The following is a 54949-nucleotide window of genomic DNA, read 5'->3' on the forward strand; positions in this document are numbered from 1 at the left end:
GGCCCATGAGGCAGTTCAACGTTTAAGGACTTCATATGCAGCCTGAGCATCTTTGGAACATGCTGGTTGGAACCGTAACCATTGAGCCCGGTTCGACGAGTGACGCCCCGACCAGGGTCTCACGGCGTCCCATGCCGCGGCGGCTGGCTGAACTGCTCGCCGTGCCCGACGAGCAGTGGACGATCGGAGACCGCGCGCTCGTCAGCAGCATTCGTGACCTGGCGGGGGTTCTCATGCGAGGCCCACTTCTGGATAGCGAAGCTGCCGGGCTCGGCATCGGTTTGGCGTGACGAAGGAACTGCTGGTGTCCCTCGCTGCATTCGCGCCAGCTGTCGCCGATGACGCTGCAGGAGACAGCGGGCGTTCCGCGCCGGACATGCGCGACGTTATGCTTTCGAGTCTGCGTATTCTTTAGCTCGCGTCGGTTTCCGATTCAACGACGAATCTCGACACTGCGTGCTTTCTGATGCTCGTCATAACGAGGCTCTCACGCGCGCGGGTCATCGCGACATAGAAAAGCCGTCGCTCCTCGGATTCCGGGCTCTTGTCGTCGGGCACGACACCCTCCTCCGCCCGCGCGATCCATACGTGATCCCACTCCAGCCCTTTCGAACTGTGCATCGTCGTGAGAATTAACGCGCCGGGAACAGGCTTGTTGTTGTCGCGTTTGAGAAACTCGATACGCTCGGTGAACAGGCCGTTAAGCCGCGAAACGACATCGTATGTCGCCTGGATGGCGCGGATCGCGGCTTCGGTCTTCGCACAGGACAGCATCCACTCGCGCACGCCCTCGAGGGCCAGCGAATAGAACTGGCGGCCGCACAACTCCTTCCACTCCGCGAGGCGCTTCATGAAATTGCGATAGGCCGTCGCGGTTTCGTCAGTCAGCCCGAGCGCGACGAGGTCTTTCTTCTGCTTTTGCACAAGCGTCGGGCCCATCGCGAGGTGAAGGGTCCCGAGGTCACCTGAACTCATGCCCATGTGCGCGAGCACCGCGTCCAGCCCGTTGTCTTTCGCGCCCTGCACGACCTCGAGCAGATTGCACAGCAGCGCGCCTTGAGGCCGGTTCAGGACTGAATACCCGGAGGCGCGAAAATAGGACAAGCCGTGCGACCGGCAGACGGCTTCGAACGCATCCAGAATGCGGTTGGTGCGCGCGAGAACCGCGCACGACTGGCCGGCCGCGAGCCGCGCCTGCATGGCCTCAACGGCGGCCACCGCATCGGTATATTCATCCTCGAAGCGAAGGCTGGAGACCACACCGCCCTGTCCACGCTCCGCGCGCAGCAGCTTCGAGATCCGGTCGACGTTGTTGCGGATAACGCGGTCGGCCGCGGCAAGGATCTCGTCGCGGCACCGGTAGTTGCTGCCGAGCACCACGCGCTGCGCCTCGAAGGTCGACGCGAAACTTTCCATGCCGCGCACACCGAGCGCCGAGCGGAATCCATAGATGCTCTGATCGTCGTCGCCGACGACGGTGACGGTCGCGCCGGCGCGGGCATGCAGCTCCACCCACCGATACTGCAGTGGGTCGGTATCCTGAAACTCGTCGACAAGCAGATCGGTGACTGCATACGGTTCGATATCGCCCGACTCCATGCCTGCAACGGAGAGTCTCAGCATGTCCTGGAAGTCGATCTTGCCATTGCGCGCGAGCGCTTCCTGATACGCGTGGTAGACGTCTGCCTCGGTCGTGCCTGCCTCGACACGACCAAAGTCGGTCTTGATCCGCTCGATAAGCGATATGACGTCTTCAACCTTCCATTTCAGGCCCCGCTCGGCCAGCACGCGTGCAATCAGGCCGGAGCGATCGCCGTCGGATGCGATGTCCCGCCGCTGCCCGCTCGCGCCGCCGAGTTGCCTGAACGCAAGCGAGTGGAAGGTGCCGGCGAGCAGCCTGCGCTTTGCATCGGCGCCAGCAAGCGACAGGATGCGATCACGCAGCTCGGTGGCTGCATCCTTGCTGAACGTAACGGCACCGACGATGGAATCTGGACGGGATAGCAGCCAGGCGGCCTTGACCGCAATCGTCTTCGTCTTGCCTGCGCCCGGGCAGGCGATCGCCAGGCAGGGCCGGCGAGATTCGACGACCTCGCGCTGCTGCGGGTTCAGTCCCTCGAGCATCGATATCCGACTCACGCCGAAAAGTTGCGGTCGGGCGGCGTGACTTCCGTGATGGTTCGCCCCGACCCGATGTCGGTTAGAAGCCAATGCCCACTGGAAAGCGGCGTCGCTCTTGCGCCCGGATATTGCCCTTCCAGCCGCGCCTTCGTCTGTTCACGTTTCGCCGACTCGTCGCTCCGGCGCTTTTCGGCTGCCCTTTCGCGATGGGCAAGCAGAATCGCTATCAGCGCCAGGATGGCCAGCAAAATCAGTGTCGCTTCCCACCATGGCAAGGTCAGACCGAGCCGGCGAGCGCCTGCTTCAACGGCAGTTCCGGCAAGCGCCACGAAAATGACGAAGCAACCTGCGATAGCTCCAGTTTCGTTGTGGCTGAACATGATTCCCTGTTCGATCAGATAGCGCGATCAGAAGCGGCCGCCTACCGGCCGCGCACAGTGGTCATCAAACGCAGATGGGTCATGTAGCCGCGCACGCCGACCGGATGGAATTTGCGCAGAAAGCGCGAGGTTTCCTCGTCCATGTCCGACTGGTCGCGGATGCCGTTCCAGACAAGGAAATCGAAGTTGTCCATCACGCGATCGAATTTGAGCAGCAGCGACAGCAGCCGCATCGAAAATCGGGAATACGCTTCGACCTCGATATTGAGCGATGGCAGCGTGACCGTCGGAACGAACACGATCTCGCCGCGGCCCACCATTTCAGCCTGCGTACGCTCACGGAATCCACCCGCGACGTCCAGCTGCTCGTCGACGTATGCTTCAAGGTCCCCGACCTGCTTTTCGAACCAGTCGGTCACCATGCCCTGGTCGTGCGCCCCGAATGTCGAGCGACCAAAGCGCTGCATGTTGATGCTCATGCGGTTCAGGTACGGCCACCACTGTTCAAACAGCGGCTTCAGGCGAGTGTGGTTCAGGCGCACGGTAGCCTTCACGACCGCGGCGCCCGAGAGTTGACGTTCCACCAACTGCCGGCCGATTTCGCGTCGGCGCTGAACGATTGCCGCACGCTCGGCAGGCGGCAGCTCGTGGAAGAACTTGCGGGTGCGCGCAACCTGTTCACGCTTTTCTGCGGCTTCCTGCTCGGAGATCATCCCTTCACGCTGAAGCGTCGCGGCGTCCGATTCCATTTCCGACAGCTCGCGCTCGATCTCACCGTCATCGGCACCGTCCGTGACGAGTGCCGCGCCGGTCGGTGCCAGTGCGTGGCTGACGTGTTCCGGCGCCATCTCGCTCGACGCGTTCGTTTCTTCGTTGGTTGCGGTGCTCAATCTGTCGCTCCTCTAGGTAGTGCGCGGGTCGCGCGGCTTGACCTATTGTTACGAGGAGGGCAAGGAGTGTGGAACTGAAAGAGGGGTTATTTGCGGAGCCTTTTTCGATCCGGTAGGACTAGAAAAAGGCAAGACGGGCCATCCGCGCGGCGCAATGATCTGTCTCGCGACAATGACGGTGGCCGTCAACCAGTTGACGGCCTTAACCCGAAAAGAGAATGGTTTTCGTCGAGCTTTCCACCAGGCAAGGGCCTGTTATTGCCAGGAAGACGAGGCCTTCCAGATCAGCATGCCCAGACATGCCGTGACCGCAATCCAGTACGGCGCGAGCACCGGGACCGGCGCGATGAGAACGGCGAATGCGACGCCGAACACGAGCAGAATGCCGTGTCCCGCCAGATGGAAGGAGAGCGGGCGCGCGAAGCCGGCCGCCGACGCCCTGATCTTGCGGCGCATCGATCCATCGATGAACGCCGCGCAACAGAAGACAACGGTGCCGAAGAGCCAGACCTTCATTACCGTTGCGCGATACACCGCCCGGTAGATGAGCAGCCAGAAATTTCGCACCCAGGTATGCGCGAAAGTGGTCACGCCCCCGTCGTTAAGACCTTTGGACCGTGTTGCATCGATCGTGGCCAGCATCACGCCGGAGTCAACGAATGCATGCCGGAAGAGCGCATTCGTGTGATCGACCGCCTGCGCGGCGCGGTCATTGCCGAGAACCGAAGCGACCGAGTCTGCTTCGTTTGCCGGGATTTCGAATAGCGAGCGGTCAGGAATCGCCGGCATCACGAATACCGCGAGCAACGGCACGATGAAGAACCACAGGCGAACGTGCGCGACGAACCGGCTACTGGCCATACTGGTGTATCCCGAACTCGTACGCAGCTAACGCAAACCGGGAAAACATGTAGCCGAAGAACGCCAGCAGCCCGAGCAGCCCGACATAAAAGTGGACTGGACGCCGGCTGACGAACAGCGCGAGGCCGTACGCCATGGCGCCACCGCCGCGCTCAAGGTCTGCCGGCGCGGGCGCATCGATCTCGTCCTGTGCACGCGCCGTCGACAGCGCGCGGCGCGCCAGATCGGCATCAACCCGCGACAGCTTCGCTATCAGCCAGATGGTCAGCGACATCGTAGTCCTCGAAGTAAAGACGGAAGTTTTCGCCGGTCAATGCACGCGCGGCAAGCTGGAATGCCGCAGAACGCTGTGTGATCCGCTCCGGACAGCGCTCGTCGAACATCCCGACAGCCAGATCCTGATGGCGAGCCTCGAATGCGGTAACGGACTCGAGCATCGGCGACCAGACGTGATATTTCTCGCCGTCACGTGCGACATAGCGACGGGCATAGAGCAGCCACGCCGGCGCGAAAAGTCCCCGCATGAAGGCAACGTGCGATTCAGTAGACTTGCGAGCCTTTTTGAAGCTCGCCAGAGCACTATCGAGCATCTCCTTGACCAGGGGCTCGGCCTCACCCATGAAGCGCTCGCCAATGAAATCCGACACGCGCGCGCAGCACAGTTCGAGCTCGGGCGCGAGCGTGAAAACCGGGATCAGGCGGGCCGAGAGCTTGTGGTCGCGGATGACCTTCTTGAAGACAGCAGACATTGGTTATTTTTATCCTTGGAGGATGGGAATACGACCCTGGTACACCGCACCGCCAGAAATCCGCATGAAGTACTGCAGGTTCGGTAGTCTGTGTATCAGGTCAACTGGAATCAAAGGAACCTTTTCAAGTTGCAGCGACCGCGACACCGAACCGGTGAATTCACCGAGATGGGCCTCGCTGCCGGTACTCGTGCTACCGCTCATCACCAGATTGCGGATCGCCGTCTCACCGACCTTGTCGGAGAACCACTTCGCCGTGTCGCTGTCTTCCAAGCGTAGGACGATCTGGTTGTTCAGGTTGCCCAAAACCTGCAGCATTTTGGCGGCATTGCCGAGCTTCGCTTCGAGGTCCGCGCGCGCCTGGAATGCGACGAACGCCTTGAAGCCGGCGCCGCGGCCCTTGTTCAGGATCTGGATCACCTGCTCGTTGATCGCCTCGGCAACCTCATCGATTTTCAGCACTACCTCAGGCGGTGAATCGTAGAAGTTATAGATGGAACCGCACACGGCTGCCACATCAGCGAGGATCATCGACGCGATGGCCTTCTGTACGATCGCGTTGGACAATGAGTCGAAGCCCATGTAGAGCACCGCCTTCTGCCTGATGACCTTGTCGATATCCCAGATCTCGCGTTCGTCTTCAAAGTCGTCCGCCTTCGGCGCGAGCATCAGACCTGTCTCGCCCGTCGCGAGCATCTGCAGCAGCGGCAGCGCCGAGGCGATGATGCGCATGTAGTGTTCACGATCGTGAACATGCGTGGCGATCAGACCGTCGATCGCCTCGTGGCCGCGATCAAGCGCGGCAAAGCGGGCGTTATACAGCGCCACCATGCCGTCCACGATGCCCGCGCCGGGCTTGTTGCCAAGCTTGACCGCATCGGCGGCGACAAGCGCCTCCCAGTCATTGAGGCCGTTTTCGCGAAAGAAGCGTTTAAGACTTTTCTCCAGCAGCGTCGTGATTCCGGACTGCGCGTACTTCAGGATCGAACGCAGTGTTGGCTTGTCGCCGATATACAGTTCTCCCTTCACCGCGCGATCGATGAAGAGAAACGCAAAATCGCGAAAAGGTCCCTCCTCCATCAATTGCGCGATACGGCTGGGGATTTCCGATGGCTGCGACCAGTTTTCGATCGGGTTGAGCCGGATCGACTCGGACGGTTTGGCCTGACTGAAATACAGGAACTTGCGGCCGGCGCGCGCACATTCCCTTTCGACCCGTTGCTTCCATTCGGCATCGTTCTTCGGGTCAATGATGATCAGCACATCGCCGCAATGAATTACCTGCGTTGAGATGACTTCATACGTGCGCGTCTTGCCTGCACCGGTCGTACCGCCGACGAGCGTGTGGCCTGCCATGGCCTTGTAGTGGAAAGGCACGAGCGCCTTTTTCGGCTCCATGCCATGAATCCACGATGCGCCCTGGGGCATGCGATCGCGGATACTGTCCCTGGGCGCAAAAATGTTCTCGATCGCCGCTTCGATCTTCCTGCCCTGGCGGGTTTTCGAGAGCCAGCGCGGCAGGCCCGGAATGTCCGTCGTCGGCATGCGCAGGATGTCGTGGGCGATCTGGCAGTGCTTCTGCGTCCATTCGTAGCCGATACCGAGGTACATCGAGTTAGCCTCGTCGCGCATGCGTTGCTGGATCGCAAGCAGTTTCTCAATCCGGATCGTCGTGAGCCATTTCGTGGAAATGGCCATCCGGAACTTGAGCGCCTTCCAGACCTGCAACGAACGGACCGTGAGTGCGGCGAGAGCGAACAACGCGAACGCCCACCCATATGGCATGCCAGAGACAGGCAACAGAAGGACCGCGACAAACCAGAACAGCGCCGCACGGTTTTCGTAGATCGGGCGGAAGTGGCTGACGTAACTGTTCAAACTTCCTCCTCACGCGGAGCGATCAGTTCCCCGGCGCGCGGCGCGAGGGTGATCTCGCCCTGCCCGTTCGACAGCAGCAGGCTGCGTTTGCGCAAATGGTCGACGAGCGTGTCGCTCGCGATACCGTAGTTGCCGATCAGGCGTTTCTGGACAACAAGCCCCTTGTCCGTCCATTCCACTTTCGCCTTGCCAGCAGAGACGTCTTCGCGCAATGCACGGAACAGATCGAGGATCATGTTCGGCGCGCCTTTCAGCACCTCATGGAACGATGCGGACGTGTCGGGTCTTGCCACTGGTTGCGGGACACGCATCCCGGCCGGATCGACAGCCGTTGCCTCAGTCTGGCCGTGCTCGAACTGGAGCCCCAGCTGGTCGGCTGCGCGCGGACGCTTCGCGGGCTGCGAAGTGACCTGTTCCTCGGGTTCCGCGATCCCTATCGCTTCGAGCAGCGAGCGCGGTGCGCCAGGGGCTGGACCATCGTCGGGCGACCTCGTGGCGGGGCTCGCCACTGACGTGGTCGCGCCGGCAGTCGCCGCCGCGGTGACCGCTGCCGCCGCGAAGGAGCCTTCAGCGTTCGCGGTCGTGACTGTTTGTGCTGGCGGCGGGGGATTAACAGCTGCAACCAGTTGCTCTGCCGGCGGAACGTTGGCCGAGACCGGCGCGAATACAGTCCTCTGCGCCTTCCGCTCGAACTCGACCGCGGCGTCGATCGCCTGCCGTACCACCTTATGCGTGAGCGTTTCCGCATCGAGCGGCTTCATGTTCGGGTTGATGGCGCCGAACACTTCGGCAAGCACCTCGGCATCGAGCCCCGCCAGGAGATCACTGCCGATCAGCATCTGCGCGAGCATCCCGGTCCGCATCCGCTCGACGGGCAATGCCGCTGCGCGACGCACCACCTGGAACGGCTTCTCCTGTAACCAGGGCCCGGCCGCCCCGTGCACCGATGGATTCCATTGGGCAGCGTCCCCGTTACGCTCGAACATGAAGTGACGGTATGGCTCATCGAGTCTCGAACAGACAGCGGCGAGAAACACGCCATAGTTGTACTGCGGCTCGATCCGGCGTCGCTTCTCTGACGGCAGATTGGTGCCGAACTTCTGGCCGCCGGCGAGTCGCATGGCGTAAAACGCGGTTTCGACGGTGCATCGGAATGCTCCGCCCGGCTCCCGGTACAGGTCGGCCGACAGCGGCATCGACGAAAACCATCCGGCACAGCGCCGAAGCACGGACAGCCACTTTCGCTCGAAGTCCGCTACGCTCGCCTCGTTGGCGCATTGCCGGATCAGATCGACGCGCTTGCCGTGCAGCGACAGCAGCTCTTCAGTCGCTGCCGGATGATGGAGCATGACTGACATGATCAGACTGCGCTCGCCGCCGCGCGTGCGACCTTACCGATCATCGCCCCGCTCGCACTCGCGCCCCCGCCGAACATTGCCGCCATCTTCGGTATCTCGAATGACAGAAGGAAAACGAGCACCGACATATCGAAGACATAGGCTGCCGCGAGTGGCGTCGTCAGCCCGATGTTTGTCGAGTTCTGGATTGCGGTTGTAAGCGACCCCGTCACCAGCTTTGTCAGTGCGGCCGCGACGACGATGTACATGCCTGCGCTCGTCATATAGTCCAGCCATGACTTGAAGTAACCGCGCGTGAATGAAGAAAACCCGAGCGCAAGGGCGATCTGCCCCATGACGAATCCCACGGCCGCCTGCAGCTGTCCGACATTGATAAAGAACAGGAAGACGATCGACGTGATCGAGAGAACCAGCCACGCCAAAAATAGCGGGACGACCGAGTTAAGGATGAAGGGCCACTGCCAGAAAGTCGCGCTTTTGAACGCGAGGATGAAACCGTCGTAAAGCTGCCCGGCAGCTTTGCTAATCACACTCGACGCCTGGGTCATATCAGCACCGCTGATGCTCTGGGCGAGCTGTGTGAACCACGTGTAGAAGCCCGGAGCCCATCCCTGGTATCCTGTGTAAAGTCCCGCGAAGATTCCCAGCACGGCCAGTTCCTCGAACAGCGCCACCCACGCTGTGACAGGATGATGCGCAGCAGAGAACTTGATGGCACCCAGGACGATTGTGATGACTGCGAGCCCGAACGCGAACTTGTCGGCCTGAGGCTTGATGGCCTGGCTCGCTGTGACCGCAGTTGCGATCACCGTCGAAAACAGATTGCCGATGTCGCCGATGGCCTTTGCGTTCCCCTTGCTTATTTCAGTGGGTGCAACACTCGCCCCTGTTGTGTTGGATTGCGGCCCGGGGGGCGCGCCGGCAGGCAACGTCGTTGCCGGGGGCGCCTGCTGCGCGACCGCCAGGCCCGCCCACGAGATCCCGACAGCTATCATCGCGTACACGATGAGACCAGCCAGCATGCGATATCTGACACGTCGGAAAAACCTGAGCATGTTCACTGTCCCGTAAAGCCGTATGCGCTGCGTTCCGCATTCTGCTGGTTCATGAAGCTCTGTGCCGCTGACGCGGCCGCCTGGTCCTGAGCAGTTGCAATCGCCGATTGCTGGGCGTCGTGCTGCTGCTTTGCAGCCATCATCTGCATCATGTCCGCGTTCTGGCTGGTGACGATGTCAAGGTAATGCGTCGTGAGCTCCGCCGTGGCCTGCTGGGTCGGCGTCTGCGACATCTGCGACTGCAGCTCCTGGCGGCGCTGCGCAAGCTGCTGCGTATGGGACATCACGTCGTTGCCCATCTGGAACAGTTCCGTCGCGGCCTTGTTGTTCTGGTCGTAAAGCGACGACATGTCCCGGAACCAGTCCTGCGGGGACTTGCCGGAAGTCGAAATAAGCGTCTGCACATGTCCGACCCATGCACTGCCCTGCTGCAGGTTCCCGTACAGGTCCGTCAGGGTGTGGATCATCGAATTGACCTTGCTGGTGTCCGTCGTGATCTGGTCGAACTGTGCCTTCATCGCGGTCGGATTGAGATCCGTCGCCTGCAGCAGCTGGTTCTGCATCATCTGGTACTGGTAGGCGACGTTGGTATCCTGGTAGATCTCGCCCTTCACCGCCTTCAGTGCGGTAATGATGTTCTCCGCAAAGTTGGACGGGTCGAACACCGTCAGTTGCGCCAGGGCACTCTGTGATACGCCGAACACGAGCCCTGCAAACAGCGCTGTCCGGATCGCGATTTTTTTCATTGTCGAGTCCTCACTCGAGAGTCATCATTTCCGCCACGTACGCCTCGCGCCAGTCCGGCGCACCTGATGTGTAGTGACGGTCCAGCACGGACTGCGCGCGGCCATCCGAGCGCAGCATGGCAAGGATTTCCTTCGGGAAGCTCGCCTGCAGCATCCGCGTCTGATCAGGTGTCACCAGCAGGTAATCGCGGTTGGGCACCGCGTTGGCGATCATGTCGATCTGGTGCTCGGTCAGCCCGAATTTGTCGCGGTACAGATGAAGGCTGCTTTTCGCATCCCGGTTCGGCAGATACACGATGTTCGGGATGTTCTCCTTGAGGATCTCGAAGTCCGCGATCCGCGCCACCTGTGCAAGCGACTGGGTCGCCAGCGCGAGCGTTGCGTTGAGTTTGCGGATCGTGACCGCCCACACCTCGAGACGCCTGTAGAAGCGCTCGTTCATGAAGAAGAACCCGGCCTCCTCCACCTCGATGACCGTATAGCGCTTGCCATCGAGCCACTGGGCGATGCGGTAGAACGCGTAGTCCATGAACAGCGCCGCTGCCGCCGGATAGTTCTGGAACAGGTCGCCCATCTCGATCGAAAGGTCATCGGACAGCGTGAACGCGTCGTCGACGTGATCGAAGAAGCGCCCGTTTTTCTCGCCCTGTGTCCAGACGGCAAGCCGCTCGCGCAGCTCGTCGGGCAACAGGGTGTTCAGGAACGACAGCGTCCAGAATTCCCGACCGTAACCTTCGCCAAGCGTCGTTACCGCCTCGAAAATGATCCGTTCATGCGTCTTGCTGCAGTGAAAGTCATCGTCCTCGATCGCCATCTGCACCCACTCGGCGACATACGAGAAGTGCTTCGCATCGTGCAGCAGCGACAAGGGATTGACGTACGTCGCGCCCTCAAAGCGGCCCGTCGCGTCGACGAACCTGCCACCGGCCAGCAACGTCGGGATACGCGTTGAGCGATCCTTGTCGAACCGGATGCGACGCGCCTTGTGCCGCCCGGTCTGCGACATGAGGAAATTCAGGAAGATCGATTTGCCTGCGCCGATCGGCCCGAGCACGAGCAGATGCGACTTGCCGCCCGGGTGGTGCAGGCTCACCCGCTGCAGCGTGCGGTGACGCGTGGGCAGGATGGTGAGCGGCCCGGTCTGTTCACCCGACTGCTGTGTGAGCCAGTCGTTGACGGTCGGCCCCTCCTGTACGCTGCGGATCGGCGCGATATCGGAGACAGCCGGCGTCTCGACGAACTGGAGGCGCTTTTGCTGATCCCAGCGGCCAGGCAGACTTGTCGCCCAGCAGGCGCCCAGGTTTTCCGTCTCCATGATGACGCCAAAGCCGGCATTGCCCATGCGTCCGACGACATCGCTCGCGGCGTCGTCGCACTCCTGGATCGTGTCGCCGTAGACGATCACCGATATGTTGGCAAAGCCGTACTGCTGCCCTTCCGCCGTCAGCTTGGCAAGGGCCTTTGCCGCCTCATCAGCGAGTATTTCCCGCCCCTCGTCGTTCTTCTGTTCTTCCTTCGTGAAGTACCCTTTGATGATCGCCCAGGGGTTGAACGCCGCGACCTTGTAGAACTTGCGGATTTTCTCGATGTACGCCGTAGCCTTCGTCTTGTCGAGGAACCGGAACATCACGCAGATGTCCAGCTCGGCATCGACCTCGCACAGGACATCGAGTGCGGCTTCCTGAAACCCGAGCCACTCCTTGATGCCGATCACTTTCGCGTAGCGCTTGCCGTAGGCGGATTCGAACAGCAGGTGTTCGGCACCGGGCGTCACGGAGCTTTCCGTCAGGTGCGTGTCGAGCATCGTCACCGGATAGCGCACGCGCCGCGGCGGCACGGTCACGTTGGCGGTCTGATGCAGGAACGCGAGCGCGTTCTGCAACTGGAGACGCTTCGCCTTCAGCCGCGTAATACCGCCTTTGAACGCATCAAGGACCGATTCAAAGCGCCGGATATCGGTCGTCAGCCGGTCGATATCGAATGCGAACGCGCTACGGGAGAGGACGAGGTCCTTCGCCGTCTCGAAAATGGCGAACGGCATCGACTTGCCGCCCACCGTCATGTGATAGCCGACTTTCTCGAAGACCTTGTTGATGCCGGTTTCGGGCGTATAGGCAAGCGCGAGCGAATGGCTGTTGTGAAAATACTTGCCGCTCGTTGCGTTCGCCTGATTGATGCTGTCCACGCGCGCGTCCATCGACGCGCCAAATTCACCCGGAATCTCCCTGCGCACGCGCCGGTGCGACAGTCGCCACCACGCGGTGATGCGGTGATCGAAGTTGCGGCACGCCTGGTCGAGGTTGTCGCGCGCCGCCGAGATATCGGAGGCGTTGGGGCTGTCCGCGTCGACCCCCTCGAACGTGTAGACCGTCAGCAACGAGCCGTCCTTGTCCAGGATCAGTTCGGGCGTGACCATCGTCGCCCACGGCACGATCTCCTGAATGGGGCGCTTGACGAAGCGTTTCAGCATGGCAGATCCTGATCGAATCCATACGGCCGTTTAAACCGCGCCGCAAATTTCGTCGACGGGCCCGGCTCGTACACATCCGGATACCGGTTGTAGACGACCATGATCTGTCGCCACCACGGGTCCTTTTGCGACTTCCAGCGCAGCAGGAAGTGCATGCCGATGCCGACAGGCAGGAACGCCGGCGTCGTACTCGCGTAGCAGAGCAGCAGCGTGACCGTGCCGTTGAAGATCGCAAGGCCGCGATCCGCACCGCCCATCTGGCGCGGCAACGAAAGCGAGCGGCTGACCTTGACCGGTTTACGCACAGGAATTGACCAGGTGCAGGTGGTTCTGCGCGATCGGCACCGCGGCCGATGCAAGCCCGAGGCCCACGAGACCGGTCGACAGCAGCTTGCCGATCGTGCCTTCGGAGTTCGCGATGGCCACTGCACCAAGAATGATCAGTACGACGCCGATACCGAATAGCCACGGGCCGCTGATATAACCCTCGATCAGGCAGACGACGTCAGTCGCACCGTTCAGGTCCGACAGGTCCGCTGCCGCAAATGCCATCGGCGCAAATCCCGTGAGGCAAAGTGCAATCAGGGTGCTGCGTATTTCGCGACGGCTGAACAGTCGGTATGCAAGCCGCTTGACCTGCTCGCGTGCGAGGTCCAGCAACGTTCGAAGGGGGTGCTTCATTTGGGTTTTAACTCCTGGTTAGAAAACGCGTTTGAGGACGTAGTCCCCGTTGCTGAAACCCTCGACCTTGACGATCTCGGATATGTGACGCAGCTCACCGGTGCGGCGCAGGTGAACGACATAATTGATGCAGCTCGCGATGTTCTTGCGCATGTCGTCGAGCTCCCAGCGCGAGCCGGCCGGGATGCCGAGCATCGCGAGACTCTCGAGACGCGTAAGCGCGAGCCGTGCGTTGTTTGCGTGGATTGAAGCCAGACCGCCGTCATGGCCCGTGTTCAGCGCCTGCAGCAGGTCATAGGCTTCGCCGCCGCGGACCTCACCGACGATGATCCGGTCAGGGCGGAAGCGCAGGCACAGCGCGATGAGCACACGCGGTGTGACGCCCTTGTCTTCGTTGGAAAGCAGCCGCACGCGATTGGGCACGCGCAGCTTCAGTTCCATCGTGTCTTCAACGGAGATGACCCGGTCGTCATCGGGAATTTCGGCACCGAGCGCATTCAGGAATGTCGTCTTGCCGGTCGACGTGCCGCCAGCGACAAGCACGTTCTGCCGCTGCAGGATGAGTTCGCGCACCGCAGCCATCAGGCTTTCGTTCTCGATGCCGGGGGCGAACTCGATTTCGCCTGCGTGTTCGTCACGCGCGAGCACCTTCGAGAACGCGCCCATCGCGACGTAGTCGCTCAGGGACAGGTGAGTCTCCCGATGCTTGCGGATGGACAGGGCATGGCCATCGATCGCGGTCGGCCGCATCACCGCGGCGATACGCAGATTGTGGTGGCCTGCGTTGATGATCCCTTGCGACGTGCCGGCTTTTGCGGACTTCTCGACTGAGGCCGCCAATGACAGAACGGCGCCGTTAAGCGTTGCCTGGTTCAGTTCGATCGGCAACCGGTACATCCTGCCGCGATGTTCGATCCAGACATTGTTGAAATCGTTGATCATGATTTCCGCGATGTCCGGCGCCTCAAACTGCTCCTTCAGCGGCTTGAGGGACTCGAAAAACATCTTCACCGCGCTCGCTTCGAGCGGGCGCAGCTTGAGCAGGGAGGTTTCGGCAGCATCTGACATGCTGCTATTTTTCTGGCTGTGCGACGACGCAGCAGACCGAAAGAGTGGTCAAATGCGCACGCTTTCGCGCGCGGCTCGCGTACGCGCCAGGGAGACGATGATGCCGGGATTCGGGAGAGAGGCCGTCAACCGGTTGACGGCCTTAACCCGGAAAGCTCGAGAAAATGTCGAGCTTTTGGGTTAATGTGGACTGCCATCCTGTGGTAGACGACGCCCATTTCGGGGACTACCGCGCGCGCCGACCGATGCCGGCTTTGTCCTGCCCGATCTGCTCCAGTTCCAGTGGATCGTCGGCATTCGCGCGGGGAACTGCCCGAAGCGCGTTCCGGTGATGGCAAACCGGGCACACGAAGCATATTCCGTCGTCGTCGATGTTCGGCTGCGCTACCTCCAGCGTCACCAGCATCCTGCATTGCTCGCAAACCCACATGGCGACCTCCAGAAACAGAACGATGTGCTTTTCCTGTTGTAGTTCATGATTGCCGCACAAGCGAGCAGGACCGATTCACTCCTTTGCATGCGCATCGACAACGCTTATAAAAAAAGCCCGGCTGCATGAGCCGGGCGTGTTTCAGGAAAACCGGCCAGAACGCGGCCTAGCAGATCACTTCAACCATCTCGCCAAAAGGCGCGAGATTCGCGCGGCGAAGCGGGACCGTTGAGGCCCACAGCACCGGATACGGCGGCTCTCCGTCTGGATAACTTCCGAACGTATCCGTGAGATACACGAGAAACGCAGGGTTGATGTCCTCCGTGGCCAACCTGCGAAACGGATCGGCGAACGCGGTACCGCCCCTGCCGCGAACCGGCAAAAGATCCACCGGCTCACCGCGCTCGAACACCTGCATCTGTGTGACGCGCGTATCGCAATCCAGCACGATCAGACGTCGCGGCCGCAGACTTTCGTTCACCGCCATGATTTCAGCGGCGAACTGGGCCTGCGTCTCATCAAACACCGAACCACTCGAGTCGCGCACGAACACCGCATCGCCAACCGCGGGTTCATGCAGCGAGGGCAGATACAGGCCCATGTGCAGGTAACGGCGATTGGGCATCGCGAAGCTGTAGTCGGTCGGAGAGGCCTGTTGCGCAAAGCGATGCAGCACGGCCCGCCAGTCGACGATCGGCTCAACAGACTGCTGGACCATCGCCTGCAGGTCGCCGGGCAGATCGCCGCGCATCCGGGCCGCTTTCGCGGCCTGGTGCACAGCGACCTTCCATTCGGCTTCGTGCAACGGCTGATCCTCGCCGCGATACTGCCGGACTTCACCGCAGGATTGCGCGCCCCCTTGCGACTGGCCACCTTGCGGTGTGTTCGCGCCGTTCGCTGATTGGGGATCGCTCTGCTGCTGCGAAGGGTCCGGCGGACTACCCGTGGTACTGGAATCGCCGCCCTGCTGGCCAGCCGCGCCCTGCCCGCTTTTTTGCGCCTCACGGCGCTCCTGGGCGAGCATGGCGTAGATCTCCTCGGCCGACATGCCCTTGAACCGGGGATCGACGAGCGGCTTGCCCGGAAGCAGCATGCCGGCATCCAGCACGATCGGATTGATCGCGTAGTCGCAGGCGTCGTTCCAGAGATCCGGATCGCGATCACCAGCCCGCCAGCAGTGACCGTTCGCTGCATGCAGCACTTCGTGTCCGAGGACGCCCCGCACTTCGAGGTCGTTGATGGACGCGAGGTACGCCGGGTTGTAGCCCAGCGATACCGCATCGGTCCAGAACGTCTCGCAGGACGGATCCTCGATCACTTCAAGACGCAGCGCGAGCGCGCCGAAGAATGGCTGGTCGAGCACCAGCGCGGTACGCTGCTTCGAGATACGAGGGACCATGGTCACCTCACGCAACGAGTCGCAACTGCATCTTCTGCGGCCCGGCGCCGGCGACCGGCATCGGCGTCGACGGTGCACCACCCATGAATGCCGCCATCAGGCCTTCGATCTCGTGGGCCTTCGCCGCGACCTGCGATCGCAATACGCTCGACTCCTTCAGATCTGCGCCGCTATGCACCGCGAGATGCGTACGCGCCTGCTCGAGGATGTGCGTGAGCTTGGGATCGTTCGCAAAGTTGAGCTTCGGCAGCAACGCGCACAGCTCCCGCACCTGATTGGCGACATCCAGCCGTACATTGCCCGACGCATACAGGCGCGAAGCCAGATTCGACACCGCTTCGTAAAGCCGGCCGACGAGATCGTTGTTCGCGTCGGTGATCGACTTCAGTACGTGCTGGTCGATTTCCGAACGAAGCGACGTGAGCACGTCTTCGGGCAGATCGACGCCGAACTGGCTCGCGTCCGGGAACGGCAGGACCGCCATGCGCACGCCGAACTTGCCGGTAAGCTCGGCAAGCGTCGGATAGTCGGCTTCGTTGAAGAGGCCGTTCAGTTCCGTGCGCGCCTGCTCCTTCAGGTTCAGGTAGTCCGTGAGGAAGACGCTGACCGCAAGGTCGAACTCGTCCTTCATCGCGCGCATCTTATCGGCGAATTCCATGTAGATCATGGTCGGCAGCAGCCTCACGCCCAGTTGCCCGTAGTGCAGCGTGTGAGCGTAGTAGTAGCTGCGGATGCGATTGCCAACGGAGAGTGCCTCCGCAAAGCTCGGCGCATGCTCGGGCAGCAGGCGCTTGTTAAAGCGGCCGATGCCGCGTGTCTGGTGCTTCGTCTCGACCTCCTGGGTCACCTTGCCGTCATAACGACGCGCAACCCACGATGAGATGGTGACCGAGCAGAGCATGACTTTCGACTGGATATCGGTGATGTTCATGAAATGACTCCACGAAATTAAAAATGAATGGATGAAGCGAAAAAAAGCCACGGCCTTGCGGGTCGTGGCTTCATGGGGAGGTACTGCTGTAAAGGGAAAAACGCTATTCGCCGCGGATGATCTTTCCGATCTCTCCGCCCTGCGCCCGGATGAACGCATACGAATTCTGGATATCAGGCGTACGCCGCATGGCATCGCGCACCAGCAGCGCCGCAAACTCACGGCAGCCGGCGGCGATCATCCGCTCGGTGTACGTCACCACGCGATCGAAGTTGGCATCGCTTGCATATGCCGCGAGTGCCGTGGCCACGGCGTAGAGCGCCGCCGGGGTTTCCGGGATCGGCGCCGTGTCCGGACTGAGCAGGATCGCGTCCGGGGACGGCAACTGACGGAAGATGCCGAGAAAAGCCATCAGCTCCGTTGCAGCGCCCTCGCCAACCGACCCCGCGTACGAGATCAGTTCGAGCGACTTCGGCACGACAGGCATCGTCTTCGCAACGAAGCCCCAGGTGCGCGGGCTTGGCGCGTTCTCGATGTCGCGTGAGGTCTTTTTCACGGACAGCAGATCCGGCCGGAAGCGCAGGAACGCAATCAGCTCGGGCGGCACGCCGCTGCGCACCGCCCACGCCGTCCAGTCCTCGATCGTCGGACCGAGCTCGACGACCGTCGCAAAGCGCGAGATCACGGGATCGAGAATCCCGGACACGCCGGCGTTGTCGGTGCGCCGGCTGGTCGCCGCGACAAACGTCACGTGATCGGGCAGAACGTGGTCACCCACGCGCCGTGCGAGCAGCAGCTGCATCTTGGCAGCCTGTACCGCAGGCTACGCCTGACCAAGATCGTCAAGAAACCAGATCATCGGTTCCCTGCTGTTCACGGCCCGCTCGAGGTCACCGAACGGCAGATGCTTCGCGGCGCCATCCGGCGTCGGAAACGGCAAACCCTTCGAGTCGGTCGGATCTTCAACGACGGGATGGCTGATGAGCAGTGCGTGACCGGTCGCTTTCGCGACCTGATTGACGATGTCGCTCTTGCCGATGCCCGGGCTACCGGTGATGAGTACCGGGTGACGCGCGGGAACGTAGGCAGTGAGCAGCTCGGTGAGCTGCGCGGGATTAACTTTCATGAGGTCATTCCTTGAAGGAAAAAAGCCCCACCGGAACGCCGCCCACAGGGACGGGTCCCTGTGGGGAAAGTGGTGGACGCGCCGTGACGGCGCGGTACAGGACCTGCTAGAGGCCGATGACGGCCAGCGCCGCCACCTGACCGGCGGATAGCGCGGACACCCGAATTTCCTGCTGACGGTTAAAGATCATGCCGCCGTACACGTCTGCGAGGGTCCGTGCTTCGGCGCACAGCACGATCGCTTCGCCGTCGTCCTGGGACGACGACGCAGGCGACCGGTTGCGCCACGCGTTGATGGCTGCCTCGATCTGGGCGATCGACACGAGCTGTGGGGTTACGGGCTGGTTCATGGAGGCTCCTGGTTCAGCCCCCTGGCAACGACCCCGCGGGGCTGTTCCCGGCGGAGCTGGATGAGTGCCGGAATCCGGCGGTTCGATGCGTCGTGGACGCGGTTGATATTGCGATTCTGCGCGTGCACCATCACCCCGGTGGCCGGAAAGCAGAGATTTTCAGTAGGGCTTTTGCGACTGCCTGTCGGACTGCGGCATAATGCGCGCGCCAGGGAGAGAGCACGATGAAACGGATTGTCGCCAGACGGTCGCCGGTGCACGGTAAAGGCCTGTTCGCACTGCGCCCGCTCAAGGCCGGAGAACAGATACTCGAATACAAGGGCGAGGTCACCACCTGGCGCCGCGCGGCCGCGCGACTGCGCAGTGCTGCAACTGGCCATACGTTTGTTTTCGGTCTGTCCAGCGGCCGCGTGATCGACGGTAGCAGCGGCGGCAACAGCGCGCGCTGGATCAATCACGCCTGCGCGGCCAACTGCGAGGCAATCGAGCGCGACGACCGGATCTTCATCCACGCACTGACCGATATCGCGGCCGGCGCTGAACTGTTCATCGAATACGGACTGAGCGTCGACGAGCCGCTAACGCCTGAAGTGCTTGCACAGTATCGCTGCCGCTGTGGCGCATTGTCATGCAGCACATCGATGCTGGCCTGCATCACGAGACCTGCCAGAACCGAACATGCGCTTCCGGCCTCGCAGAACCGGTAACGCAAAAAACAGAAAGCCGACGCATTCGCGCCGGCTCGGGATCAGCAACAGATGGCAACTGGTTTCAGTCGAGGCCCAGCATGCGCGAAACCACCGCAGCTATTGACCATGCCTGCGATCGCGATAACGCCTTGATACGCAGGAGCGGAACGCTTTTCCAGAAATCACGTTTCACGTCGTCATGGATGGCAAGTTCAATCAGATCGACGTGAACGATCCAGCCTTCGGAATTTGCGCGTTGAACCGACAGGCCCACCCGCCGGTTCGATCCTTCTTTGGGCCAGGGTGCGCAAGGCCCCAGGCCGAACCGGTCAGGACAGTCCGCGTCGATAAAATTCGCGTGCGTTACCCACTCCGGCTCGTTTTCCGACTGACGCAGGGCGCGGGACACGTGTCTGATGACGTCCGCGGCCGTCTTCCATTCCGCATCGAATGGCGTGGCCGCCAGCGCGACGGGTAAATCCAGTACATCGGGCATGGATGGCTCCAAAAATAAAAAAGCCGCACCCGAAGGTGAGGCCGTATGAATGATGGTCGCGCGAAAACGCGACCGGTATCAGTGATTCAGCGCGAAAAACGCTGATGATGGCGCTCGCGATCTGCCCTGCGGCCGTTGCGGTTAATTACTTCCGCGCAAACGAAGATCACAGTAGCGAGGCCTAACACAAAGAATCCGAATCCCATGGTCATTCTCCGTTCATGGAAACCATGCCCTCGTAAAATGCTAACAGAAAAACGACTGTCAACACCGCCTCGTTGAAAACGTTGCTGAACGTCCAGTTTGTGGTCGAATGCCACAGTCCGACCGCGCCGGCGAGCGCCGCGACGGACACGGAATGGCAGAAACGCCCCAACTGCTGACGCTGGTCTCTGGTCGGAGATCTGAAGATCGACACCAGTCGCGACCAGAAGCTGTCCGCGACGGATGGTTCGGGTTCGCCATCCAGCACTGCAAACTCCCGATCACTGACCTGCTGTAGCGAGCGCGTGCGACCATCGATCACGACCGAGACCGCGGGCCGCGCTTCAGTTAGCAGGAACTCACGCAGAATCGCAGCGAGACGTTCCGAAACGCACACCTGACCGGTTTCAGGCAGATAGGTCGCACGGTCGGAAACAAGCAGCCCCGACGGATATTCGACAAACACGTTGACGATTTCCATTGGGCCACCTATCGGTACGTGACGTCGAGACCTGCGGTAAGTCGCAGACCATTCAGAAGCGACTCGTAACCTTCTCGCGACGTCAACTGCTCGAGCGGCACCACGTTCTCTCCGCCGCCAGACAGATCCGAGTGGCCGCGTCGTGTACGAAACGCCATCGTTACCGACTGCCGCGTGGGCGAGTCGGCCACCTCAAGCATCATCGCGCGCGTGCGTAGAGCCACCTTGCAACCGCGGCCACGACGTGCCGGCTGGCTGACGATTTCGTGCTCGGCGGCCATCAGGTGCAGATCGCGAGCGACACGCCGCAGAATGCGCGTCGCATGGTCCGTGATATTGGCGTCCGCCGCCGCGCCCGCACTGCGGCGATCGGCATGGAACACCCTGGGGATTTTCAGCATTAGTGCCTCACAAAAGAAAAAAGCGAGGCGCCCTTTCGGGACACCTCGCGATCAGAAGGAACCGGCGATTGCCGGGCAAGAAAACGAATCAGTGGGTCACGCGCACACCTGAGCCGCTTGACACGAGAAGCACGCGGTCACCCGGTGCAAAAGGCTGGTCGTCGGGTTGCGAAACGATGAGCGTGCGACCCGCGTCGGTATGCACGACGATTTCAAGACCGGCGTGACGCGAAAGCCCTTGGGAAATCGCCTGCCCGACAAAGCCGCTTCCCCCGCCGCCCACTGCCGCGGCGATGTAACGGCCGTTGCCGTTGCCAACGGCACGGGAACCGAGGAACGCGCCAACGCCGGCGCTCACGAGTGACGTCAGTGCCGGATTGCCGGAACTCGCCTGAATCGTGATGCTCCGGACACGCACAACAGTTGCCTGCTGGACGGTACCGGCGTGCTGAACGTCAGCGCGCTGGTAGGTGTTCGGCGAGCCGAAATCCACGTTTGCGCAGGCGTTCAGAACGGACAGAAGAAGAAAGCTGAAGAAGAGTCTGGTCATGGTTGCTCGATAAAAAGCGGGCAACCGTCCCGTCAGGGGGTTGCCCTGACGGGTAAGGAGGGCAATGCGATGGAACGCTGCGCCCTATGCTTCAGGCCAGTGTCTGCGATCCGGTTTTCACATTGCAGCGAGCGAGCAGGACAAGCGCGGCCACAAGCGGGGTAAGGACAAGCACACCCCAGAACCCGGCGCCGCGAAGAAAGGCGCCATAGGCCTCGCAGTGACCGCTCAACGACTCCATCATGAAGGCAGCAAGCGGCAGCCGGTGCGCCGTAACGTGCGTCAGCTATGCATCAAGCGCCACACGACCTGCACGATGAAGCAGATCGAGCTGCGCCTTTGCCTCGTAGACGCCGCCATACAGCACCAGCATGCATCCGGTCGCTGCTGTTACGCAGAGCGTAGTCGCAAGCTCGAGCGAGGCAACAAACAGCACCAGCCGGCTGAACGTCTGTTTCAGGATTTTCATGAGTACAGCTCCTATCAAGGCGGGAGCTGTCTCCCGTTGGGATCGGCTCCCAACAGGGTTGAAGCGGGCTTTGCGCCCGCGTGGATGACCAACATCAGTTGGCCCAAGGAATGAACACGAGGCTTACGCCTGAGTGGTTCTGTCGATGCGCATGCGCGCGTGGAATACAGCCAGTTTACGAGCCCGCGACGCGCTGCCAGCCCGAAATCATCGTCGGATCGCTATCGCTTTCGGTCCTTAGTGCAAGATGCCCTGGAGTGCCATGCTCGATGAATTGTTCGACCCCAATGCCTTGTGCGAACTCCCTTTTGTGAGCAGCGATGCGGCAGCCTGCACGTGTCTTGTTCTCTTGTTCGCGAACCTTGTCCTCTGGCTGAGTCTGACCTATCGTCCACCTTGCTCAGCGTTGGAGCGCATGAGCGATTCTCAGTCCCGGCCTCGCTCTGTTGCGAGGCCGCTTTTTTGTTTGCCGCCCGCTAGGTATTTCCCGGCGTTCGTTGATCGGGTTGGAGGCCACTCAATGCAATTTGGACCGAGATCGACCCAACTCTGCCCCTCAGTGACGCCCTGACCAAATAACACGGCCGTTCTGAATGCGCTCAAGGCCGCAAGATAAAGAAAAATCCATTCGGCAGTGCCTGACAAAAATCAAAGAACCGAATGGTTGACGGGGAGCAATGAGGCGTACATAAAGTTGTTGGTTGTTGGTCGCTGGTTTCAGCCAGACACTTGCGGTTTGTGGACACCGTTGCAAATCTTGTCATCGCGCCAGCCCGAGCTTCGAGATCTAAAGAACGCCCACTGCAGGTCGATAAACTCAGGGTTGGTTAACTTCATCGAGAGAAAATGGACATTGACGTGGTAATTAAGGTCGCGACGTTTGTGTTGGGCGTGATCGGCACAGGCAAACTTTTCTACGATCTCGCGATCGGAAAGCGGACCCGCATGCGAGATGAATATAAATTCGCAAAGGAGTATCTGGAGGATCAGTCAAGGAATCCGAAGATGCATCCCTTTCTGCGAGAGTTGGGTTGTCGTGCCATCGCAGGTGACGAGCGTCTGACAGCCGAAGAAGTAGAGTATCTCTTATCTCTGGCAAATCCCGACCGCGCGTTAAAGGACTACGTCATGGGCAGGCCCTACCTCGCCCATTTACCGACCGGCAGAAATCTCAAGGTGAATTTCAGGGAAAAATTCCGTAAGGCTTTTCCGCGGAAGTGGAGGAAGTTTAGCTTTCTGTTTTTATACGTTTTATTTTCTGCACTCGCTTCCGGTCCGTTTCTCTTTTCGAGACTTCTGTTTAAAGATGTTCGCGAAATGTTTCTCGTTTCAGGCGTTGCAGCCATCGTATTCGGACCATATGCTTGGTATTCGCTGCAGGCCGCGGCGCGTATTCATCGCGCGGAACGGCTCGTCAAGAACCAAGCTCACCATACTCAGAAAATTTCATTGGATACGCGCTAAAGTGCGCAGCTGACCATGGAGCGGCAGCATGAGCGCACCTAATTCGCCGAGGTATCGACCGACAGAACGCGACCCGCTTCGACCGGTCAGCGCTCGCTGCCATGGGCGTCCCTTGATGGAGTGCAACAGTCGTTCGCCGGGGTATAGAAGAGCCACCCCATTGCTAGAGCGGCGTAGAAGTTCGTCATTGTGCCGAGAGCGCTTGACGAACCGGAGAGCGAGTTGTGAAGCTAACCACTAACGCGCTAGCGACTGTCGTGAAGTCGTTTCGAGCGTACTAGCGAAGCGCAGTATTGCGCCCCGCCTTCTTCGAGCACGATGACAGGTGGGCGATCAAAACGTCGCCTTTCCTACCGATGCGCCACCGTCAACGAATAACGTTTGTCCGGTGATAAAGCCCGCATCCTCGGACAGAAAGAATGCTAAAGCCGCGGCCAATTCCTCAGGCTTGCCAAACCGCTTCATCGGCACGAGCGAAAGAAAGCGCTCCTCCGCTTCGCTGCCGATGGGCGTGTTCTGCCGGAAGAGTTCGGTTTCGGTGGGCCCGGGCGCGACGGAATTGACAGTAATGCCCGTCTGCGCAAGCTCAAGCGCCCATGTGCGCGTAAAGCTCATCATTGCGGCTTTCGCCGCAGCGTAAGCCGTGCGGTTGGCCACGCCAAGCACGACAAGGCTGGAGAGATTGACGATTCGCCCCCACCCTCGGTCGCGCATGCCGGGCAGCAGGGCTTGTACGGTCTGCACGGCAGAAGTGAGGTTATGACGGAAGGACGCTTCGAGATCGTCGAGATCGATCGCTTCAACTCCGGCCAGCCGGACGAACCCCGCGTTATTGACGACGCCATCGAAGGCGTAGCGCTCGGCCAGCCCCTCGAGCGCACGCGCGGTCGCAATTCGATCCGTCAGATCGACTGAAACCAGTGTGCCGGGAAAACTTGGATCATCAGCGCCGCGTGCGAGACCGACGACCTGGTGGCCGTCGGAGGCGAGCCGGTTCGACAACGCACGCCCGATACCCTTGCTGGCGCCCGTTACCAGGAATGTACGTTTGAGCATTGGAAAATCCTGAAAGGCATAAGAGAGTTGGCACGTATGGTCCGCAAGGACGTTAGCCCCAACGGGAATTCAAGATGATGCTGCACAAGTCCACGCGCTCGAAACCTGGGTCCTTGTACGCAAGAAAGTCGTCATTGAAGGTGCCGAAGGTAGTGCCCGGGCGATGCTTCATGCCGTCGTAAAAGGCGTCGATCATCCTGTCGGCAAAATCGGCGCCGGGCGGCCAGGCCGCGATCACCGCCGCGCGCTGGTCCTCAGTAAAGTCATCAAAGCCCCGTCCCGCCACGTCCATTCCAGCCCCGGCTTGCACCAGCGCGATTTCGCCATGCATGTGCTCGGGAATGCCCGGCGTCGTATGGAGCGCCACAGCGGTCCACACTTTCGCTATGTCAGTCTCGTCAACATGATGGCTGCGCAGAAAATCGCGCGCGGCGTTGGCGCCGTCTACTTCGAAACGCAGTTCGCTTTCACGATAGGCCGACGTCAGACCGATATCGTGAAACATGGACGCAACGTAGAGCAGCTCCGGGTCGAAGGCGACGCCGTTTCGTTTTCCCAGCAGTGCGCCCCATAGGTAGACACGTGTCGAGTGATTGAACAGCAGTTCAGTTTCGGTATCGCGAATGAGCTGTGCGACCTCCCGAGCGAGCTGGCTGTCGGGAATGACGACGCCAGGTAGTTCATTCGTCGGCGTTGCTTCATCGTGCTTCATCGGGTTCCTCGATCTGTAGAGCGCGTGCGTTTCCGGCAGCACGCTTGACTTCCGGAGCACGCCGCGCGGTCTGCCGATCCCGCATGGGAATTGTCTGGCGGCATTACACCGAGAAAGTTACGCTTCCCTTGGGTCATGGAAAAGACCCAAGATCGAACAATCCGAATGTACTATCGCGTCCATGACAAAGGTTTCTATCGGCCTCGATCGCTCCGGACGCATCTCGCTATCGGCGCAAATTCACGGCTCGATTCCAGACGCAATCGAGTCGGGCCAGCTTACCGCCGGCGCGCGGCTGCCCTCCTGGTCGGATCTGGCCGCCCAGCTCGGCGTGTCTAGGGGCACCGTGCGGGCCGCCTATGAACGTCTGATCGACGAGCAGTTCGCGATCGGCCTGGGTGCGGCCGGCACCCGGGTAGCCGCACGGCCTTTGCCGACGACGGCAGGATGGTCGCCTGAGGCGCCACCGATGCCTGATCTGTTCTACGACTTCAACGCCGCGCCTTTGGCGTTTCAAATGGGTGTGCCCTCGCAGGACGCCTTTCCGTTCAAGCTCTGGTCACGCATTCAGGCGCGCGCGGCGCGCCGGGCGGCAGCGGCTCCTGTCGGCTACCCCGACCCACGCGGCGAACCGGAATTGCGACAGGAGATCGCGGCATACCTTGGCGTCTCACGTGGGCTTCGATGCAGTCCCTCCCAGGTCTTCGTCACGGCAGGTTTCTCCGGCGCGCTCAATCTCGCGATTCGCGCCCTGCGCGTGGAGGGCAGACAGGCCTGGCTGGAAGACCCTGGCTTTCCGCTCACGCGTACGGCGCTCGGGCTGGCCGGCATGACCGTGGCAGGGGTGCCGGTGGACATGGACGGGCTCGATATCGACGCAGGCACCCGGATCGCACCCGAAGCCGCCCTCGCGGTCGTGACACCGGGTCAGCACGCGCCGCTCGGCATGACGATGTCGCTCGCCCGGCGGATGGCACTGCTCGGATGGGCCAAGCAACGCGATGCCTGGATCGTCGAAGACGATTATCTCGGCGAGTTGCAGCTGAAAGGACGGGCCGCACCGGCACTGGCTTCGCTCGATCAGGACGGACGTGTGCTGCACATCGGGACCTTCAGCAAGACTATCAGCCCGGCACTGCGCTTGGGGTTCCTCGTCGTCCCACCGGCCTTGGCACGTCACTTCGGCGACGTCGCGGCGTGCCTTACGCCCGCCCCGGCTGCTGCCGTGCAGCACGCCGTGTCAGAGTTCATGCACGAGGGACACTATCTTCGCCATCTGCGGCGAATGAAACGTCTCTACGCGGCGCGGCAGGAAGCCCTCGTTCGTTGTCTGAACGAGCAGGACTCGGAATCACTCAGGGTGCAGGCCGCCGCCGGCATGACCGTCGTAGCCGCGCTTGCGCAATCCGTATCGGATGTCGATATCGCCTTGCGGGCGCGGGCCTTCGGGCTGGCCCCGGTTCCTCTCTCACCCTGGTACACGCGCGATCCGGGGCAGCAGGGACTACTGCTCGGCGTGACGAATCTGGACGAAAGAACGCTGCCGGCCAACTGTTCCCCGCTTGCTGGAACTCGCTCGCGGGCGCCACTGACGGACCAGCAACACCTGCTTTGCCGTCGCTTCTTGGTACAGTGGAAATGTTCATTCCTGGTGCTTTTGCGTGCCCGCATGTCACACGACAATGCGAAGCACAAAGGAGCCCGACATCCATGAACATTCAATCCATCGCGAAAGCCGCCTGTACAGCCATGACCTTCGGCATGGCCGTGCCCGCCGCGGCGCATGGTCCGGCTGAAACCGTCACACCGAACTTTCAGCACGCCATTCCCAACATTCCGGGCAAGTCGTTGACCGCCGTCGTCGTCGATTACGCACCGGGTGCCGCGTCTCCAGCGCACAGGCATGCGGGCTCGGCATTCATCTATGCCTATGTCGTATCGGGCGAGATCGAGTCACAGGTCGATGACGGTCCGAAGCGTATCTACCATGCCGGCGAAAGCTTCTTCGAGGAGCCCGGCGCCGTTCACCGCGTGAGCCGCAACGCGAGCGAAACAAAGGCTGCAAAGCTACTCGCCGTGTTCGTCGTGGACAGCAACGACAAAGCGCTGACCACTCCCATCAAGTAATCCACCACCTTAAGGAGTTACCTCATGAGCAAGCGTCTCGACTACGTTCAGATTGCGCCTGCGGGCGTCAAAGCCCTTGGCGGCGTCTACGGCTACGTCATGCAGAGCGACCTGTCGCCGGTTCTCGTGGACCTCGTCTACCTGCGCGTCTCGCAGATCAACAACTGCGCCTACTGCCTAGACATGCATACGCGCGACCTGCTGAAAAAAGGCGTGAAGGTCGAAAAGCTCGCGCTCGTGCAGGCATGGAGGGAAGGGGGCGATCTCTTCGACCTCCGCGAGCGCGCAGCACTCGCGTGGGCGGAATCGGTCACGCTGGTGGCGCAGACCGGCGTGCCGGACGCGGCCTACGAGGTTGCCCGCGCCGTGTTCGATGAACGCGAACTGGTTGACCTGACCATCGCGATCAGCCTGATGAACACGTATAACCGTATGGCAATCAGCTTCCGGAACACGCCGCAGGCCGTGATGGAAACGTAAAGGCATTGCGGGTTTTCACACCGAAAAGCGCCTGGACTTCGGCATAAGCACGCACGATCCCTGTGACGTAATTATGCAGCCGCTTTGCATACGCGCGGCGCGATTGCATGTCTAAAAATTATCAGACTCGTTCACTCATGCATCTAAAGTGCTCCTCATCCTTGCCGATAACCTGTCGTAACGCTCGTCATTTTCATCTTCCCGGCACCCACTCAACTTGGCTGCCCGACCTATGCAATCGAGCCTGGATAGGAAAGCCTCTCGTGAGAAGAACGATATCGAAATCTATAACACTGGCTGTCGCCATCATTGCGGGTGTGCATGCAATCGGCAGTTTCTCGGTGCTGTTTTCCAGCCACTTTTTTGAAGGATTGATAAGCCTGTTAATTTCTGGGGCAATTGCCTGGTTTGCCTGGAGGCGATATCAGTCTTTTCGCAGATATCAGGCACAGACATACGATTGGTACATCTCGGCGCACCCGGTGCGTTCTGGTTCCGGTAACCGGCCCGAGTGCCTGAAATGCGGCAGCACCTACGTGCAGGCGCGTAGGCTCATGCTGCACACCTTTACGGTAGAGCATTCGTGCGGTACTTGCGGGACACCTTTGTATTTTTCCGAAGAACGATAGGTGCCTTCGTTCTGCGACGCGGCGTTATCTCTGCCCGCTAAAGCCGCAAAAAAAAGCGCCGTCCCTTCAAGGGAACGGCGCTGGATCATAGAACGAAACTGCGCATGCGTAGTCATGGACAATCAAAACACTCCGACTTTCCCTTCGGCGTCGTCTTCCCACTCAATGCACAAGCGCGCAGGTGCTGCCCCGATGTACGAGACGCTTCGACAGCCCGCGCATTCGGCAACGATGCGCACCGTCTCGTCAGCCGTCAAAAGCCTGAACGTATCCGCGCCGCAGCTAACACAACGCATCGGTTTCGCTTCGGTTGTCACGTCGTGGCTCCCTTGCGGGGTTTCCGCGACTTTTTCACCGGCGCCGGCGGCGCGTCATAACCAAAACGCCCCCATGCTGCGGCGTCAATCGGCACCGGATTCGTTCGCCCCGTTGCGAGGTTTACGAATACGGCCGAATACGACAGCGTCCCGGTCCGGAAAAGCGTCCACAGCAGATTGAACGCCTGCACGGCAATCGCCTGGTTAATCACCAGCGACTGCCGGCTCAGCGCCTCGGCCATGGAGCAAGAAGGCGTATCGTCGCCCCTGTCGTTCTTTGCATTCAGCAGATCCGGGAACAGGTCGCCCACATGGGGCAACCGGTCATGCCGGGCCTTACCGAATTCGCCAAGCACGACCTGGCCACGATCCGTCTCGTTACCGCAGTCAAGGTAATAGCGGCATGACCCGCGCTGCGCCGCCTTCACGATTGCATGCCGCGCGCGACGCGAGTCGACGCAGCCCACTACAATGTCAGCACGGATACGGGTGCTGGAATCGACCCGCTGCGGCAACGCCGTCCAGTTCGTACCCATGAGATGGTTTAACCGGTTGACGAGCAGCAGCGCCTTGTACTGACCGACGTCGCACGGATAGAACCCCTGCCGTCCGACGTTCGTCTCGCTCACCGTATCATCATCCAGCACCGTGCAGTCGATACCGCCCGGATGCCCGAGGGCCATCATCGCATGATGCAAACGCGCGAGGCTGGGCAGAAACGCGCTGCCCGTCCCCCCTGCGCCGACAACAACGACATGCCATGGCTGCGTCACCATCTGTTGCGGGATGCGATGAATAATCGGTTCCATCATCGCACCGCCGCATCGAGCGCCGCCGTCCAGGCCTGCGGCAACTGATCAAACTTCTCGAACCGCCCGTTGATGCACAGTCGCAGCGCCGTCGACGTCCTCTCACCATCACAATGGCCGAGCACGAACGCGAACTTCACGTCATGCCGGTCATCGTCGTTGTCGGTACGCGAGAAATACGCCCCGCCTGTGCCGTGCGAGTGGCAGTCGACCACGCAGTGCTCACCGTCGCGCAAATCCGGGCGCTGATAAACCAGATGGCCCGGGCCACGGGATGTCGCTTCGAGCTCGACGAGCCTGAAGAGACGCGTGACGGCGTCCCATATGACCCACGCTCCCGTTTCGTCCGGGCATGCCCGGCGCGCCTGAGACCGGAAATCAGCAAGCAGCGACGGTGGCACCGGCGGACACAGCAGCTCGGTCGCTTCTACCACCTTGCCGTATGGCACGGCGGTCGCGACGTTCCAGAGCGCGAGGCACCGCACGACACGAAGCCATGGACGCAGCACTTCAAGATAGACGCCATCGGCGGCCACCAGCAGACGCTCACCCGGTCGGACCATCTGCGCCACGCTTTCGCGCGACGGGACCATCACGGTCGGAAACGACGCCTGAAGCACGGTATCGACAGGATTCATACACGCCCCCCGAACTTGCCGGCAACCACCTGCTGTGCCGACGCCTTCATGGGCACGAGTACCTCTTCCGGATAGCCTTCAGCAAATCGTCCATCCAGCATGTCCCGCCAGAACGCGTATTCGCCGTTCGGGTAGCTCACGCGCTTGCCACCAGCATTCGGATGCGTGAACGCCGAATCAAAGAAGCCCGCTTCCCAGCCCGCGATCGACTTCACGTCGATGCGCTTCGGGACGCGCGCCGTGCCAATGCAGATCCGCCCGTGGTCCCACGTGTTGAAGTAGGGAGGCTCGAAGACCGGCGTGTCGGGTAGTGGCCGGGCTGCGCCCTTCACCGCGAACACCGAGAAGCCGTCGACGGCCGCACGGAAGATCAGTCCCGGGTGCGGAACGATCGCCGAGCGCTCGCCATCAAGCTCCTCGCACCTGAAGAAAACACGGCGCAGCGCCGGCGGGCACCACCAGGTCACCGCCTTCGGCGACAGACCGATGACGTTGCCTGGCAGGAACTCCGCCTTCGGCGCCGCCGCCTCGTTGATCTGCCTGAGTGCCAGCAGCAGCGCATCACGATCGAGCGGCTGGCCCGCGCCGATGACCGGGCGGGCAGTTTTCGGATCAACGAGAACCGGATGCACCGTTGCATACTTCGCGGCGCCATCTTCGCTTGCGTACAGCAGCATTGCGGAGCGCAATGCAATGTCGGCCCCGGTGGGGCCAGTCACGATTGAAGTCATGTTTATCCAGATCAGTAGAGGGGAACGCTTACCAGCGACAGCAGCGTGTCGAGGCATGCGAGCACCCGGAGTGCATGGGCCCAGTCCGTGTACTGCGTACGGATGGCTTTTGAAGTCGAAGCGAGCGGGCTGAAACCGAGATACGTGGTTCCGTCACCGCTGTTGCCGGCATTGTCGTAATGGATGTCGAGCAACTCTTCCGTCCACCCATTCCACTGGTAGACCAGCGTGCAGGGTGCGTAGACAGGGTTGGTGAAATAGCTGATGTGCAATATGTCGCGCTTGCGATGCGTGGGCATCAGTGCCTCGAGCGCGAGCAGCGCAGTACAGACACGACGCGGAAGGCCCGTGAGCCGGTTGCGCAGAGCACGCAGACCGGACGGGCTCAGGTAATCGGCGTACTGCGGCCGACACCTGACCACACGAAACTCCGGCGACATGTCATCGGGCTGGATGACCGGCCGCACCGACGATGGAAGAAACCGGGCAAGCGCCTCTCCATCATCAAAGCGGTCCTTCAGCAGCTCCGCCGCGTCCTTGTCCGTGATCGACTCGTCGCCGTCCCAGTACCAGCAGGAAAACTCGTACATGAACCAGTCCGGCGCGCGAATCCACATCGTCTGCGCGCCGGCCCTGAAGATCGCCGATATCACGGTGCGAAGCAGCAACGGGTGCGCTGCGCGCAGCTGGTCGGCGACCGGCGCCATGGCATAGACGTGGTCGTCGGGCAGCTCGATGCCAAAGAAAAGCGGCGTGGGATCGTCCGCACTGGTCTGTGAACTGTCGCAGTGTTCCGTGTATTCAAGCACCGCGGCGGAATCGAACAGGACCGGCGCGAATGTGAGCCGCTGGAACGTCGCTGGTACCTGGCGGCGGTACCACGCGAAAAACGCCTGCTGGAATGCGTCTGCCGCGCTCGTGGGATTTTTAACGTCGTAGGCGCGTAGCGGCCCGTACCGGAACTGCCGCTCGACCAGTGCCGTTACCGACGCCGGCTCGCGGAACTTCAGGAACGCCGTTGACGGTACGTCGTGCGCAACGGCGGGAAGCGTCAGAAAACCAGAGGCAGGTCGACGTCGGGAAGGGGCAAGGGCGCACGGTTGCCCGCGGTCGCTGCCCTCTCCGATGCCGTGATCAGTTGATGCAGGATCGAACAGCATTTCTCGTTGTCCTTGTGAGAAACAAAAACCGCCCTTTCGGGCGGTTGCTTGGAGTTGAGGAAGCTGTCCGGGTCGGACAGCAGCCTGAGCAGGGTGGTCCTACGCATGGGCGCCCTTGGCACCGGCCGCACGGACGAACTTGTAGCGGGCCACCTCCCCGCCAATCTCCGGGCCGTCAACCGTCGCGGTCGTCAGTTCCGGGTACTGCGCGGTATAGAGATCACGCACCTGATCCGGCGAGAACGTCGGACCAGGGTCTAGCAGGTTCACGCCGTTGTAGGTGAATTGGCGAATCAGGGCTGCAATGCTGATGGACATGGGTGACCTCACAGAAGGCTGAGAAGATCGGTACCGGTGTTGCCACCGGCTGCGGGTGCGGCTCCGGCGGCTTCGGACGCGGCCGGCGATGCGTCTGTCGATCCCGCGTCAACTGCGGCAGGCCCCGTCGCATCGTCGTCATCGTCGTCTTCCTCGCTCTCGCCGGATGAAGCGGGCGTCGCCTTCTTTCCACCCTTCGTGAGCGCCTTCTGCGCCTTGCCAGCCTGTGATTTCTCGGCGGCCTGCAGGATCGCCGTCGTTGCGGCGACCTGCTCATCGAGCGAACGGTGAGCGGCGGAAAAGGACTGAACGGCGGCCGCAAACCCTTCATCGAGTTCAACAGGCAATCCGTTGAGTACGAGCGGCTGCCGAAGCACGGCTTCTTTCGAATCGCCCCGCGGCACGACGACGACCACCATCCTCTCGCCATCCATCTTCAACGAGAGCGACAGTTTGCCAATGGCGCGTACCATCGGCTCCAGTATCTGGAACATGAGAAACACTCCTTGAAAAAAAGAACGCCGCGCAGTGGCGGCGTCAATCAGAAAGCGGCGGCAAGGCCGCCGGGGAATCAGAATCTGAGGACCTTCGGCAACCTGCCCGTGTAGTCGAAACCTTCGACCGCGAGCAGCGCCTCGATGACCTCGCCCTTCGACTTTGCAAATACCTTCTTGAAGTTCTCGCCGAGCGCTGCGCGGATGCCCAGCTCGTCCGCGACAACCATCATTTCCGACTTCGTGATGAGCTCGAGGAAGTCTTTGGAGAGCTTCCAGTGTTTCTTCAGGTCGAGCTTGTGATGCCTGCATAGCTGCGTGAGGTAGCTGACATCGAGCCCCTCGATCGCGGCGAACGTGATGGCGAGCATCAGGTTCGACTGGATCTCGGCGCTGGTTGCCTGCACGGCGGTGGCTGCCCTGGCCAGATCACTTACCGGGGGCTTCTCATCAGTCAGGCGCTCCCAGAAGGTGCTGAACGCCGTGTCGCTGATCTGCCGTGAGTGCCCCGATAGCACGATCGCAATCAGGTATTGCCGCGCCAGTTCGCTGTTATTGCCGATGTCTCGACGCAGCGCCTTGCGCCAGAGCGCAACGCGATACGCCTTGACCCGGTCCGACTCGGCAACGACCGTGACCGATATATTGGTCCCTGCCGGCGACGCAGCAGTGCTACCTGCCTTTGCGGCCTGCTTCCTGTCGTCGCCCTTCGACGCAGCAGGAGCGGCTGCCGACTTTTCGGCGTTGATCCGCGCAGCAACCTTCTTCATGTTGCAGACAGTGTCGAAGCACTGGCCACGATAGACCTTGCCCAGGGAATCGGGCAGGCCACTGACGGCTACGCCGTAGTTCTGGCAGGCGTGGCAGGCTTTCGCCTGCTCCTCACCGACGCCGTTCGCTCCTTCGACGGCCAGTTGCGTGCGGGTATGGTTATCGCCCGCGCGCACGATACGCACGACCGGAAACTCATCTCGCAGGCCTGCGGCCGTCGCTTCGAGCTGCTTCTCCGTTTTCTCGTTGAAGCACGCCCGGTTCGTACAGTTGCCGGAAGCGATCGACTCGCCGAAGAGCGCCGATTGCGTTGCCGAATTGTGCGGACACGCCGCACAGTCCGTCCTGTCGAAAATGGCCGCCGACAGCACGCACGAAGCGGCCTCGATCACCTTCTTCAGTTCCTGCACCGTGCGCTTTTCGGCGACGATGACAGGGAGCAGTGCGTCCTGCTTGTCCTTCGCCAGCGCCGCGAGCAGCTCGGCGTGGGCAATGTTGATCTGACGTTCGCTCAGTGCATCGAGCACCGCCTTCGAACAGTTCAGTAGCGCGAGACGGCTATCCAGTGTCGAGCGTGACCAGCCAAGCATCCTGGCCACCACATCGCGATCGCCACCATGCAATCCGAGAAGCTCGGCGGCATCGACGGCTTCTTCAGCAGGCGAGAGGTTGTCCCGCTGGATGTTCTCGGTGAGCGCAATACGCCGCGTTTCGACGTCATCGACGTCCTTTACAACGATGGGCATCGCATAGTTTTCGCCGTGCGCTTCCATGGCCGCGCGATAGCGGCGGCCACCAGCGATCACCTCATAGTCACAACCGTCCTCTGTAACAGGACGGACGAGGATCGGCGTGTCAACGCCGTGCTCGCGTATCGACGCGGTCAGTTCCGCCAGTGCCTTCGGATCGAAGTAGCTCCGCGGATTGCGGCCAGGCCTGATACGTTTAAGGGGAGCAGTAAGTTGCTGTTGCATTGCAGGTTCTCCTGAGTGGGAACCTGCCCCCGGGTCGGGAGAGGCTCCCGATGGGGTTAAGATGAATGCCGGGTGTTCCGGCTGGCTCGATGCGTCAGCGACGCGATGGGTGAAACAACGATACCTGCGGCGCGGCGCTCCAGATCATCGGAAACCGCGCAGATTCATACCGGCTTTTGCCGGAATGAAAAAAGCCCGGCGCAAAGGCCGGGCGTGGATCAGAAAAGAGACAGCTGGTCGATCGCGTCAAACATGCGCTGTGCCGGTGTCGCCTGCACAGCGTCCTCGAACAGATCGGTCACAGATGTGCCCGTAGCCGCTGGCGCTTCGGCTATCGCGATATCGCCGTCGACCGGTTCCTGCGAAGCGGGCACCACATCTTCAGCGGCCTCGCTCCGCCCGTCGGGCGTCGCGACCGGATCTCCATCAGTCGCTTCGAGGCGGGCGCGCAGCTTCCACCGCCATCCCCCCAGGATATGCGCAGGCGTGTACCACAGCCCCCACACCTGCGCGGACAGGGCATTGCCATGCACGACAATCGCCGGAATATGCAGCAGCGACAGCTGGACATAGGCCATGTGAACGCAGCACGGGTCGATGTCGATACACGTTGCATGCAGTGCGCGCTGATAGTTGAACCCTGCGTCGTTGAGCGACTCGGCCGCCGCGATCACCATCCCGGCGGCACCGCATGCAGGCTCCTGGAGGCGCATGAAGCCGTGGGCCTTCACCGCATCGCCGCCGTCGCCGATGATCATTTTCGCCATGAGGCGCGAGAGTTCATACGGCGTGAAGAACTGGCCGGCGCGGTCATTGCCGAGCTCCAGCATCATGTAGGCAGCGCCGAGCACGTCGGTGAGGCCAGCGCCGGCAACACGCATCTCCTCGACGCGCTTCTCGAACGAGAGCACCAGTTGCGCGAACATCCGGGCAAAGCGATCGATCTCGTCTTTGGTGTACTTCCCGACAATCTCGAGGTATCGCTTTTCCCGCACCTGAAACTGCGGCTGATCGACGCTGTTGCTGATCGACAGCGCGCAGATCTCGACGAAATCGGAAAACACGCCATGCAGGTGATGACGCTGCGAGAATTCGCGGATCAGCTTCACCAGTTCTCGCTGGTGTTCGTCCGCGGTGGCATTGTGCTTCGAGACAGCGCTCCTGCGACTCATCGTCCGTCTCCGGCCACCACACGACGAAGCTGCGTGTCGAGCAGCTCTGCCAGATGATCGAAATCGGGAACGGTGCCCTCGCGCAGCGAGCGCTCGATATCAATGCGCACCAGTCCGCGCACGAAGCTGCGGCTAACCGCAGGCATTGCTGCCGGCGTGGCGTATCTGCGTCTCGTCTTCTCGACGATGCGCTCGACAAGCGCGCGATAGACATGCCGCAGTTCGGCCATCGTCGCCGCCGTCGTCGGCACCCGGATGATCCGACGGCTCGGGTCGACGGCGCCGAGCGTGTGATCCTCAATCCGGGCGAGCGCGTAGTAGCTGCGCCACGCGGCGGTCTGCGCGTCGATAAACGCATTCACAAGCTGGTTGTACATGTCTGCTCCTGGAGAGCCGACGGGCATGCCCCGATGGGGTATGCCCCGTCGGGAAAATGAAAAAGATGCGGCTATACGCCGAAGTGATGGCGAACGCGGCGACGGCGTTCGGCGAAAGGACGACCGCACGTCACAGCAAGCGGCGCGGTCCCAACGAGACAACGAAGGGCTGCGGTGCGGCAGTACGTCGAATAACGGTGCTTCGCCCTGATGATCCTGACCAGCTCCTGATCGGGCAGGCCGTGCAGCAGATAGATCTGCATGCCAAGGCGGAGGATTCGTTCACGGTTCATGGTGCGTCCTGAAAGACGGGAGCACCCCCGCAACGGGTGTGTTCCCGTTGTGGGTTGAGACGAAGATGGCGTCCGCGAGGCGGACAGTGTCGATGCGTCGATGACGCGCAATGCCATTCAATCGTAGAGGCATGCGTGCGCCGCGCAAGCGCGAATGCACACGAATACCGTGCCGCTTTGGGTTGCGACAACGCAGACGGCTCACAGCAGGATGTCCACAGAATCCGTGGACAACCTTGTGGATATCGCGCACCCGATGCCGTACGTCGCGGCCAGCGCCTGGTCTGCCCAAAGATTGCGCAGCAGGTAGCCCGTCAACCGGTTGACGGCCTTGACCCGGAATGCTCGACGAAACCATATAGCTTTTGCCGTTAAGCTCACGCCTCTGCGCCTCTTCCGTTCAGCGTCAAAGCCGTCGCCTTTTGCACGCCTTTTGACCACCTGACAGCGATAGGCACGCGCCAGAATCAGAGACAGGCGAAAGTGCCGAGGCACATCCGGACAGGCTCATGACCGAAACAGATATTCAGCCAGAACCCGATTCGCTCGTATCGCGGCGTGTCTCGTTCCAGACCGCACCCGGCAGCTTCGGTGAGGGAACGGTGCTGCTCCACGACCTGAGCACCGACATCCTCGTAGTGCTCGACGACCTGGACGGCTCGCACTGGAAAGGTCCTGCGGAACTTGCCGACCTGGTCGATCAATAGCTATCCGTACGACGGCCGCCCGCGCGCGGCCCGTTTCGGAATGGGGGATACCACATGGCACATGTATCTTTCGATGGCGGTACGGTTCCGCTCGATGACGTTCAGGAAAATCCCGCGAAATATGCCCGACGTCTAGAACGCACGAAGGTCACACCCGGCTTCGCGCTGTGCCTGTGCAAGCCCGCCAATGCCAGTCTGCGCCTCGTTATCCGCCGCTACCGCAGTCTCTTCCACCTCGCTGGCTGGCCCGACGATGGCCATAGGCACGCACCCGACTGCGCGTTCTTCAAGGACCCGAACCGCCGCCCGCTGCCGGGCTCAGGCGATCCGAAGGCGGCGATCGTTGCAACGCCCGCGGGCCTGAACATCAGGCTCGACGTCTCGCTGACGCAGCGCGAGGTCCGTCCGGATCGCGGCAAACCTGCTTCGCCTTCCGGCACCCGCACGAGCCGCCGCTCCGCCACCCTGCTCGCGTTCCTGCAGGCGCTCTGGGCCGCTGCCGGCCTGCACTGCTGGAACGGCCTCGCCACAACCCGCCATTGGGGTCTTTGCAACGCGCAGCTGCTGGGTGAACTCGGCGACGCCATCGTGAACGGGCGTGGTGCGCAGGACGTCCTTCATGTCATGCGCCGCTACCAGGAAGCTGACCGCGCCACGATCAACGCCGAGTTCGACGCGTTTGTTGCCGGACTCCGGAATGACAGCGGTGGTGTAACACGCGGCGTGCTCGTCGGTGAGATCGCCGAAGTGGCTCCCACCCCGTATGGGCATTCGCTGATGCTGCGGCAGAACCCGCGAAAGTATTACGCCAGCACCGCGCTCGTCGACCACGCTTCAAAGACCTGGCCGCATGCATGGAAAGCCCTGGGCGACCGCGCCGCGCGCATCGTCGCTGTCCTGCTTGTCGAACGAACGGTCAAGGGACATCTGCGCGTCGTGGGCCTCGCGCTCATGCTTTGCTCGAGCGCATATATTCCGTGCGATTCGATCCACGAGGTAGCAATGGCTAACCGGCTCGTCGCGGAGCATCGATCTTTCGAAAAGCCGATGCGGCTTGCGGAAGGCGATGACATGCTGCCTGACTTCGTGCTGCGCGATACCGAGCCCCGCACCCATATCGAGGTCTATGGCATGAATGGCATGGACTCGTACGAAGCGCGAAAAGCGGAGAAACGGGAACTGCGGCGCCAGCGCGGTATTCCTGCTGTCGAATGGGACATCGACCGCACCGAACTTTCCACCATCGCGCTGCCGCCGACCGTTCATTCCCGCGCCGCGAACTTGACTTCGTAGTTGGCCACGTAACGTGGATCGTGCGCAATTCGCGCTCCCTTCAACGGCAGCTTCCAGTACGAGGACAGCATGCAAGGCAAATCCTTTTTCATCGACCGCGTCGTATCCCGCTCGCGCGAGTGGCAATGCCGGTTTCCCGCATTGGTAGCGGCCGCACATGACACGAGATCCATTTCGGGCGGCCGGCAGATCGTTGCGGCGGCAACGGACGAAACCGGAATGCGGTGCGCATTTTTCAGCAACTACGGCTCGCTGCTCGACTTCCGTTCAACGTGGGCGGAACTCGCGCGCGCAAAAGCCTGGTGGCATTTCGTGGCACGCTGGAATTTCTTCGTGTTCGCCGGCGATCGCGACATAGCGACGACAGGCCGACTTGGCCCGCCTATCGAGCGCGCGATCGCACTGGGAGCCGACGAGGTGTCTCTCGCCAGTGACGCCTCCTTCGTTGAATTTCTCGACCTTGCGGAAGCGCGTGCGCGTCGCACCCTCAGCCCCATCGCGCCATACAACAGCAACCAGAGCATCGGTCGCATCGCCGGTACCCTCATTGCCGCCAGCTAGCATCAGCAAAAGCTTCCTGGCTCGCGAAGCAAAACGTATGACGAATTCGCTGCCTGCGGCAACCATGTGAATTGACGGCGTTCTAAGGCGATTCTCGGGGTTTGCGAAACGCGATGAAACGGCAATAATGCCTTTCCCGTGCTAACCCACCGTCCCCCGAGAGATGATCGAACAGCTTTTCCCCTGCCCGCACTGTGGCGGACGGCCCAAGGTCGGCCGCTCCCAGCGCGTCGTCGCGCGCTTTGGCGACGCGGAATACGACTACAGCGAGTTTGGAAAGGATGCAGGCCCCCCGAGGCTTGGCGATACGTTACCGCGCCCACTCACTGCGCCGCAGACCGAAAAGCTCGTTTCCATTTTTTGCATGGAATGCGGCGTTACCACGGACTGGGAATCGGTCGGAGACAACGAAAAAGCGGCCCTGGAGCGTTGCGCGGCGGTGTGGAACCGTAGGCTGGACCGCCCCGCGACCACGAATGGCAGTCTGCAGGATCTCATCGAAAAGGAAGTGGGTGCGTGCGACGTCCAGTACGTGCTTAACCTGCTTGCGCGCAATGAAGGTGACTGGGCCGAGCGGGGGCCGATCTTCGCGCAGCTCGCGCAGCGACTCGTTGACGCCACCGTCGTCACGATCGATTCGTGGCCCATCGACCCGGTCCTGCACGACGCAGCGCGTTACCGCAAGCTCATGCAACTTGCGAAGTGGGTCGACATCGACGGCGAACGGCACATCCAGTTTCCGAAGGTACCGACGCCGCGCGAGCACAATGACATGCTGTTCGAAGATCGGATCGCGGCTGCAATCGACAGCATGCCCGATCGGGATCGCTGGTGACCCGTTACCGTCATTCAAGCTCTCACAGCTCCAGGTCTGCTTCCAGCGGGGAACGGCCATTCGGTCGTTTAGATCAACGGGTGCGCTCGGCCTTTGTGGAAATTGCTCGTGGTGGATTCAACCAGTTCGCGGCGACACAGTGTCGCCGCCGCGCTTGTTGTCTTTCACAGCTTGCCATGAGCGGAAAGAATTTCGAATACCCGCACCGCCTTATCAAACGCACATTTAATAGCCGCTTCGGCACTGTCGTGTACGCAGCGTGCGATGCGTTTCACTGCGTGCTCCGCGGACCGGGTTTCAAGGCGAACCTCGTACAGGCTACTTCCTGAGCGCTGGTCCACATGCTCGATCACCAGTTGACAATCCGAGATGTAGGTACTGTACGGTAGAAGGCGCAATAGTTGCACGGCCGCTTCTGCCTCGAGACATGCGGTTTGAGGGAGACCGAGATAGGCTATTTGCAGTCCAATTCCCATCACTGCCTCCCAATCCAAAACGTCGAATCTTGCGAACGCTGGTAGCCGTCAATCGCATCATCGCGCCGACCGAGTTGGGTGGGCTGACGCAGATCAACGAAAACCCGACTCGACAGCCTAGGGCGTAACCGGTGCTCATCAATTACCTGTCCGTCCGCGATCGTTAAGGTTCATTCGACGCCTGCCGGCACGCGCGGAGGCATTCACATTCCTGCGGCCGATGGCAGGCATCGAATAAACCTTAACGAGAAGAGGCTTCCGCGCGGCAACGAACGAAAAAAAGCCGGCGCGAAGCCGGCTTCAAAGGGTTCTAGCTAATTCCGAGGGCCAACGCCAGAACCTGAGAGACAACACATTGTGCCGACATCTACCCTGCGCTCGCGCCAATAAGGTGGTCGTTTTCACCGCCATTTGAGCTCCGCATGTTTCCACATGATTTCGCGACGTCGCCTCAAGCGCTAAGCGCACGATATAGCGCCTGTCGTGATATGCCGAGCTCCGCGGCCGCGTGCGTCTTGTTGCCGTTCGCACGCTCGAGCGCCGCGCGCACCTGGTCGCCCGTCACCGCATCCCGCTTTTTCCTGTCCTGCATCGCGAAAGTCGACAGGTAGGCGTTCGCCTTCGTCCTCCGGCTGTGCCCGGCCGCCGCCACGACCTGACGCATCGCTTCGAGATGTCGCTCCGCATCGGGACGCTCGTCGGCACCCTTGACCGGCGCCGGCACACCACTCACACGCTCGTATAGCGTTTGCAGGAAGGCGTGCCGCAGCCCATGGCTCGTGATGCCAAGCCCCGCCTTCGTTACGCCGTGTTTATCCAGCACGTAGTAGTACCAGTCACGCCATTGCCGCAATGTCCGGTCAGCCGGCACCGTCGAGCCGGTCATCCCGTTCTCGAGCAGCGCGGCCTCATGCAGGATCTCGAGCTTAGCCTCGATCGGAACTTCACGCGCCCTCCCGCCCTTTGTGCCGCGCGTCACCGACAGCATGCGCGGATTTCGCACCGCTTCGGCCGGGCGCAGCATGAAGCTCTCTTCGACACGCAGGCCGAATGCGGCCTGCAGCTTCAATTGCACCGCTGTCCGTGGGCACGTCCGTGCGATCTCGGCAATCTTCTCCTCCGCGTCGACGTCGTGTGCGGACCACGACTTGTCCTCGGTCGCGACGTATGAACGCACAAGTCCGTTCTCCCGCCTGTCTACATAATCGCCCAGCGTGAGAACCAGGTTGGGCTTGCCGACCCACTCCGCGAGCGCGCGCAGGTACGTCAGCTTGTTTTCGATCCGGCCCCCGCTTTGCCCCTTCCCGACCCACAGTTTCACCAGGAACTCGACATGCTTGTGTTTCAGCGACCACGGCGTCTGTGGCGCATAGCCATGCTCGCGCAGTTCCACAAATGCCTTGCACAAGGCGCTTGCGCGCTGTTCCTGCGTCTTGATCGATAGCGCCTTCCGGCTCACGCGGCTTTTGCTATGGATGTCCGCCACGTGTGTATCGAGCAGGTTGATCAGCTCCTCGGCGAACGCCGCCGGCAGCCGGTATGCGCGGACAGTTGCCCGCACGTTCAGGATTGCAGCCATGCGTTTTCTCCATATTCGTTGTTGGCTCGCCTGCGAGAACCACCGGCACCCCTACCTGATGCCGAGTTGGTCCTCGCCGCGTGTGTATTCGTCGCCGCGCAACGCGGCTTCGCCTATGTGCCCCGGCGCGGGGTCCTGCGCTTCCTGAACCTTTAGCGATTCCATCCGATCAGCCAGCGACACGGGAAGTGCGTGCGCTTGGACTGTCCAACCTGCTGCCTTCATCGCGACATCCGCGCTTCGCGCATGGTGTCGCCGATGATCTGCGCGGGACGTGTGTCCGGCGCTGCGCGCAAACCGCTGCGCGCGTACAGCTTCGTGGCTACCCTGCCAGCCGGACGCTTGCGCGTCTCGGCGCGTCATCCGCGTGGCGGTGACCGCGCCGGGCTATGTGCCGGGCAATTCCTGTTGCGTGTTCGGGTACGGTACGCCCACCGTTATCTCTTCCGTCCGGGGAGTCGCGTTCGCCGGCGTTGCCAGCCCGCAGGACCTCCCCCGCCCCCAAGCACACTCACCTCGGCCGCTGTGTATCGGGCTTCCTGAGTGCACCCAGCATCGTTCGCTGAAAGGGCGCGCTTAGACGCACAAGGCGCGGTGCGAACTGTCCGACTGTCCGCCTCCACATTCCCTCATGTGTGTACACGGCGCAAAACCGCCGCCGATCGTATGGATATCGCACTCTCCGGTGGTCCTCACCCTGGATCACTGGGGACTTGATGTGATTGAAAAAAAAGCCGCGTCACTGTGCGGCCCTGGTCACTTTGTTGATTCAGGCGAGTGAGAGCCTGACTGAAGACGAGCGGAGGCCTTCGCACTCCGTTTCGATGCGTCCATGACGCGGTAGGTGAATGAAGCATAGGGCAATGTCACAGACCGGGACGGCCGAAAGCAGGGCTGATGCGGCATGCTTTGGATGACTTGACATCGTATCGCGCTGGCTAGACTGGACAAGGCCAAACTGACACTTAAGTGTCAGTTTGCGCGGCGATCCGCATGCGCCGCGCGCGAAGTGACACTTAAGTGTCAGTTATCTGTCACTTCGCGGCTCTGATGACCTGAACCCAAGGAGCGCTCTTGAAAACCACAGTCTTCGCCGTCGATGTCGGATACGGCAACACCAAGTACGCCTATCGCGCGGCCAGCGGCACGGTCGCGACCGGCATGTTTCCGTCGCTCGCGCCGCTCGCTGCGAGCCGCACCCTTTCCGGCTACGGCGAAAACGTCCTCGCCTCGCGCAAGGTCGCGATCATCAGCGTCGAGGGCGTCGAGTATGAGGTCGGCCCGGATGTATCGCTCACCGCGGCGTACGGCAATACCGGGCGCGCACTGTCGAACGATTTCGTGCTCTCCGATAACTACGCTGCCCTGCTTGCAGGAGCCATGCATTTCTCGGGCGTCGCGCATATCGAGCGGCTCGTGCTCGGCCTGCCCGTGCACAACATGCAGCGCTTTTCGACAGCGCTGAAGGAGCGCTTCGCCGGCGAGATCGATGCCGGCAGTCACCGCGTCACCATCGAGAAGGTCGTCGTCATTCCGCAACCGCTTGGCTCGCTGGTATCTGCGTCCGGCAACCGGCAGAACGAGTTTGGCCGGGACAGCGCCCATCTGGTGGTCGACGTCGGCTATTTCACCACCGACTGGGTGTATGCGAACGGCTTCACGATGGACGACAAACGCAGCGGCGGCATCCCGGGCGGCGCATCGCAGATCTATCAGCGGATCGCGAGCCTGATCGCGCGCGATGAAGGTGAGGCTGTTGAAGACATCGAGCGGATCGACAAGGCATTGCGTGAGCGCACGCCCTTTTTCTTTTACGGCAAGGACATCGACCTTGATCCATACCTCGAGAAATCGCAGCCGCTTATCGCAGGCGTCGTGAAGGAAATGCAGAACAACGTCGGTCAGCTCACGAGTGTGCGCTCGATCGTTCTGTCAGGTGGTGGCGCCGCGCTGTATGCCCACGCGATCCGGCGCGCGTTTCCGCGTGTGACCATTGAAATGATCGACGCGCCGTGCCTCGCCAATGCCAAGGGGTTTCTCGTCGTCGGCGAAGCGGGACTGGCGCATGAGCGTCTACGCGACAACGCGAAGGCGTGATGGACAAGTTTCCGATGAAGCTGGTCATCGATCCGGTGACCACGCCGCTGCTGCACGCGAAGCTTGCCGAGGCGCGCACCCCACGTGAGCGCGCCTCACTTCTGCGCTCGATTGCCGAAGCGGCACTCAGGCTGCAGTTCCCTGAACCTTCAACGCATGCGCAACAGGCAAAGAATATGGCCGCGACTCCCCCCGCTAGTGACGCCGGCCCCGGCACATTCTTGCTACAACACGCTGTTGCGCCCGCGGATGCGCACACGAATCTTTCCAACGAAGGCGCAGGCGGGACGTTCGATTCGGCAGGCATCGCTGACCAGCTCTCCAGTTTTTTCTAGCCGGGACCGAGCCATGACTTTTTCCTGTCGGGCTGGCATACGTCTTCCACCTTATCTACGGAGAGCCCTTTAGAAATGCATCCTTTCCGAAAAATGGCTGCATTCTGGTGATAAGAAAGTGCAGCGCCTTGACTTCGCTGCACGTCTGCAATGATGGGTTATGGCATCGGTGTTCACGACGCGACGCGTCGCGCGCCGGTGCGAGGAGACACCTGATGGACATGCTGCATCAACTGCTTCAGCACCTGGCGCCTGGCGAGCCCCGCACCTGGCTCTTTCTCGCGGTCGTCGTCGCATGCGGCGTTGCTGGCTGGTATTGCGCCGACTTCCTGTTTGACATGCTTGAGCGCAAGGAGGATTAATGGATACGCTGCTGCACTACTATCAGGCATTCAATCGCCTGCCGTTCGTCGCGCGCCGCGCCGTGCTTACGATGCTGTTCTTTGCTGTGCTCATCTTCGGCGTCAAGGTCCAGCCGCTGAGCAACGATCTCGCAGGCCTGGCATTTCTCGTTGGTTGGGCCGCGTTCGTGTGGGCAACCGGCCTCTGGATCGTTCTGCGGGGCGCGCTCGTCGTGCTCAAGTGGTTTCTGTGGTTGCGCTACTGGTAGGCGAAGATGCAACGGGCGAAAAAAAAGCGTCTCCCGGATGGGAGACGCTTTCGTTCAAGGGATCGTTTCCTAGTGCGGTCTCGAAGCCGCCACAAGCGCAAGACGCTGCGTGCAAAAATCCCACGCGTCGAAAAATGACTGGTCGCGGCACGCGTAACGCGTGTTGCCCGCAACCGTCCGGTCAAGCACATCAAACGCCACTGCATCAGACTTGCCTACAGGTTGACGTCCACCCGCAGCGCCGTTCGTTGCGATGATTGCGAAGCCGCCTACAAGAACACGGAAAGCACTCATTCCAGACTCCATAGGAAAAGGCCCGTGGCTGTCTCCCGATGGGGAGATCCCCACCGGGTGATTGAAAAGATGGCCAGCGCACTGGCCCGAAGAAACTCAACCGCTCACGCCGCAATCGCCGGAACCTGTGTTGCAGGCACCGTCGGCATGCGCGGTACCGCAGGCACATCGTTGTCACACTGCACGCGCCATTCATCGGCGAAGTCGGTGCCGCGCACCCGTGGCCGATGAATAATTGCCACGTACCCTTCGGCGCGAAGCCGCTTTGCCAGCTCGACGCCGGCGAACACACCCGGCGACTTTCCTGTCTTCGGGTCCACGGCATCGAAATCAACGAAGATGTGCACGACGCGGATACCCAGACCTTCGGGCACGACGAACTGCTGCAGCAAGACACGATTGAGACAGTACCAGGCTGGTATGCCAAATTTCGCGAACGCTGCATATGCGTTCTCCAGGCCCTCCGCAACACCGATCTCGCCGTTGACCGGATCCATCAGTCGCACGGCGCCACCCGCAAGCGGGTTAAGCGTCATGTCGTTGAGCTTCGGTTCGAGAATCTCGCCGTCGCCGGAGACGATCTTCGCCTTCGCTGGCCTGATCCGGTCAAGAAACGTGCGATGCAGCGTGCCAAGCCGACCATCCGGCAACTCGTAGCGCGCGACGATGCCGGGCCAGCTGCCGATGACCTTCCTGTCATGCCGGTACTCAAGCATGCCGAGGCGTAACGCCGGCGACGGGGCAGCGCATAACCGTGGGACACGAGTGCCGAGGTAACGCATTGCCATGTCGCCACCCGATAGCGGCTTTGCGCTTTCCCACATCGAGTTCAGACGCCGGGCAACAAATTCAGGACTAGCCTTTCGCTTCGGCTTTGGTGCTTCAAGAGAGCCGGCGACAGGCAGTGGCCGCGGCGCTGGTGCGCCGTCGAGCTCGCGCATCAGACGGTACAGCCCCATCCGGTTGACCCGCGCGATCAGCTGCAATCCATCACCGGCCATCGGATTGCCATCGTTGCATTGACGGCAAACCCAGTCGCCGCGACCACGCTTGTTGTCGTAGGTAAAGCGATCCGTGCCGCCGCAAACAGGACATGCGCACGCGTTGCCGGTAAGCCGGTCCGCAGGCACACCATAGCTCACGAGCAGCGGGATCCACTGCTCAGCCGGGAGCGTGAATTCCCGCAGCTTGCGCTGCAACCATTCATACTTCTCGGGCGAAAGCCCTCCACCATTGAAACTCATGATCACTCTCCTTCAGGGAAGTGGGTTAGGTCGATGCCTGAGACAGGCGTGAGAACGCGTGCTCAAAGAAGCGGCCGAAGCAGGCGGCTTGTTTCAGCAGACGTCGGGATTGGGAAGGGAAGGAAAATGCGTCTGATGACGCGCCCGAAGGCGCGCCATCAGATCGGTGAGAAAGTTCGGGAGACGAAAGACGAACCGGTGAGGATGTTCGGGATCAGCAGACAGACCATGCGGCACGGGCATACGCCGGGCCGAACGGAATGTCGTCATCCATTTCGTCGAAGCCGCCACCAGCCGGCGCACGCATACCACCGCCGCCACCGTGAGATGGTTGAGGTGGTTGCGCGCGCGTGCCGGTAGCTGCCGGCGCCGATCGCGCTGGCGGCCGCACAGCTGCCCGCCCGCCCTGCTCGAAATCATTGCCGTTGCCGCCGTCATCGGTGCGGCGGCCGCCGAGCATCTGCATCTGGTCCGCAACGATCTCGGTCGAGTAACGGTCAGTACCGTCCTGCGCCTGCCATTTGCGTGTGCGGATGCGCCCTTCGATAAAGACAGACGAGCCCTTCTTCAGATACTCGCTGACTATCTCGGCTAGACGTCCAAAGAACGATACGCGATGCCATTCGGTCATTTCCTTCATTTCGCCCGACGCCTTGTCCTTGTAGCGGTCGGTGGTTGCGAGACGGATGTTGGCCACAGCGTCGCCGCTGGGCAGATAACGCACTTCGGGGTCCGCGCCGAGATTGCCGACGAGGATGACCTTGTTCACGGATGCCATTCAGGAAAGCTCCTTCATTTCGTAATTGACCATAACCACTTGTCCCAGAGAACCGGCTTGCCGTCGCGCATCCTTGGCTTGCCGGTCGCTTCGTCAAATGCCTGCACCTTGATCTTCTCGAGGCGGCGAACCGATACGACGTCGCCTACCTCGCAGCGCGCGGTAGCGATCGCATCCTTCAGGCCTTCACCCTGCAGGACGCGCTCACCTGTTGCGGTATCAACGTGCATTGCGAAGGACGTATAGAAGCGCGGGCCTGTCCCCTTGCGACGAGGAAACTTCTCTTCGCCCCATGACGTGATGCGTCCCACCACGACCGACGAATCGAGCGTGCCCGTTTGTTGCGGGCGCGCAGTTCGATGTGTACGTGGGAGTTCCGGCGCAGCCTGTTCATCGTTGTCGCGGTGTACCGCTTGCGCCCGTTGCTCAGTGTCTGTCTGCGCAACGACGGTTGCCGGTTGACCTGCGCCACGGATCGCAGCCGCGATCGCGTCCTTGATGCCACATCGGTGGATGCGCGTTTGCGCCCAGTGTGGTGTGAGATCCGGGAGGATCTTCAGGCCGAAGGTGGTCTCTTCGGTGTGTTCGTCAAACGCTGGCTGGAACTGCACGATGCAGTCGCCCTCATCGACGAAGAGATTGGGAACACCCGCTATCGTGACGTGCGTCTCGTTGAGCGCGCCCTGCCCGATCACCTTCGGCTGTTGCGCCGGCGCTGGCGCCGGTGACGTCACAGGTGCCGCGGCTTGCGCCGTCGGCGACGATCGCCCCGGAAACATTTCGCCGAGCACGCGAGCGAGAATGCCTGGATTTGCCATCGCATGTCTCCTACAGCAGCGTGCCGAAGCACATCGTCCGCAGGGAGCGAAGATCGTGTGCCAGCAGCGGTGTCGTGAGGATCACGTCCTGCAGGGTCTCCGGGTCGACGCCATTGACGCGGCACACGTATTCGTACGGCAACGCGCCATACCAGTAGCCCATGATCCAGCCGAGCGTGGCGTTGTAGTCGCCAATGTCGATCTTCACGTTGCGCAGACGTTCCGAGAGCAGGGTCGCACAGTCCATCAGCGACTCGGGCATGCTGTCGCCGCTCCGGCTGTCGCTCGCAAGCGATATCAGCGCATCGACCATTTTGTCGCGGACGGCCGCGCTCCAGAGGTACGGGTCAGGAAGCGGGTCGGGTTTGGGAGGTTGAATCAGGACCGGCGACGGGTCGCCGAAAATATCCAGCTGCCAGGCAGCCACATGTTGCTCCATGGGATTGCTCCGGTTGTTGCCGGCAATCCCATCTCCCGTGACCGGGAACGGATTCCCGGCAAGGGTTGAGACACCACCAGCGCGCAACGTGCGCACTGGTGGCGAAGAAAATGGGCAGCCCGGTTATCGGGTGCCCGTTCTGAACGGAATGACCACAGCCGACTTGGCGTATTGCCGGACCGGTGCAGGTGAAACACTTTCTTCAGGCATCGCGGCAGCTACTGGTGCAGCTGGCACAACCGGCCTGGCAGCTTCTGATCGTGCAGCTTCCGCATCAGCAGCTTCCAGTTCCTTCGCCTTCTTCTTCATGGTTTGAATGAAGAAGCGCACAGCAAGAACCGCGACAAATATTCCAACGAAGAAAGACATCGACGCCAGGTACAACACTAGGCACACGGCAAGCACCTTGCCCGGCGACGTGGTGGCATTTCTCAACAGAAGCTTCAGCATTTTTCTCTCCAGAAAAATTGGCACACAAGGGAATGTCCGGACAATCGTCCGGTTTTTTCGATGCTCGAATGAGCAGGGAAACCCGCGCGTGAAGCGCTTGCGTATTCGCCATCGACGAATGATGGACACGCAAATGCTTCGATGCGGGGGAATGAACCAAGGCGGTCAGTTACCGCGAGACTGGCGACGGACGTGACAAGACCCGCCGTTCCATTTCGATGCGTCGTTCGACGCGAGAGATGAACCGAGATTAATGCCTGTGTGCGGCTATCGCAGCTTCGAATGCTCGACAAAGCGGTACCGCTTTTGAAAACGGGCGTTGTCTTTCCATCCGCTTTCACACAAGCCTTAAAAGCTCGACATTTTGTGGAGCTTTCCGGATTGAGGCCGTCAACCGGTTGACGGCCTCGCAGCAAACTTGACTTTGATTTGCGCGGTTCACACTGGATCCGTCATCACCACGGATCCAGTCATGACCGCCTTTGTCCTTCTGCTCATTCTTGGTTTTATCGGTTACTGCGCTTCGGGTAAAAGCCGCAGACTCTTTTCCTTGTGGCGCATCCCACGACCGCGGACCCGCGCCGAGGTCTCCGGCGATGCCGGAGAATCCGTCGTCGACGCTGAACTACGCCGCGTACTCACGTGGCTGTGCGGCGAGGACTTCTACCTTCATCCTGGTCCTGTCGTCCTGCACCACGCGCCAGGCACCGCGTTCCCCACCGCCGAGATCGATCACCTTGCCGTCACGCCGTTCGGGCTCTTCGTGTTCGAGACGAAAAACTGGGTCGGCCATATCGAGCCCGGCCCCGATGCCGACTCGCTGCTGAGAATTGCGCCAGGCGGCGCACGCGAGTCGCGTCGCTCACCGCTCAGGCAGAACCGCTCGAAGGTCGCGTTCCTGCGCGGCGTGATGCCTGGAATGTGGCCTGTCGAAGGCTTTGGTGTGTTCGCATCCGAGCAGTGCTCGCTATCCGCGGCGCTGCCGCCGACGCTCATCCACCGTCGCGATATCGCCTATGCAATGCGCATACACATGCATCGGTATGAGGCGAAGGGTCTTAAGCGGGTCAACGTATCTGCTGCATGGCATGCAGTCCTTGCGGTCGCGGATATCGATCCGGCAACCATCGAAGCGCATCGTTCACGTGTCCGTTCGAAACGGTAACCCGTGAGGCAAGGGTTACTAAAGTTTTCCCGGTCTTTGCCGATGCTCCGGCCTTGCCTTAGGCAAAAGCTTCGCCTTAAACCGGAAAGCCACCTGTTTCTGGGCCTCTTTCGGTCCCTGTGAGGCGAAAACACCGCGTATTCTGGCAGCACCCGAAGGCCCGGGTATCCACAGAACAGCAGAGATGCGTGCATTCGCATTCGACTGCATGTTGCCGTCGTACGCATGTTCCACGCTAGAAAATGGAGTGAGCAGCATGAGCAGCAAGAACCCCAAGAAAAATCCTGCATCAGGTTCCAGCGATGATTTTGATCCGACCCGTCGCGAGGACGATGACGACGCACAAGGGAGCCAATCCGGCGGCGGTGGCGCGCTTGTGCCACGGCCCGAACAGTCTCCGGCGCTGTTTGCGGATTTCATTCCCGACGGCCACGCGCTAAGCGTTGCCGCGCATCAGGCATTCGGAAAGGATCTTCCCGAAGACATCATTCGAACCATTGTCCACGAAAGCGAGGAGATCGCTCACTCGACGCGCCGGATCATGGAAGAGCACATGCGCATCGGGGGCAGTGTCGTCCGCATCATGGCCCGGGTCCAGAGTCACCTGATCAACCAGCTCGGCAAGGACACGCAGGCCGTGCGGGATAAAGCCGCCAAGCTCGTCTATGACTATGTCGAGAAGGTGTTTCGCCGCAAGCGCACGACAATCAAGATGTACATGTATTGCTACGGCAAGTTCGCAAACAACGCCGAGGCCATCCAGGTTCTCGGATACAGCGACATGTCAATGCTGATTCGCGGAGACACGCCGGACGAGGTCGTTGACATGGTCATAGAGGCGCGCAAGGAAAATCCGGACCTGTCGAAGCTCGACGTCAAGAAGCTCATCGACGGGTACAGGAAAGCGCAGGAGCTGCTGACCCAGAAGGACACGGCCATCGACGACGCCACGGTTGAACTGGAGAACGTCGTCGGCCGGCTCACCCAGTCCGAGCTTGAAAACAGGCGCCTGGTGGCGGCCTACGAAAAGTTGCAGCAGGATCTCGTACGCAACCGGGAAAGCGCGGAAGCAACGCGCGTTGCAATGGGATCGGTCAACGGCCAGATCACGGCGCTTCAGCAGCAGCTCGCCAATACGGAGCGAGAACTGGATGCGCGAACGCGCGCACTCAAGGAAGCGTCCGCAAGAGTGGAGACAAAAGAAGTGGAGGTCCCCACCGTGCCGAAACCATACACGAACCTGCAGGAAGCCATCGAGACGTCACTTGCACAGCTGAAAGAACTCAATGGTCAGATCGACGCGAAGAAAACCGAGCTTTCAGTATTGCAGGAAAAGCATGAGGCGGAAGCGGCGGCAGCCCGAGAAGGCGAAGCGCTCGAGAAGATGTTCGACGGGCTCATACAGAAATTTGGCGCATTCGTACAGGACTACCACAGCACCCAACTGCTCGTGACCGCGAACGGATTGCCGGCGCGATTTTCGTCCCTCATGCACGCGCTCTCTGATCTCGTAGGCAAATTCCATATTGAATTGCAGGCCGCCCTCCGGGTTGCGTAACGGGAATTCCGAAACACAAACATAGACCATACGGGCCAACGACTCATGCAGAAGAAAGAAGACTACCAGGCCATCGAGCGGCTATATGTGCCGCACTGGCTGATCTCGCAGATCCAGGGGACCAACTTCGACCTGGTCGATCACATGAAATCGCTGTTGCAGCAGGACGGCAGGTTCAACGAGGTGCTCGCAGTCGAGCGCAAGGAAATCGAACACTTCAAGCACAATCAGGTGTCACTGCGCAGCCTGTTGCGCACACCGTTCCTGATGGTGTCGCCTACACTTCAGACGGTCGAGGACTGGCGTTGCTTCGTCGAGGACACGCCCACAACCTTCGCCGTTGACGAACTGCGCCGCAAGGTGCCGCCGCTCGATTCCCTGTCGGCCCAGGCGATCCAGTACACAAACCGCAGGTTCCTTGACCTGGTGACGGGCCTCGTCAATATGAGCGTGCTGTCAGCGCCCCTGCTCGGCATCAGTACGGACCTGGCGAAGTATCTGCAGGAACTGCAGCCATACCGGCTGCGTATGGCGCTCGGGCGCATGCAGGATTTGCCGCTTTTCCGCTGGCGCTTTAACAGCCCCACGTTCTGGTATGAGTTCACGGGAAGCACGCTCACTGATGAACTCATCGCTCACCAGATCATGCTGACATCGCCCGAGAAGACCGGCCATCTTCCGAATCTCGCGGGCTGGGGTGAGCTGCGTCTCGAGCGCGCGAAGAATGAAACGTTTGCTGACGCAATGATGGCTTACGAATGCCGTGCGTCGACGGCGGCAACGCTTTTCCGGCTGAACCAGAACACGTTGCGCAAGCGCTATTTCGCTATCAACGGCACAAGCTCCAAAATGGGCAATCAGCCTAATTCGCTGTCCTGGTGCGCCGATACACCGCAGAACCGCCTGCATGCCACAACCTACACATGGCTCTACCGGTCCGCACTCGCGATGGGCGCAAATGCGCCGGAGGCGCTGATCGCGACGAACGATGTATATGGCAAGCTCTTCGACACGAAACTCGTATCCGCGGATCGCGGCGTCAACATCACGCGCGCGATGGCGGCCGACACCCGCATGGCCGTCGCCCCCTGCCGCTCGTGCGGCACGCACTACCTTGCATCGAATACCGAGACGAAAATCGAGATGCACAGCAGCTTCACGTGTCCCGCGTGCAGCCAGCAGCTCAGACCTCGCCGACGCAGGACGCAGCGTAACCGGAAAGGTGGCGGTGATGAATAGTCCCCTTGAAACGCTACCCGCGAGTCTCATCGTCCTCACCACGGACGGACGCGTGCAGTTCGGGTGGCTCGATCCGCAAACCGGCTGCATGCACTCGGAAGCGGACGGACGTGCCATCGAGAACGTGGCCGGTTCGATGGAATGGGCCGCGGACCGGGCTCATTGATTCCAGCCAGCATGGAAGACTTCGACTACCTCTTCGCAGACAGTGCGGCCGCCTGGTTACAAGGCCGTGGAGACGGACGGTTCGAACGATACGAGCGGTTCTATCGGCTCGAGCATTCGAACCGCGACGACTTCAACCTTGAGCTTGCGAACGAGAGCTATGCGGCAGGCGCTGGGACGCAGTCCCTTCGCTTTGCCCATATCTTCAGTGCGCCCTGGTTCGGGCGCGTGGTAGTCGCCTTCTTCAGCTTCTACATGGCGGCGAGGGCAGTGCCCATGCTCGCCAGCCGCCTGCCCTTCGCGACCGGAGGAATGCTTGTCGTCGCATTCATCGGCTTGCGGATATTTCACCGGAAGCGCCGCGTTCGCCGTTAGACGAACCTTCAGCAACGAAGGCGAAGCTCGGCTATGCATTACGCGTTTCTTCTTTACAACTGGCCTGCGCGGACTTAAGTCTTACGCCCACCTGTCCGATAACCCGTTGTTGGACTTCTCAATCGTGTTCGCGTTTTTCGAAGCGTGCGCTCCGCCGCCGCGCTGACTTGACTTCGCGCAGCACCTGGCAGAATTGAATCAAGGTCGCGCAAGGGGTGCGGCCTCTACAGACGAAGGAAAGAGAAGATGAAGCAAAAAAAGACCTCGGCACTTACCGCAATGGCTATCGCATCGGCAGTCGTTCTGGCTGCTTGCGGCGGTGGCGGTGGCGATAGCACGGGTGCCACCGCACCGGCATCGTCGCCCTCGGGGGGCAGCAGCCCGCAAACGTCGATCCCCCCGCAGACCAGCGTCCCGCCGACGACTTTCCCGGCAACGACCATGCAGGCGGCAGCATTCGCGCAGCTGAACGCGTACCGTCTCTCGATGGGCGTGGGCGAGCTGAAACAGGATCCGATCCTTGACACGGCTGCGCAGGCGCAGGCGCTGTACCTCGATTCGAATCTGGTTAACGGAAGTATCACCGTGCTCGACCACAACGAGGTTTCGACGCTCGCCAATTTCTACGCCACGACGCCGCTGGATCGCGCCCGCAAGGCAGGCGCACCGGTGACGGAGTACATCGGCGAAGACATCTCCGCTGGCTTGCCCCAAGCAAGCGCGTCCGCATTCGCGTCCGATTGCGTCACTGGTCTGCTCGACACGGTTTATCACCAAGCTGATCTGACCAATAATGCGGAGACCATTGGCATCGGTTTCCAGCAGATGAACGCGGCAACCCTGTACGCGTGCGCTCTCGTGTCCGGTGAGACGACCGGCGTTAGCGGCGCTCCGATAGCGAACGGCCTGCTGATTTCCGGTGGCCAGCAGCTGCCCACAAATGCGGTTGCGCACGCACCGCTATCGAACGAGACTGGTGTTTCGCTTGCGATGGAGGCAGAGAACACTAACCCGGCACCAGACGTGCCGAACCCAGGTCGCCCGATCATGGTCCGAGTGAACGCCGCGAATCCGGGTGACGTGCTGACGGTAAGCAGCTTTACTTTGACTGCCGCCGGCGGCGCGGTGGTTCCAGCACGCATCATCGTGCCGGCCGCTGCTGTCACTGGCTCCGCCAGCGGCGTAACTGCTGATCCTAATAACCTGCTGCCCCCAGGCGTTGCGTTCCTCTTGCCGTTGACTCCGCTCAGCGCGAACACGACATACATCGTCAGCTTCACTGGCGACCGTGATGGAACGCCAGTGAGCCCGCAGTCCTGGAGCTTCACGACGGGCGCCAACTAACCCGGCTTCTGCCGCTGTTCCAACGTGCGCGTGCCCGTCCCGGCACGCGCTCTTTCTCGTCCTAGCCGCCCTCGCCGCCCGGCGTGTCCGTATTGACCGGAAAAAACTCTATCTGCGGGCCAACTCCGTTTTGGAAGAAGCAGTCGAATCTCCATACGTCGCTGGTGACCACCACGGGACCAAGTACCGGCGACCACTCCCACGCAACCACGTGAATCGGAGGATTGCTAATGTCCGTCACCTGGGTCTGCGGGGTCAACTGAAGTCCTGTCGGAGGCAGCAG

62 protein-coding genes and 2 pseudogenes (1 of these 64 running past the window's edge) are annotated in these 54949 nt (G+C 61.1%); 21 read left to right on the top strand and 43 right to left on the bottom strand.

Features of this window, described 5'->3' with window-relative positions; all coding sequences use genetic code 11:
* Window positions 1-35 precede the first annotated feature (35 nt).
* A complete protein-coding gene (locus tag QYH69_RS23965) occupies window positions 36-290 on the top strand; it encodes a hypothetical protein (protein ID WP_308834221.1) in 255 nt (84 codons plus the stop codon).
* 121 nt (window positions 291-411) lie between these two features.
* Here the strand turns inward: QYH69_RS23965 and QYH69_RS23970 are convergent, their stop codons facing one another.
* The 19 genes and pseudogenes from QYH69_RS23970 to QYH69_RS24060 all read right to left on the bottom strand — a co-directional run bounded on the left by QYH69_RS23970 (window position 412) and on the right by QYH69_RS24060 (window position 18492).
* Complete coding sequence (locus QYH69_RS23970) at window positions 412-2124, bottom strand: ATP-dependent helicase (protein ID WP_308834300.1); 1713 nt, start codon at window positions 2122-2124, stop codon at window positions 412-414.
* Between the two features lie 11 nt (window positions 2125-2135).
* Window positions 2136-2501, bottom strand: coding sequence for a hypothetical protein (locus QYH69_RS23975; RefSeq protein WP_308834222.1), 366 nt, complete (start codon window positions 2499-2501; stop codon window positions 2136-2138).
* A gap of 41 nt (window positions 2502-2542) precedes the next feature.
* Window positions 2543-3349, bottom strand: a complete 807-nt coding sequence (locus QYH69_RS23980; protein ID WP_308834301.1) for an ATPase — start codon at window positions 3347-3349, stop codon at window positions 2543-2545.
* A 297-nt stretch (window positions 3350-3646) separates the two neighbouring features.
* Window positions 3647-4252, bottom strand: coding sequence for a DUF4400 domain-containing protein (locus QYH69_RS23985; protein ID WP_308834223.1), 606 nt, complete (start codon window positions 4250-4252; stop codon window positions 3647-3649).
* Entirely contained in the window at window positions 4242-4526 is a 285-nt protein-coding gene (locus QYH69_RS23990) for a hypothetical protein (protein ID WP_308834224.1), read from the bottom strand. The genes QYH69_RS23985 and QYH69_RS23990 overlap by 11 nt, the downstream gene beginning before the upstream one ends.
* Window positions 4483-5001: a hypothetical protein gene (locus QYH69_RS23995; protein ID WP_308834225.1), complete on the bottom strand. Its 519-nt coding sequence runs from the start codon at window positions 4999-5001 to the stop codon at window positions 4483-4485. Before QYH69_RS23995 ends, QYH69_RS23990 begins: the two co-directional genes overlap by 44 nt.
* Window positions 5002-5010: 9 nt before the next feature.
* The gene (traD, locus tag QYH69_RS24000) at window positions 5011-6879 is read right to left on the bottom strand and encodes a conjugative transfer system coupling protein TraD (RefSeq protein WP_308834226.1); all 1869 of its coding nucleotides are present in this window, start codon (window positions 6877-6879) and stop codon (window positions 5011-5013) included.
* Window positions 6876-8228 (bottom strand): TraI domain-containing protein, encoded by a 1353-nt coding sequence (locus QYH69_RS24005; RefSeq protein WP_374992485.1) that lies wholly within the window; start codon window positions 8226-8228, stop codon window positions 6876-6878. Before QYH69_RS24005 ends, traD begins: the two co-directional genes overlap by 4 nt.
* An 11-nt stretch (window positions 8229-8239) precedes the next feature.
* Window positions 8240-9259: a type IV secretion system protein gene (locus QYH69_RS24010; RefSeq protein ID WP_308834228.1), complete on the bottom strand. Its 1020-nt coding sequence runs from the start codon at window positions 9257-9259 to the stop codon at window positions 8240-8242.
* 35 nt (window positions 9260-9294) lie between these two features.
* A complete protein-coding gene (locus tag QYH69_RS24015; RefSeq protein WP_308834229.1) occupies window positions 9295-10038 on the bottom strand; it encodes a type VI secretion protein in 744 nt (247 codons plus the stop codon).
* Between the two features lie 10 nt (window positions 10039-10048).
* Window positions 10049-12508, bottom strand: coding sequence for a type IV secretion system protein VirB4 (locus QYH69_RS24020; RefSeq protein WP_308834230.1), 2460 nt, complete (start codon window positions 12506-12508; stop codon window positions 10049-10051).
* A complete protein-coding gene (locus QYH69_RS24025; protein WP_374992486.1) occupies window positions 12502-12765 on the bottom strand; it encodes a conjugal transfer protein in 264 nt (87 codons plus the stop codon). The genes QYH69_RS24020 and QYH69_RS24025 overlap by 7 nt, the downstream gene beginning before the upstream one ends.
* A 40-nt stretch (window positions 12766-12805) precedes the next feature.
* The gene (locus tag QYH69_RS24030; protein ID WP_308834232.1) at window positions 12806-13189 is read right to left on the bottom strand and encodes a conjugal transfer protein TrbC; all 384 of its coding nucleotides are present in this window, start codon (window positions 13187-13189) and stop codon (window positions 12806-12808) included.
* A gap of 18 nt (window positions 13190-13207) precedes the next feature.
* Entirely contained in the window at window positions 13208-14257 is a 1050-nt protein-coding gene (locus QYH69_RS24035) for an ATPase, T2SS/T4P/T4SS family (RefSeq protein WP_308834233.1), read from the bottom strand.
* Between the two features lie 226 nt (window positions 14258-14483).
* Window positions 14484-14663 (bottom strand): hypothetical protein, encoded by a 180-nt coding sequence (locus QYH69_RS24040; RefSeq protein WP_308834234.1) that lies wholly within the window; start codon window positions 14661-14663, stop codon window positions 14484-14486.
* Between the two features lie 190 nt (window positions 14664-14853).
* Window positions 14854-16086, bottom strand: a complete 1233-nt coding sequence (locus tag QYH69_RS24045; protein WP_308834235.1) for a VWA-like domain-containing protein — start codon at window positions 16084-16086, stop codon at window positions 14854-14856.
* Between the two features lie 7 nt (window positions 16087-16093).
* Window positions 16094-17017, bottom strand: a complete 924-nt coding sequence (locus tag QYH69_RS24050) for a hypothetical protein (RefSeq protein WP_308834236.1) — start codon at window positions 17015-17017, stop codon at window positions 16094-16096.
* A gap of 103 nt (window positions 17018-17120) precedes the next feature.
* Window positions 17121-18143: pseudogene (locus QYH69_RS24055) on the bottom strand (ATP-binding protein).
* A 106-nt stretch (window positions 18144-18249) separates the two neighbouring features.
* Complete coding sequence (locus QYH69_RS24060) at window positions 18250-18492, bottom strand: DUF3717 domain-containing protein (protein ID WP_308834237.1); 243 nt, start codon at window positions 18490-18492, stop codon at window positions 18250-18252.
* Window positions 18493-18716: 224 nt separating this feature from the next.
* Here QYH69_RS24060 and QYH69_RS24065 point away from each other — a divergent pair, with 224 nt between their 5' ends.
* On the top strand, window positions 18717-19199 hold the full coding sequence (locus tag QYH69_RS24065; RefSeq protein ID WP_308834238.1) for an SET domain-containing protein: 483 nt from the start codon (window positions 18717-18719) through the stop codon (window positions 19197-19199).
* Between the two features lie 64 nt (window positions 19200-19263).
* Here QYH69_RS24065 and QYH69_RS24070 read toward each other — a convergent pair whose 3' ends face one another.
* The 5 genes from QYH69_RS24070 to QYH69_RS24090 all read right to left on the bottom strand — a co-directional run bounded on the left by QYH69_RS24070 (window position 19264) and on the right by QYH69_RS24090 (window position 21782).
* Entirely contained in the window at window positions 19264-19677 is a 414-nt protein-coding gene (locus QYH69_RS24070) for a hypothetical protein (RefSeq protein WP_308834239.1), read from the bottom strand.
* 208 nt (window positions 19678-19885) lie between these two features.
* Window positions 19886-20362 carry a hypothetical protein gene (locus QYH69_RS24075; protein ID WP_308834240.1) on the bottom strand — a complete coding sequence of 159 codons (477 nt, stop codon included), beginning with the start codon at window positions 20360-20362 and terminating at the stop codon, window positions 19886-19888.
* Window positions 20363-20370: 8 nt separating this feature from the next.
* Complete coding sequence (locus tag QYH69_RS24080; RefSeq protein ID WP_308834241.1) at window positions 20371-20763, bottom strand: hypothetical protein; 393 nt, start codon at window positions 20761-20763, stop codon at window positions 20371-20373.
* A gap of 88 nt (window positions 20764-20851) precedes the next feature.
* Entirely contained in the window at window positions 20852-21313 is a 462-nt protein-coding gene (locus QYH69_RS24085) for a glycine zipper 2TM domain-containing protein (RefSeq protein WP_308834302.1), read from the bottom strand.
* Between the two features lie 286 nt (window positions 21314-21599).
* On the bottom strand, window positions 21600-21782 hold the full coding sequence (locus tag QYH69_RS24090) for a hypothetical protein (RefSeq protein ID WP_308834242.1): 183 nt from the start codon (window positions 21780-21782) through the stop codon (window positions 21600-21602).
* 846 nt (window positions 21783-22628) lie between these two features.
* Between QYH69_RS24090 and QYH69_RS24095 the strand changes: the two genes are divergently transcribed.
* Entirely contained in the window at window positions 22629-23246 is a 618-nt protein-coding gene (locus QYH69_RS24095; RefSeq protein WP_308834243.1) for a hypothetical protein, read from the top strand.
* A 333-nt stretch (window positions 23247-23579) separates the two neighbouring features.
* Here the strand turns inward: QYH69_RS24095 and QYH69_RS24100 are convergent, their stop codons facing one another.
* Together QYH69_RS24100 and QYH69_RS24105 are read right to left on the bottom strand one after the other, a co-directional pair.
* Window positions 23580-24302, bottom strand: coding sequence for an SDR family oxidoreductase (locus QYH69_RS24100; protein ID WP_308834244.1), 723 nt, complete (start codon window positions 24300-24302; stop codon window positions 23580-23582).
* A 52-nt stretch (window positions 24303-24354) separates the two neighbouring features.
* Window positions 24355-25014, bottom strand: a complete 660-nt coding sequence (locus QYH69_RS24105) for an HD domain-containing protein (RefSeq protein ID WP_308834245.1) — start codon at window positions 25012-25014, stop codon at window positions 24355-24357.
* Window positions 25015-25195: 181 nt separating this feature from the next.
* On the opposite strand from QYH69_RS24105, the pseudogene QYH69_RS24110 reads away from it, so the two are divergent.
* From QYH69_RS24110 to QYH69_RS24120, 3 genes and pseudogenes are all read left to right on the top strand, one after another.
* Window positions 25196-26606: pseudogene (locus tag QYH69_RS24110) on the top strand (PLP-dependent aminotransferase family protein).
* Window positions 26607-26724: 118 nt separating this feature from the next.
* Window positions 26725-27141 carry a cupin domain-containing protein gene (locus QYH69_RS24115; RefSeq protein ID WP_308834246.1) on the top strand — a complete coding sequence of 139 codons (417 nt, stop codon included), beginning with the start codon at window positions 26725-26727 and terminating at the stop codon, window positions 27139-27141.
* A gap of 24 nt (window positions 27142-27165) precedes the next feature.
* The gene (locus tag QYH69_RS24120; RefSeq protein ID WP_308834247.1) at window positions 27166-27621 is read left to right on the top strand and encodes a carboxymuconolactone decarboxylase family protein; all 456 of its coding nucleotides are present in this window, start codon (window positions 27166-27168) and stop codon (window positions 27619-27621) included.
* Window positions 27622-28563: 942 nt separating this feature from the next.
* Here the strand turns inward: QYH69_RS24120 and QYH69_RS24125 are convergent.
* The 9 genes from QYH69_RS24125 to QYH69_RS24165 form a co-directional block, all read right to left on the bottom strand.
* Window positions 28564-29379, bottom strand: coding sequence for a PRTRC system ThiF family protein (locus tag QYH69_RS24125; protein WP_308834248.1), 816 nt, complete (start codon window positions 29377-29379; stop codon window positions 28564-28566).
* Complete coding sequence (locus QYH69_RS24130; RefSeq protein ID WP_308834249.1) at window positions 29376-30014, bottom strand: PRTRC system protein A; 639 nt, start codon at window positions 30012-30014, stop codon at window positions 29376-29378. The genes QYH69_RS24125 and QYH69_RS24130 overlap by 4 nt, the downstream gene beginning before the upstream one ends.
* The gene (locus QYH69_RS24135; protein WP_308834250.1) at window positions 30011-30745 is read right to left on the bottom strand and encodes a PRTRC system protein B; all 735 of its coding nucleotides are present in this window, start codon (window positions 30743-30745) and stop codon (window positions 30011-30013) included. The genes QYH69_RS24130 and QYH69_RS24135 overlap by 4 nt, the downstream gene beginning before the upstream one ends.
* Before the next feature lie 11 nt (window positions 30746-30756).
* The gene (locus QYH69_RS24140; protein ID WP_308834251.1) at window positions 30757-31905 is read right to left on the bottom strand and encodes a PRTRC system protein F; all 1149 of its coding nucleotides are present in this window, start codon (window positions 31903-31905) and stop codon (window positions 30757-30759) included.
* Window positions 31906-32004: 99 nt separating this feature from the next.
* A complete protein-coding gene (locus QYH69_RS24145) occupies window positions 32005-32223 on the bottom strand; it encodes a PRTRC system protein C (protein WP_308834252.1) in 219 nt (72 codons plus the stop codon).
* Window positions 32224-32231: 8 nt separating this feature from the next.
* Window positions 32232-32717: a PRTRC system protein E gene (locus QYH69_RS24150; protein ID WP_308834303.1), complete on the bottom strand. Its 486-nt coding sequence runs from the start codon at window positions 32715-32717 to the stop codon at window positions 32232-32234.
* Between the two features lie 77 nt (window positions 32718-32794).
* On the bottom strand, window positions 32795-34462 hold the full coding sequence (locus tag QYH69_RS24155; RefSeq protein ID WP_308834253.1) for a PRTRC system ParB family protein: 1668 nt from the start codon (window positions 34460-34462) through the stop codon (window positions 32795-32797).
* Between the two features lie 218 nt (window positions 34463-34680).
* Window positions 34681-35634 carry an N-6 DNA methylase gene (locus QYH69_RS24160; protein ID WP_308834254.1) on the bottom strand — a complete coding sequence of 318 codons (954 nt, stop codon included), beginning with the start codon at window positions 35632-35634 and terminating at the stop codon, window positions 34681-34683.
* Window positions 35631-36011 carry a hypothetical protein gene (locus tag QYH69_RS24165; RefSeq protein WP_308834255.1) on the bottom strand — a complete coding sequence of 127 codons (381 nt, stop codon included), beginning with the start codon at window positions 36009-36011 and terminating at the stop codon, window positions 35631-35633. Before QYH69_RS24165 ends, QYH69_RS24160 begins: the two co-directional genes overlap by 4 nt.
* A gap of 56 nt (window positions 36012-36067) precedes the next feature.
* On the opposite strand from QYH69_RS24165, the gene QYH69_RS24170 reads away from it, so the two are divergent.
* The 5 genes from QYH69_RS24170 to QYH69_RS24190 all read left to right on the top strand — a co-directional run bounded on the left by QYH69_RS24170 (window position 36068) and on the right by QYH69_RS24190 (window position 39700).
* A complete protein-coding gene (locus tag QYH69_RS24170; RefSeq protein ID WP_308834256.1) occupies window positions 36068-36316 on the top strand; it encodes a hypothetical protein in 249 nt (82 codons plus the stop codon).
* Window positions 36317-36813: 497 nt separating this feature from the next.
* Complete coding sequence (locus QYH69_RS24175) at window positions 36814-37011, top strand: hypothetical protein (protein WP_308834257.1); 198 nt, start codon at window positions 36814-36816, stop codon at window positions 37009-37011.
* Between the two features lie 54 nt (window positions 37012-37065).
* The gene (locus tag QYH69_RS24180; protein WP_308834258.1) at window positions 37066-38304 is read left to right on the top strand and encodes a DUF1173 family protein; all 1239 of its coding nucleotides are present in this window, start codon (window positions 37066-37068) and stop codon (window positions 38302-38304) included.
* Window positions 38305-38445: 141 nt separating this feature from the next.
* Window positions 38446-38865: a hypothetical protein gene (locus QYH69_RS24185; protein WP_308834259.1), complete on the top strand. Its 420-nt coding sequence runs from the start codon at window positions 38446-38448 to the stop codon at window positions 38863-38865.
* A 163-nt stretch (window positions 38866-39028) separates the two neighbouring features.
* The gene (locus tag QYH69_RS24190) at window positions 39029-39700 is read left to right on the top strand and encodes a Lar family restriction alleviation protein (RefSeq protein WP_308834260.1); all 672 of its coding nucleotides are present in this window, start codon (window positions 39029-39031) and stop codon (window positions 39698-39700) included.
* 164 nt (window positions 39701-39864) lie between these two features.
* Here QYH69_RS24190 and QYH69_RS24195 read toward each other — a convergent pair whose 3' ends face one another.
* Window positions 39865-40176, bottom strand: a complete 312-nt coding sequence (locus QYH69_RS24195; protein ID WP_308834261.1) for a hypothetical protein — start codon at window positions 40174-40176, stop codon at window positions 39865-39867.
* A 451-nt stretch (window positions 40177-40627) separates the two neighbouring features.
* Window positions 40628-41755 (bottom strand): helix-turn-helix domain-containing protein, encoded by a 1128-nt coding sequence (locus QYH69_RS24200; protein WP_308834262.1) that lies wholly within the window; start codon window positions 41753-41755, stop codon window positions 40628-40630.
* 1074 nt (window positions 41756-42829) lie between these two features.
* Between QYH69_RS24200 and QYH69_RS24205 the strand changes: the two genes are divergently transcribed.
* The 4 genes from QYH69_RS24205 (at window position 42830) to QYH69_RS24220 (ending at window position 44797) form a co-directional block, all read left to right on the top strand.
* Complete coding sequence (locus QYH69_RS24205) at window positions 42830-43852, top strand: PRTRC system protein D (protein ID WP_308834263.1); 1023 nt, start codon at window positions 42830-42832, stop codon at window positions 43850-43852.
* A 14-nt stretch (window positions 43853-43866) separates the two neighbouring features.
* Window positions 43867-44187, top strand: coding sequence for a hypothetical protein (locus tag QYH69_RS24210; RefSeq protein ID WP_308834264.1), 321 nt, complete (start codon window positions 43867-43869; stop codon window positions 44185-44187).
* 215 nt (window positions 44188-44402) lie between these two features.
* Window positions 44403-44549 carry a hypothetical protein gene (locus tag QYH69_RS24215; protein ID WP_308834265.1) on the top strand — a complete coding sequence of 49 codons (147 nt, stop codon included), beginning with the start codon at window positions 44403-44405 and terminating at the stop codon, window positions 44547-44549.
* Window positions 44549-44797 (top strand): hypothetical protein, encoded by a 249-nt coding sequence (locus tag QYH69_RS24220; RefSeq protein WP_308834266.1) that lies wholly within the window; start codon window positions 44549-44551, stop codon window positions 44795-44797. Before QYH69_RS24215 ends, QYH69_RS24220 begins: the two co-directional genes overlap by 1 nt.
* Before the next feature lie 398 nt (window positions 44798-45195).
* Here the strand turns inward: QYH69_RS24220 and QYH69_RS24225 are convergent, their stop codons facing one another.
* The 5 genes from QYH69_RS24225 to QYH69_RS24245 form a co-directional block, all read right to left on the bottom strand.
* Complete coding sequence (locus QYH69_RS24225; RefSeq protein WP_308834267.1) at window positions 45196-46335, bottom strand: primase-helicase zinc-binding domain-containing protein; 1140 nt, start codon at window positions 46333-46335, stop codon at window positions 45196-45198.
* Window positions 46336-46549: 214 nt separating this feature from the next.
* Window positions 46550-47113: a single-stranded DNA-binding protein gene (locus tag QYH69_RS24230; RefSeq protein WP_308834268.1), complete on the bottom strand. Its 564-nt coding sequence runs from the start codon at window positions 47111-47113 to the stop codon at window positions 46550-46552.
* A 14-nt stretch (window positions 47114-47127) separates the two neighbouring features.
* On the bottom strand, window positions 47128-47808 hold the full coding sequence (locus QYH69_RS24235; protein WP_308834269.1) for a hypothetical protein: 681 nt from the start codon (window positions 47806-47808) through the stop codon (window positions 47128-47130).
* A gap of 133 nt (window positions 47809-47941) precedes the next feature.
* Window positions 47942-48370: a hypothetical protein gene (locus QYH69_RS24240; protein WP_308834270.1), complete on the bottom strand. Its 429-nt coding sequence runs from the start codon at window positions 48368-48370 to the stop codon at window positions 47942-47944.
* A gap of 123 nt (window positions 48371-48493) precedes the next feature.
* On the bottom strand, window positions 48494-48820 hold the full coding sequence (locus QYH69_RS24245) for a hypothetical protein (RefSeq protein ID WP_308834271.1): 327 nt from the start codon (window positions 48818-48820) through the stop codon (window positions 48494-48496).
* A gap of 472 nt (window positions 48821-49292) precedes the next feature.
* On the opposite strand from QYH69_RS24245, the gene QYH69_RS24250 reads away from it, so the two are divergent.
* From QYH69_RS24250 to QYH69_RS24275, 6 genes are all read left to right on the top strand, one after another.
* On the top strand, window positions 49293-49985 hold the full coding sequence (locus tag QYH69_RS24250; RefSeq protein WP_308834272.1) for a nuclease-related domain-containing protein: 693 nt from the start codon (window positions 49293-49295) through the stop codon (window positions 49983-49985).
* A gap of 256 nt (window positions 49986-50241) precedes the next feature.
* Window positions 50242-51543 carry a hypothetical protein gene (locus tag QYH69_RS24255; protein ID WP_308834273.1) on the top strand — a complete coding sequence of 434 codons (1302 nt, stop codon included), beginning with the start codon at window positions 50242-50244 and terminating at the stop codon, window positions 51541-51543.
* Between the two features lie 45 nt (window positions 51544-51588).
* Window positions 51589-52782 carry a FlhC family transcriptional regulator gene (locus QYH69_RS24260; protein ID WP_308834274.1) on the top strand — a complete coding sequence of 398 codons (1194 nt, stop codon included), beginning with the start codon at window positions 51589-51591 and terminating at the stop codon, window positions 52780-52782.
* A complete protein-coding gene (locus tag QYH69_RS24265; RefSeq protein WP_308834275.1) occupies window positions 52775-52948 on the top strand; it encodes a hypothetical protein in 174 nt (57 codons plus the stop codon). Before QYH69_RS24260 ends, QYH69_RS24265 begins: the two co-directional genes overlap by 8 nt.
* An 11-nt stretch (window positions 52949-52959) precedes the next feature.
* Complete coding sequence (locus QYH69_RS24270) at window positions 52960-53322, top strand: hypothetical protein (protein ID WP_308834276.1); 363 nt, start codon at window positions 52960-52962, stop codon at window positions 53320-53322.
* 246 nt (window positions 53323-53568) lie between these two features.
* Window positions 53569-54666, top strand: a complete 1098-nt coding sequence (locus tag QYH69_RS24275) for a CAP domain-containing protein (protein WP_308834277.1) — start codon at window positions 53569-53571, stop codon at window positions 54664-54666.
* Between the two features lie 61 nt (window positions 54667-54727).
* Here the strand turns inward: QYH69_RS24275 and QYH69_RS24280 are convergent, their stop codons facing one another.
* Window positions 54728-54949, bottom strand: the end of a protein-coding gene (locus tag QYH69_RS24280) for a hypothetical protein (RefSeq protein ID WP_308834278.1). The gene runs 381 nt beyond the window's last position; only the last 222 of its 603 coding nucleotides appear in the window; its start codon lies beyond the right edge, outside the window; it ends in the stop codon at window positions 54728-54730.

It is taken from the genome of Paraburkholderia sp. SARCC-3016 (assembly GCF_031119615.1).
GTDB lineage: Bacteria > Pseudomonadota > Gammaproteobacteria > Burkholderiales > Burkholderiaceae > Paraburkholderia.

Coding starts and splice junctions, on each gene's coding strand:
- QYH69_RS24105 (WP_308834245.1), bottom strand. CDS start 25,014: ATGAAGCACGATGAAGCAACGCCGACGAATGAACTACCTGGCGTCGTC.
- QYH69_RS24050 (WP_308834236.1), bottom strand. CDS start 17,017: ATGAACATCACCGATATCCAGTCGAAAGTCATGCTCTGCTCGGTCACC.
- QYH69_RS24255 (WP_308834273.1), top strand. CDS start 50,242: ATGAGCAGCAAGAACCCCAAGAAAAATCCTGCATCAGGTTCCAGCGAT.
- QYH69_RS24250 (WP_308834272.1), top strand. CDS start 49,293: ATGACCGCCTTTGTCCTTCTGCTCATTCTTGGTTTTATCGGTTACTGC.
- QYH69_RS24040 (WP_308834234.1), bottom strand. CDS start 14,663: ATGCTGGTGACGCTGGAGGTAGCGCAGCCGAACATCGACGACGACGGA.
- QYH69_RS23965 (WP_308834221.1), top strand. CDS start 36: ATGCAGCCTGAGCATCTTTGGAACATGCTGGTTGGAACCGTAACCATT.
- QYH69_RS24135 (WP_308834250.1), bottom strand. CDS start 30,745: ATGACTTCAATCGTGACTGGCCCCACCGGGGCCGACATTGCATTGCGC.
- QYH69_RS24045 (WP_308834235.1), bottom strand. CDS start 16,086: ATGGTCCCTCGTATCTCGAAGCAGCGTACCGCGCTGGTGCTCGACCAG.
- QYH69_RS24075 (WP_308834240.1), bottom strand. CDS start 20,362: ATGGAAATCGTCAACGTGTTTGTCGAATATCCGTCGGGGCTGCTTGTT.
- QYH69_RS23980 (WP_308834301.1), bottom strand. CDS start 3,349: ATGGCGCCGGAACACGTCAGCCACGCACTGGCACCGACCGGCGCGGCA.
- QYH69_RS24230 (WP_308834268.1), bottom strand. CDS start 47,113: ATGGCATCCGTGAACAAGGTCATCCTCGTCGGCAATCTCGGCGCGGAC.
- QYH69_RS24195 (WP_308834261.1), bottom strand. CDS start 40,176: ATGGGAATTGGACTGCAAATAGCCTATCTCGGTCTCCCTCAAACCGCA.
- QYH69_RS24210 (WP_308834264.1), top strand. CDS start 43,867: ATGAAGCTGGTCATCGATCCGGTGACCACGCCGCTGCTGCACGCGAAG.
- QYH69_RS24240 (WP_308834270.1), bottom strand. CDS start 48,370: ATGGAGCAACATGTGGCTGCCTGGCAGCTGGATATTTTCGGCGACCCG.
- QYH69_RS24175 (WP_308834257.1), top strand. CDS start 36,814: ATGACCGAAACAGATATTCAGCCAGAACCCGATTCGCTCGTATCGCGG.
- QYH69_RS23970 (WP_308834300.1), bottom strand. CDS start 2,124: ATGCTCGAGGGACTGAACCCGCAGCAGCGCGAGGTCGTCGAATCTCGC.
- QYH69_RS24125 (WP_308834248.1), bottom strand. CDS start 29,379: ATGATGGAACCGATTATTCATCGCATCCCGCAACAGATGGTGACGCAG.
- QYH69_RS23985 (WP_308834223.1), bottom strand. CDS start 4,252: ATGGCCAGTAGCCGGTTCGTCGCGCACGTTCGCCTGTGGTTCTTCATC.
- QYH69_RS24160 (WP_308834254.1), bottom strand. CDS start 35,634: ATGAGTCGCAGGAGCGCTGTCTCGAAGCACAATGCCACCGCGGACGAA.
- QYH69_RS24030 (WP_308834232.1), bottom strand. CDS start 13,189: ATGAAGCACCCCCTTCGAACGTTGCTGGACCTCGCACGCGAGCAGGTC.
- QYH69_RS23975 (WP_308834222.1), bottom strand. CDS start 2,501: ATGTTCAGCCACAACGAAACTGGAGCTATCGCAGGTTGCTTCGTCATT.
- QYH69_RS24005 (WP_374992485.1), bottom strand. CDS start 8,228: ATGCTCCATCATCCGGCAGCGACTGAAGAGCTGCTGTCGCTGCACGGC.
- QYH69_RS24115 (WP_308834246.1), top strand. CDS start 26,725: ATGAACATTCAATCCATCGCGAAAGCCGCCTGTACAGCCATGACCTTC.
- QYH69_RS24035 (WP_308834233.1), bottom strand. CDS start 14,257: ATGTCAGATGCTGCCGAAACCTCCCTGCTCAAGCTGCGCCCGCTCGAA.
- QYH69_RS24145 (WP_308834252.1), bottom strand. CDS start 32,223: ATGTCCATCAGCATTGCAGCCCTGATTCGCCAATTCACCTACAACGGC.
- QYH69_RS24070 (WP_308834239.1), bottom strand. CDS start 19,677: ATGCCCGATGTACTGGATTTACCCGTCGCGCTGGCGGCCACGCCATTC.
- QYH69_RS24270 (WP_308834276.1), top strand. CDS start 52,960: ATGGAAGACTTCGACTACCTCTTCGCAGACAGTGCGGCCGCCTGGTTA.
- QYH69_RS24020 (WP_308834230.1), bottom strand. CDS start 12,508: ATGCTGAAACGCTTCGTCAAGCGCCCCATTCAGGAGATCGTGCCGTGG.
- QYH69_RS24155 (WP_308834253.1), bottom strand. CDS start 34,462: ATGCAACAGCAACTTACTGCTCCCCTTAAACGTATCAGGCCTGGCCGC.
- QYH69_RS24025 (WP_374992486.1), bottom strand. CDS start 12,765: ATGGGCGGTGCGGATCGCGGCCTTGCGATCTTCAACGGCACGGTCACG.
- QYH69_RS24215 (WP_308834265.1), top strand. CDS start 44,403: ATGGACATGCTGCATCAACTGCTTCAGCACCTGGCGCCTGGCGAGCCC.
- QYH69_RS24015 (WP_308834229.1), bottom strand. CDS start 10,038: ATGAAAAAAATCGCGATCCGGACAGCGCTGTTTGCAGGGCTCGTGTTC.
- QYH69_RS24200 (WP_308834262.1), bottom strand. CDS start 41,755: ATGGCTGCAATCCTGAACGTGCGGGCAACTGTCCGCGCATACCGGCTG.
- QYH69_RS24245 (WP_308834271.1), bottom strand. CDS start 48,820: ATGCTGAAGCTTCTGTTGAGAAATGCCACCACGTCGCCGGGCAAGGTG.
- QYH69_RS24120 (WP_308834247.1), top strand. CDS start 27,166: ATGAGCAAGCGTCTCGACTACGTTCAGATTGCGCCTGCGGGCGTCAAA.
- QYH69_RS24180 (WP_308834258.1), top strand. CDS start 37,066: ATGGCACATGTATCTTTCGATGGCGGTACGGTTCCGCTCGATGACGTT.
- QYH69_RS24095 (WP_308834243.1), top strand. CDS start 22,629: ATGGACATTGACGTGGTAATTAAGGTCGCGACGTTTGTGTTGGGCGTG.
- QYH69_RS24170 (WP_308834256.1), top strand. CDS start 36,068: ATGAAAAAGATGCGGCTATACGCCGAAGTGATGGCGAACGCGGCGACG.
- QYH69_RS24085 (WP_308834302.1), bottom strand. CDS start 21,313: ATGACCAGACTCTTCTTCAGCTTTCTTCTTCTGTCCGTTCTGAACGCC.
- QYH69_RS24080 (WP_308834241.1), bottom strand. CDS start 20,763: ATGCTGAAAATCCCCAGGGTGTTCCATGCCGATCGCCGCAGTGCGGGC.
- QYH69_RS24225 (WP_308834267.1), bottom strand. CDS start 46,335: ATGAGTTTCAATGGTGGAGGGCTTTCGCCCGAGAAGTATGAATGGTTG.
- QYH69_RS24060 (WP_308834237.1), bottom strand. CDS start 18,492: ATGAACCAGCCCGTAACCCCACAGCTCGTGTCGATCGCCCAGATCGAG.
- QYH69_RS24100 (WP_308834244.1), bottom strand. CDS start 24,302: ATGCTCAAACGTACATTCCTGGTAACGGGCGCCAGCAAGGGTATCGGG.
- QYH69_RS24275 (WP_308834277.1), top strand. CDS start 53,569: ATGAAGCAAAAAAAGACCTCGGCACTTACCGCAATGGCTATCGCATCG.
- QYH69_RS24165 (WP_308834255.1), bottom strand. CDS start 36,011: ATGTACAACCAGCTTGTGAATGCGTTTATCGACGCGCAGACCGCCGCG.
- QYH69_RS24220 (WP_308834266.1), top strand. CDS start 44,549: ATGGATACGCTGCTGCACTACTATCAGGCATTCAATCGCCTGCCGTTC.
- QYH69_RS23995 (WP_308834225.1), bottom strand. CDS start 5,001: ATGTCTGCTGTCTTCAAGAAGGTCATCCGCGACCACAAGCTCTCGGCC.
- QYH69_RS24190 (WP_308834260.1), top strand. CDS start 39,029: ATGATCGAACAGCTTTTCCCCTGCCCGCACTGTGGCGGACGGCCCAAG.
- QYH69_RS24265 (WP_308834275.1), top strand. CDS start 52,775: ATGAATAGTCCCCTTGAAACGCTACCCGCGAGTCTCATCGTCCTCACC.
- QYH69_RS24150 (WP_308834303.1), bottom strand. CDS start 32,717: ATGTTCCAGATACTGGAGCCGATGGTACGCGCCATTGGCAAACTGTCG.
- QYH69_RS24260 (WP_308834274.1), top strand. CDS start 51,589: ATGCAGAAGAAAGAAGACTACCAGGCCATCGAGCGGCTATATGTGCCG.
- QYH69_RS24140 (WP_308834251.1), bottom strand. CDS start 31,905: ATGCTGTTCGATCCTGCATCAACTGATCACGGCATCGGAGAGGGCAGC.
- QYH69_RS23990 (WP_308834224.1), bottom strand. CDS start 4,526: ATGTCGCTGACCATCTGGCTGATAGCGAAGCTGTCGCGGGTTGATGCC.
- QYH69_RS24010 (WP_308834228.1), bottom strand. CDS start 9,259: ATGCTGGCTGGTCTCATCGTGTACGCGATGATAGCTGTCGGGATCTCG.
- QYH69_RS24130 (WP_308834249.1), bottom strand. CDS start 30,014: ATGAATCCTGTCGATACCGTGCTTCAGGCGTCGTTTCCGACCGTGATG.
- QYH69_RS24090 (WP_308834242.1), bottom strand. CDS start 21,782: ATGAAAATCCTGAAACAGACGTTCAGCCGGCTGGTGCTGTTTGTTGCC.
- QYH69_RS24065 (WP_308834238.1), top strand. CDS start 18,717: ATGAAACGGATTGTCGCCAGACGGTCGCCGGTGCACGGTAAAGGCCTG.